Origin of the sequence: Parabacteroides sp. AF39-10AC, assembly GCF_003635405.1 — a bacterium.
Classification (GTDB): Bacteria; Bacteroidota; Bacteroidia; order Bacteroidales; family Tannerellaceae; genus Parabacteroides; species Parabacteroides distasonis.
The window spans coordinates 115,343-173,013 of record NZ_QTLP01000010.1 but is presented as its reverse complement, the minus strand read 5'-3'; the positions used below and the strand labels follow the sequence as shown (position 1 = coordinate 173,013).

The window sequence follows — 57,671 nt, the reverse complement described above, 5'->3', positions numbered from 1 at the left end:
ATTCGTCCCATGCTTTCAGGTGGTTGGCGATAGTTGACTCAACTCTGCCTATCCACGACTCCGATACCCCATTTTCAACTGCTATTGTACGGAATTGTTTCAATGAGGAAACGACATCTCTGATGATAGCATCGGGACGACGAATTCCGTTATCACGGGCAAATTCAATAACATCCGAGCGTGTAATGTCATACAGTTTGGCTCGAATATACATGCAATGCTCCTTGTTCGGCAAATAACCGCCCCTGTCAATGATGTAGGTAATATCGTATGCAGGAGCAAGACGCCAGGCACCATCTTCATTCATAATAAATGAAAAGTTCTTGTTATGGTCGTCTGTGTTATTCGACAGAATATTGAAGACCATTCTTCGGAATACTTCCTGACAATCCGCATCAGGCAGACGGAGCTTACGGCAAACAGATATCAATTGCTCATAACTCTCTGCATCGGGATATATGGCTGCCAAAGTCTGTGTATGAATCTTTTTTCCACCATTACGATCAAACCGTCTGGTTAAAAAATGATTGTTTCCATCCACCGAATATAACATTGACGGCATCATATTGATACCTGCCATAGTTGCCAACTTATAATAAGTCATTTCTAATTCTGCCGAACAATATTCGGAGTTACCAAATTTGAGAAGATAATAGTCATATCCTTCCAAAGTTGCAATTTGACCGCTTCGTATCTCTCCTGTTTCTCTGTTTATCGCAATAATCGCTTTCGGCTGACGTCCCCCAGCGGATGTACCTACAGTCAACAAAGATTGCATGGTTATGGACTCCTCCGGCATAATACGGGCATTCTCCCTTTCTACGAAAATGCGTTCTGCCAAATCCGCCAACGACTTGACATCTATCTTTTCTATTCGGCGCTCCCTGTTAGTTTCCGGAATAAATTCCAACGCACCCATTCCTCTTCTGCCTATAAACGAGAGCTTATCCAACGGATTTATCTCTGAATTGGATATTTTTTGCTGCTGCCGCCATAAATCAAACAACTGGTTACCCCAGGCATCAGGCAGTGAGTCTGCGACAAATGCCGGAAGCTTCTGGTAAATCTTGGCTTCTTCACCCCAAACAGGCAACAGCCCTCTGGTACCATCAACAGGTGCAACTAAAGGGGATATATTCAATCCTTTTCTGATAAAATCGGGATTATATGTGAAATAAGAAAGATGTCGGCGTTCATCCCAAGCCAAGCGACCGATTTCTTCATCCCAAAGCATTATTTTTAACGACTTCATCATATCTGTATGTCTTATTTAGAGTGTCTGATTCGTTGCGCTTTTTTCTCATTTTCACGCATAAGATAAGGCGATTCGGGCAATTCCGGCAAAATATCGTCTAAAGAATTAATCTGACCTACCACCTTCAACAAGAGAATAAATGTTGACAATGAAAGGTTGCCTGCCGTACCATTTTCAAACTTGTGTATGGTAGTAAGCCCGACACCTGACAATTCCGACACTTCTTTTTGTGTCAGACTGCATCGCATTCTATATTCCTTAAAACGAGTACCCAACATGCGTACTAGCTCAGGAGTGGAGTATTCAAACAAATCTTTCATATTTATATATCACTATACTGATGATTAAATACTATATATCGCCATTATATGCACTATATTGACATTTACAATACAAAAGTAGTAATATGTTTTGAAATAGCCAACGAATGCGCATAATTATTGGCTTGCCAAAAGAAAAAGATACTCAACTTGACTTTAATGACCGTTATTATATACACGGGCAATAAAGTTAAGTCAAACAGAGGGAAAAGGAAGATTTACCCGACTGATTTTTCTTTTCGCCAGCAATCGGTATAAGTCACTTCGTATTCAATCTTGGAGAAATAATCTGCGGTATAATCACAACATAATAACAGATGAAACACCCTACAACATCTTTCGTAAATATCATTGAAAGACTTACAAATTTGCACCCAAAATCACCTTTTTTATCAAAGTCTTCTCATTTGTTTCCTTGTACCGGAAAAACGCATTATCTTTGCAAAAGTTCAGCGCAGAAAAAGGAGCAAAATCAGACTTTCCTACCATTTAAGTCTCAAACTATTGGTAGTCAATTGGTCTAATATGCTGCATCGTGAAATGGCACCTCCTGATGGTGCGTCACCACTTTATCCTTTCCTATCCAATTGAGTGTAGGCATATCCCTATCTTTTTATTCTGTTATTCAACAACTCAGTCATGTCAACCCTAAGAATTTCTATTCCTCTATCTATCAAGAAAACTCTTTGCCCGCATAGATCTCCATACTATAAATCATCATCCATAGAATCCCAATAATCCATATCCATTTTCATGACTTTCAACACTTTTTCTGTCTGTAATCCCAAACCACAATCATACATATACTCAGTTAACAGCTGACCATTAATCAATATTATGGTAGGGCTTCCATTTAGACTCTCAACATAATCAATCGCTTCTTTCGTGTAATCAGATGTAGTTATAAAAACACCTTTTTTAGAAGAAGTTCCTGCTACAGCACCTACAAAACTTTGAATTTCTTTTCGTCCTACATTATTATGTTCCGCATAACGCTTTGCTTGAATAGAAATATGATTAAAACCTAATATATCCTCTTTAATAATGCCGTCAATTCCTCCGTCATTGGTCAGTTTTGTAACAATACCAGAATTCTTAACTTCACCTCCATATCCCATCATCTGTAATAACTTTACGACTAAACGTTCAAACTCATAAGGTTTCTTGGAAAGAATTGTAGCTAAAATTTCAGAAGAAATTGACTTCTTGATATTGTTATATGAATTATCTAAATTTTCTTGCGGAGTATGTTCCTCACTTACAGATTTATTAGCCATTGGATCACATCCCTTAGATTTAACGATCTTTTTAGACGAATTAGCCAAAACCGCATTCTTCACATAAATAGTTATTTGTTCGTCTGTACTATTAGACAACATTTCAAGGCCTTTCAAACTAATCTTATAATCCCCTCTTTTGGGTTTCTCAACAAGTCCCGCAATAAACAAATAACTTAACGCCCAACTGATACGATCCAAAAAGATATTACCATTACCTGATGGATACCATGCATTAATCTCATCTTCAGTCAATTGAAAATATTTAGCCAAAGGATCTCGTAATTCCTTGGTTCTCATAACAGCACCGGAACTTAGTTCACGAAGTGCTTGAAGTCGAATTTCTTCAAATTGAGGTATCATGTTCTTTGGTATTTAACAGGTATAACTTTTATATGCAAAGTTAATAAAATCTGCCTATACAACACCTTTCACTCTCTTATTTATGCCAACAAAACCCTAAAAAGACAACCATAGAACAAAATTAGAATTAAAAACATAGGTTATAATCTCAATCAGAAATTTCACCTATCTTATCTCCCTCAATCGCCACCTTTATAACCCCATCCAACCTGTTTTCGAAGATACGGTAAGCCTCCTCAATCTCGCTCAATGGAAACTTATGGGTAATAAGAGGCGTCGTGTCTATCTTACCTTCTTCTATTAGGTTAAGAATCTCGGCGCAATCGCAGCCATCCACCCCACCAGTCTTGAAAGTCAAGTTCTTGCCATACATGTCTGGCAAAGGAAGAAGCTGAGGTTTATCATAGAGGGCTACGATGGTGACAATGGCGTTCGGACGGGCACAATCCCATGCCAAGCGGAAGGTATCCTCACTCCCCGCGACCTCCAATACGACATCCGCACCGCCATGATCGCTGTTACGAAGAACAAATTCCTTACAGTTTTCGGGATCTGTCACCAAGACTTCCGGATAACGCTGGCGAACGAACCGGGCCCTTTCCGGAGACTTCTCGCAAACAATAATACGTCGTGGCTTCTTCAACAACACGCACAACAAAGTACAGATCCCCGTAGGACCAGCGCCAATAATGAAAACCGTATCCTCCTCTGAGATCTCCGAGATGCGGGCAGCCCAAAAACCTGTCGCTAACACATCACCGACCAGCAAAGCCTGCTCATCGCTAACCGTATCTGGGATACGATTCAAGCCTCGATCCGCATAAGGAACCCGGACATACTCCGCCTGCCCCCCATCGATACGACAGCCCAACGCCCAACCGCCATTGGGATCGGTACAATTATTGACATATCCACGCCGGCAGAAGAAACACTCTCCGCAAAAGGTCTCGACATTCACGGTCACCCTGTCACCCGGCTTGACTGCAGTAACATCGGCACCCACCTTTTCCACCACACCAACCATCTCATGCCCAACGGTTATTCCGGGTACCGCACGTGGTACGCTACCGTGTTTGATATGAAGATCGCTAGAACAGATACTACCCAAAGTCACACGTACGATAGCGTCCCATGAATCCTGTATTTCCGGTATCGGTTTCTCCCGCAATTCAAATTTCCCTTGTTCAATATAAGTGTACGCAAGCATGATATTTTCTTCTTTTAGTTAATCGCCTTACAAAGATAAGGATCGTATCGCCAAAAATATCAGATATATCAGTAATTTGGGTACAAACTGTTTCATTTTTCTCTCCTATCTTTATCGCCATAAATACATAGCATTCTCGTAATGAATATAAAAACAACAAAAATTCAAGAAGTATGAAACGAATCGTATTATTCATGGTCATGGTCTCAATGGTATGTATCGCCTCTTATGCGCAAAAGGCTGCCGAAGGGACAAAAGTTTTAGTGGCTTACTTCTCGGCAACGGGAAATACTGAAAAAGCGGCCCAACAAGTCGCATCTATTGTCAGCGGTGATCTTCACAAGATCCAACCTGAGAAAAGCTATACCTCCGCCGATCTGAACTGGCGGGATAAATCCTCACGCAGCAGCGTAGAGATGGACGATCCTACATCACGACCGGCCATTATCGATGATTTGAAGAACCTAGCGGAGTATGACACCGTTTACCTAGGATTTCCCATCTGGTGGAATCAAGCCCCAAGACTCATCAACACCTTTTTGGAAAAATACAATCTCTCGGGTAAAACCGTTATCCCATTCGCCACATCAGGCAGCAGCAGTATCTCGAACGCAGAGAGCGAATTGCGGAAAGCCTATCCGGATGTGAACTGGCAAAAAGGGAAGTTGATGAACGGAGTGACAGAAGAAGATATCAAGAATTGGACTAAAAAATAAATGATTATGAGAAAGAATTTTGGAGCGAAGCCTTTGAGCTATCCGCAACCCGTATTTATTATCGCCACGTATGGAGAAGATGGAACTCCCGATGCGATGAACGCCGCTTGGGGCGGTATCAGTGAGATGAATGAGATCAGCATGTGTCTTAGCGCCGGTCACAAGACAGTTAAGAATATCCTGAAGCGTAGAGCTTTCACGGTAAGCATGGCAGATGCCGATCATGTCGTAGCTTGTGATTATGTAGGTATCGTGTCGGGCAATAAAGTTACCGACAAGTTTGCCAAAGCAGGATTTCACGCTACAAAATCAGACTTCGTAGATGCTCCGTTGATCGACGAATTGGCCGTGGCTATCGAATGTAAATTAAAAGATTACGATCCGGATACTTGCATACTCCGTGGCGAGATCGTAAATGTCAGTGTTGACGAGCGTGTACTTGATGAGAACGGCAAGGTGAATGTAGCTAAAGCCGCTCCCATCATCTTTGATCCATTCAACAACGACTATTTGAGAGTGGGCGAAAAGGTAGGAAATGCCTTTGCTGATGGAAAACAATTGAAATAAATGACAGGGTAATAGCAATTAGTATTGATAGTAGCCTAGATTACTATCAATACTAATTTTGGAAACTATGTAATCAAATTCTGTTATAAACCAATTTAGAGATATCATATCCTCGTTTCAGTATCTTGCCAAGCAAATCTTCCATAACCGCTTCCGGCAAGGATTTATCACGACTCAAAATCCAGAGATACTTGTCAGAACTGCTGCCTACCACAACATACTGATAATGTTCGTCGAGTTCGAAGATATAATAATCTGAATAGAACCATAAAAAGAAAGCGACTTTCAATTTACCCGGACTATTTTCTGGTTCCGGCTGTTTCGCCCGGCCTACTGCTTTTTTATGGATTCCATCTTTAAACCCCTCGTTTTCCACACGGATTCTTCCATCCGATCGCAATGTATAAGTAGCCGTAACATCCGTCATACCTTTCTCGAAATGATTCTCGTAACGGGCGATCTCATACCACCTTCCCATATACCGGCGGACATCCAGTGCCTGCACGGTACGATGATCTGTTATATTCATAAGCTTTTCTATTGTCGGATAATCATACGTAAAACCAGACTCCAATAATTTCGTAGGATGAACCGTTTGCCCCTTCGTTACAAACGAAGCCCCTTCACCGAACATCAGTCGGAAAATGAATGTAGGCAAAGGCATAACCCAACGGATTCCATCTGCTCTCGCCAGCGCATATGCCAGTTGCTTTTGGGTAATACATTGCGGAGAGATAAGATTGACCACTCCTCTCAACGTACTATTTTGTATCATAAAATCAAAAGAGCGGCACAAATCATGCACGCTGATCCACGGAAAACTCTGTTGGCCATCGCCTATCACCACACCTATCCGGGAGAGACGTTGCAAATGAAGCATCTGTCTCAATGCCCCGCCATCCTCCGAGAGTACGACCCCGAACCGGGCAATCACAAGCCGCACATCCGGCAAACACGCCCGCGCTTCCTTTTCCCATGCGCCACATAACCGGGCCAAGAAATCCTCACCTTGCCGATTGTTATATTCGTCATATTCTCCGGATGTGGGATAATAGCCTACGGCAGAAGTTGATATAAACAACTTTGGGAGAATATCCCGGGTATTTATGGCATTTACCAACTGATGGGTTGTCCGGATTCTACTATCATATAATTCTTGCTTATACGCTTTTGTCCAGCGCTTATTAATGGAAGCACCCGCCAGATTAATGACCACATCACACGATTCCACACGATGGCATAGCTCATCGAAATTCTCCTCCTTGAACAGGTTCCTTCCTAAAGGAACCACCTCATCACCCTTTTCCGTGAAAAAAAGAGTAAGATGCTGTCCTATGTATCCACTCGCACCGCTAATCGCTATTTTCATGATTCTAAATGATCTTTACCTTATAAACAAGCGCACAACCTATTTAGTTAAACACTATATTTGTTCTTTCAACTAATAATGGATCATGGCAGACAACTATTTGGAAAAAAAATACGAGCAATATCAAGTCCGGAAAACCTCCGGGACAAGAACCAGTCACAATACGAAGACACTCCATAAAACAAGAAGAGTCTTCATTACCGGTGGGGCCGAGGGGATCGGAAAAGCCATCGTGAGAACGTTCAGGGGAGCCGGCCATCGAGTAGCGTTCTGTGATAAAAACGAAGCATCAGGAAAAGAGACCGCATTACAAACCGGAACTCAATTCTTTCCCGTGGACGTTAGCGATAAGACCGCATTGGAGGATTGCCTGCAAAAGATCATCGAGGAATGGGGCGATATCGATATCATCATCAATAACGCGGGTATCAGCCAGTTCTCATCCATCACGGAAACGAGTGTAGAGGATTTTGATAAGATATTATCCATAAACCTACGTCCCGCGTTCATCACTTCCCGCCAATTAGCGCTCCATCGGCAATCTCTCGAGACCCCCAATCCATACGGCAGGATTATCAACATCTGCTCTACCCGTTACTTGATGAGTGAACCCGGTAGCGAGGGATATGCCGCCTCTAAAGGAGGTATCTATTCTTTGACACATGCGTTGGCCTTATCGCTCTCGGAATGGCATATCACGGTAAACTCTATCGCTCCCGGTTGGATACAGAATAACAATTACGACCAGCTTCGCCCGGAGGATCATGCTCAACATCCGTCCGGAAGGGTGGGAAAGCCGGAGGATATCGCCCGTATGTGCTTATTTCTTTGTCAAGAGGAAAACGATTTCATTAATGGCGAGAATATTACGATTGACGGTGGGATGACCAAGAAAATGATCTATCTCGACTAAATAAACATCCGTATATGACACAAACATCGAATATAGAAACCAACCGTCTTGTGCTCCGTCCTTTCAGCGAAAGCGATGCTCCTGATGTTTTTGAGAGCTGTAAGAATCCAAACCTAGGCAATAACGCAGGATGGAAACCTCTCGAAACGATCGAAGAGACTATTGATGTACTAAATACCATATTTATCGGAAAAGAAGGGGTTTGGGCTATCGTATCAAAAGAGACTCAACAAGTCATTGGCTCCATTGGCATCATTCCTGATCCCAAAAGAGAAAACCCACATGCTCGCATGCTGGGTTATTGGCTAAAAGAAGAGTGTTGGGGACAAGGCTTCATGACAGAAGCAGTGCAATCCGTATTGAATTACGGATTTACTCAAATGGATTTACATTTGATCACGGCAAATTGTTATCCTCACAATCAACGCTCACAACGTGTATTAGAGAAGAATGGATTCGTATACGAAGGACGGCTTCATCAAGCAGAGCTAATGCATACTGGACAAATAGAGGATCATTTGTGCTATTATCTTGACCATCATTCCTTTTCAAACAAAAACAATAGTTTATGATAGTAGTAACAAAAGATTTATATACGCTCAGGAGTTGGGAAGGTCAAGATACGGAATCCTTAACCTTGCACCTTAATAACAAGAAGATCTGGGATAACTGTCGGGATGGATTGCCTCATCCTTATACAAAAGAAAATGCCCGCTGCTTCATCAGCCAAGCACGAGAAAAAACTGAAATATCGGATTTCTGCATTGTGGTTCATGGTGAGGCAATCGGCAATATAGGTTTTGTGAGAGGAACGGATGTGGAACGTTTCAATGCGGAAGTCGGTTATTGGATCAGTGAGAGATATTGGAACCAAGGGATTACCTCTGAAGCGTTAGCCGATGCGATCCAGTATTATTTTGAGCATACGGAGGTTATTCGTATATTCGCCACGGTGTATGAATATAATCTGGCATCCATGCGGGTATTAGAGAAAGTGGGATTCAAGAAGACTGGCATCTTCCGAAAAGCTTGTTACAAAAACGGACGATTCATCGATGCGCATCATTTTGAGATCGTAGCGGATGAGAAATTAGTTGGGAACAAAGACTTATAATCCATTTATGCAAATAAGACAATTACAGGTAAACGAATACGATAAGGCATTAACCTTGTCTTTGGACGTGTTCATCCAATGTGGCAAGAATGACTTCGACGAAGAGGGATTGAAAACCTTCAAGAGTTTCATTTACAATAAGGATCTGGTAAATGAGCTAACCATTTACGGAGCATTCGAGGGTGAGTCATTAATAGGTCTAATCGCAACAAAAAATGAAGGAAAGCATATCTCCTTATTCTTCATCACGCCTATGTATCATGGAAAAGGTATCGGCAAACGATTATTCGAGGCCGCTATCCAAGATAAGCCAGTCTCGGAAATGACAGTCAATTCCTCTTCCTATGCAATCCCAATCTACCGGAAATTCGGGTTCGAACCAATCTGCGAAGAACAAACTACACATGGGATGAAGTACACCCCGATGAGGCGAACGATAACCCGTCCCTCCTTCGAGGACTTCAATGAGCTTCTTCTGCTTTGGGAAGCGTCCGTACGTAGTACCCATCATTTCCTAAAAGAAGAGGATATCTTATTTTATAAAGAACTTGTTCCCGGATATTTCCCATTGGTAGAACTTTATATCATCCGAAATGAGCGAGGAAAGATCGCCGCCTTCATGGGCTTAAGCGATGAGCTTATCGAGATGCTTTTCGTACATCCAGAAGAGCAAGGCAAAGGATTAGGTAAACGACTTATCCAATTCGCCTTGCAAGAGACACCCATCCGAAAAGTCGACGTAAATGAGCAAAACACAACCGCACTTCATTTCTATCAGCATCTGGGATTCCAAGTGATAGGAAGAGACGAGACAGATTCCTCCAACAAGCCATTCCCGATACTTCATCTTCAAGCTACACTTCCTTAAAAATTTAAGGGAATGATCTTAACACAACAACAAAGATTGAGAATGGACCTAAAAGAGAGACTATCAAGCCGCTGTCATATAGAGGATATCCATGAGATATTATTTTATGTACAAGGGAACCAAGAACGGAAAGCAGAGCTATACGATCTGATATTCGATCCGGATGATGCCGTTAGTTATCAAGCGTTATGGGTCTGTAGCCATTTCTCGACCAAGGAAAACGAATGGCTATATGATAAACAGGATGAGCTGATAAATGAGGTGCTTAACTGTAAGCACTCCGGAAAGCGACGCATTCTCTTGAACCTGCTTGTACGACAACCCCAGACGAATCCCCCACGAGTAGATTTCCTGAACTTCTGCCTGGACCGGATGCTTTCAGCGAAGGAATTACCCGGTGTACAAACGCTTTGTATGAAACTGGGATATGAGTTATGCCGTCCCATTCCAGAGCTATTACTGGAGTATAAGACACTACTTGATCTGGCGGAACCCGATTTTCTACAAATCTCTTTGCGGACCGTACGTAAGAACATCTTAAAAAAAATACGATAAAACATGAGAAAGATTTTCACACTATTCTTCTGTGCCGCCTCCTTGGCCACAGGACTAGCGCAACAAGAATCCTATTTTACCAATCCCGTAATCCACGGTGACGTAGCCGATCCTTCCATTATTCGGATCGACCAGACTTACTATATCACTGGCACCTCCTCGGAATGGGCCCCCTATTATCCGGTTTTCACCTCTACCGATTTGGTGAACTGGCAGCAAACCGGACATGTATTCGACGAGAAGCCGGAATGGACTAAATCCTCATTCTGGGCTCCGGAATGGTATCAGCATAAAGGGAAGGTATATGTCTATTATACGGCCCGGAAGCAATCGGATAACATCTCGTGCATCGGTGTCGCCGTGGCGGATTCACCTACGGGCAAGTTCAAGGATTACGGCCCGGTGGTAGAGTTTGGGAAGGAAGCGATAGACGCATTTATCTTGGAGGATAAAGGCAAACTTTACATCAGTTGGAAGGCTTATGGATTGGATAACCAACCCATAGAGTTATTGGCCTGTAAGTTGACGGACGATGGGCTTCGCCTAGACGGAAAGCCTTTCAGCCTGCTGCGTGACGATGAGCGTCAAGGTATGGAAGGTCAGCATTGGTTCAAGAAAGACGGATATTACTATATCATCTACTCCGTGAGAGGCTGTTGCGGCCCGCAGAGCGATTACGCCGTATCCGTGGCTCGCTCGAAAAAGCTGGAAGGTCCTTACGAGAAATACCAAGGAAACCCGATCTTGCACGGAAGCAAGGAGGTTCTCTCCATCGGTCACGGAACGATTACGACAACACCGGACGGACGCATGTATTACCTATGCCACGCTTACCAGCCGGGAAGCGGCTTCTACCAAGGTCGCCAACCTTATCTGCAAGAGGTGAGAATGGGCGAGGATCATTGGCCTCACTTCGTAACCGGCGAATACGCGAGCCGCACGCAACCCATGCCATTTGCCGAGTCCGCGCAAGTGCCGGTATTCGATTTCTCGGATGATTTCACCGGTGCTACCTTGCGTCCTGAATGGAGTTGGAACTATCCTTACGCTGATGTCAAGACTGAAATCAAGAACGGTAAACTCGCTCTATCCGGAACACCGAAACCCGGCGTAAAGACCGGAGCGGCACTTTGTTTACGCCCAACCTCCCCGGATTACACGTTGGAAACAGCGATCGTAAACCGGAATGACAGTTGGAAAGGAATCACGATGTACGGAGACGCAAATAACCTAATCACCTGCGGATGCGTAGGAGACCGTTTGATATTGAAATATATCCTAGAGGGGAAAGAACATCAATTGGCCGATCTTCCTCTTCCCGCCTCGCCTTTATATCTACGGATGAAAGTGACCGACGGTACGCATAGCACGTTCTACTGGAGTAAGGACGGACAAGCATGGAACAAGATCGTCGGCGAAGCTCTCTCCGCGAAAGAGACCCGGTCGTTGATCCAATGGGATCGTATCTCCCGTCCGGGATTGTATCAAGAGGGAGATCCTACGGCACCGGCCGTTTATGCTTATTGTCTATTAAAAAATGAATGATGGAATCTAAGTTTCACACGTTTGCCCAACCGATACAATCGATCCCCTTACCGGAACGATTCACGTATCCTTTTCACTATACACCGCATCCTCTATGCGTAATAGCGGCTGAGGAAACGCAGGCATACCTGAAAGAACGAACCGAATGGCAGGAAGAGTTACAAGCCGGAAAAATGTTCGGCGTATTGGTGGTTCGTACTCCCGCCGGAGAGGTCGGCTATCTGGCCGCGTTCTCCGGTAACCTAGCGGGGAAGAATGTACATCCTTTCTTCGTCCCCCCGATCTATGACCTATTACAACCGGATGGTTTCTTCCGGCAAGAGGAGGAGCGGATCAATGAGATCAATGCCCGTATCCGAACCCTGCAAGCCTCTCCAGCTCTCGAAGACGCACGGTCGAGGTTACAAAGCACGATCGAATACTGCGATTTCGTATTACAGGCCGCAAAAGACTTGATGAAAAAGAGGAAAGAGGAGCGCGACCGACTTCGGCAGTTCCCTCTCACGGAAGAAGAGACCACACTTCTTATTAAAGAGAGCCAACACATGAAAGCCGCTCACAAGCTAACCAAGAAATCATTGCGGTCTATACTGGAGGAGGATCAAGCCAAGGTGGATCGGCTTGAACAAGAGATCGAGCAACTGAAGCAAGAACGCAAGCGACGGTCGGCGGCCTTGCAACGTAAGTTGTTCGAACAATTCCGAATCCTGAACGCCCGGGGCGAGGTGAAGGACTTATGCGAACTGTTCGCCCCTACCTACCAAGGTGCGCCGCCTGCCGGAGCGGGTGAGTGCGCCGCCCCTAAACTCTTGCAATACGCCTACCAGCATCAGTTGGAGCCGATCGCCATGGCAGAGTTCTGGTGGGGCGATTCTCCCAAGACGGAGATTCGGCACCATGGATATTATTATCCGGCTTGCAAAGGAAAATGCGAGCCGATCCTCAATCATATGCTACTGGGATTGCGGGTAGATGAGAATCCGTTATTGGCGGACTCTCACCGGGAGACGAAACTGGATATCCTTTATGAGGACGACTATTTGTTGGTCATCAATAAACCGGAAGGTATGCTCTCCGTTCCCGGCAAGGGAGACGCGGACTCCGTCTATCAAAGGCTATCGATCCTTTACCCGGAAGCCACCGGCCCAATTATCGTACATCGCTTGGATATGGCGACATCCGGCTTGCTACTCGCCGCCAAGACCAAAGAAGCGCATCAGAACCTGCAAGCCCAATTCAAGAACCGAACCATCCAGAAAAGGTATATCGCCTTATTAGAGGGTGAAGTTCCCCAAGATGAGGGCGAGATTCGTCTCCCGCTATGCCCCGATCCATTGGACAGGCCCCGGCAAATCGTAAGCGAGGAGTTCGGGAAACCTGCCCTCACGCGCTACCGGGTATTGGAACGGACTTCCGGAAAAACCCTTATCGCCTTTTATCCCCAAACCGGACGTACCCACCAGCTACGGGTACACGCCGCCCATCCCCAAGGCCTTCATTGCCCCATCCTTGGCGACGAGCTTTACGGACGAAAGGCGGAACGGCTCTATCTGCACGCTGAATATCTAGCATTCACGCATCCTATCACTTTCGAGAGGATAGAGATACGTGCCAAGATTCCATTTTCTCAACACTAAAATTGTCTATTATATCCAATAACTAAACAGATACTAAAGATGAGAACTATCAGAAGTAAAATATTAATAGCCATGGGATGGGTAATGCTTATTAGCGTCATTGTTTTAGGCTTCTTCGGCATCCCTACTGGTATACTACTGTGCGCCTTGATAGGACTAGCCTATGGAGTCTATAAACAAGATAAGCCTTTCCGTCTATATTCTTCTATCGCCCTGATTGCGACTATCGCCTTTTTCATCGTCTTCTATATACAACTTCAACATATGTAAATAACCGTATCAAATCCCTGTAATCATTATGGAAACAAATTATCAAAAGTTCTTGGCGGGCGAGTATTGCAACCATCTGGATCAAGAAGTCCTGCAAATGATCGTCCAGACGAAAAACCTACTCGCTCGTTTGAACGCAACCAATATAACCGACAGCGCTACAAGAGATGCCCTCTTACGCCAAATGCTAGGAAGCATTGGCAAGTATTCCAGCATTGATATAAATTTCCATTGCGAATGCGGGAAGCACATCTTTATTGGTGACAAGGTCATTATCAATATGAACTGTACGTTTTTAGACGATAATATTATCAAAATAGGAAATAACGTCCTCATCGCCCCCAACGTACAATTATATACGGCTACGCACCCGATAAATGCGAACGAACGCTTCGTGAATGATTGGGACGAACGATCGGGGGATTTATTTTTCAGGACAAAAGCCCTCCCCATCACCATTGAAGACAATGTTTGGATTGGTGGTGGAACGATCGTCTTACCCGGCATCACGATCGGGAGGAACAGCGTGATCGGGGCAGGCAGTGTAGTGACAAAATCCATTCCCACCTATAGCGTGGCCGTCGGTAACCCATGTAGAGTGATCAGAGAATTACCCAAAGAAGACTTATAAGAACTTGCCACCCATTAAAATCACCGGCATTTCCTAGGCGCTCCATGCCATGAGCATCCTAGGCAAAATACCTCTGTCAAGTCAAATCCGGACAGATCCGTAGTGGGATCTTTGGGAACGACCTCCCCATTCTCGTAAACATACACTAAAAGACGTTCCCCAGCCGCATTCTTTACATACATAGAAGGGATATCACACTGCGGACACCGATACTTTCTCATCATCTAATCTTTTCTTTATCTTTTTATAAACATACAAAAACGCAGGTATCAAGAATAAGTCAGCGGCAACCCAAGCCAACGGATCACCGAAACAAACGCCTAAGAACCCAAAAGCGGGAACCGCATACAAGCTCACCAAGATACGTGCGATCATCTCTGAAACACCCGAGAGCATCGCAAGGTTGCTAAAACCTACCCCTTGTATCGCGTAACGCAAGATACACAGTAGCCCGACAGCCGGGAAGAACCAGCAAGAAATATGCAAAAACTGCTCCGTATAGTCCAGTATCTCGACCTCAGATGGAGCCACAAACAACAAGGCCAGCCAACGAGACCCCAGCATCAAGATCATCCATGTAGCGGCGGCATACGTAAGCATCATCAACGAACTCACCTTAATTCCCTGCAAAATACGCTCCGGCTTTCCCGCCCCATAATTCTGTCCGCAATACGTAGCCATGGCGATACCCAAACTCTCAAAAGCGCAAATGAAGAACATCTTGATACGGGCGGCGGAAGTAAAGGCAGCGACACAGGCCGTGCCCAAGGCGTTATTGGCGCTCTGCAACATGATACTGCCAATAGCGGTAATAGAAAATTGCAATCCCATCGGAACCCCCATCGCCAATAAGGTACGGGCCAGCCCGGCATGAAACCTTCGATCCTCGGAAGAAGTAGCCCGTAAGATCGGAAATTTCCGAAGCATATATAAATAACATAGAATGGCGGAAAGCCCTTGCGAGAAAACCGTAGCGATAGCCGCTCCCATCACGCCCCATCCTAGCACCAAGATGCAGAATAAATCCAAGAAAACATTCAAGACCGTAGAGAACAGCAAGAACCAGAATGGAGTCTTGCTATCTCCCAAAGCCCGCATGATACTTGCCAACAAATTATAGAAGAATGTACAAGGAATACCGATAAAAGTAACAAACAAATAATCATAGGCCCCATCGAAGATATTCCCGGGTGTCTGCATCCCCCGCAAGATATCCCGGCAATAGAAACCGGAGACAGCGGCGATCACCACGGACATCACCGTAGCCAATTGCAACCCCACCGCCACGTAACGGCGCATCGTCGCATAATCCCTCGCCCCGAACTTTTGAGCTACCGGGATGCCAAAACCGGCGCAACATCCGTTACAGAATCCCAGAATCAAGAAAATCACCGAGGTACTGGCTCCTACGGCAGCCAGCGAATTTATACCTAGAAATTTACCTACGATAGCGGCATCGATCAAAGAATAAGTCTGCTGAAGCAGATTCCCTAATAACAATGGCATCGTGAAACTGAATAGAAGAGGGAATACAGCACCCCTCGTCATCTCTTTTGAGTTTGCCATACATCTAAATTAAAAGGATAAACAAAGAGGATAGAAAAACTGATTAGTCATCGCAAAGGTAACAACCCTAAGGTAAAACGCAACTCTCTCCATCATTATTTCAAACCGGAATTCACATAAAATAACAATGCCCATCGTAAGGTCTTCACAATGGGCATCGTAAGGTGCTTAGAATGCCTATTGTAACAGGCTTACAATGGGCATCATGGTTTTCTTATTCCAAAGAGAATGAATAGGGGCGATCACTATCCTGCGTACCTCGCTGTTTATTAGGGGTATCGCTCATTTGGTATTGAATTTTTGCGCCACCTAGCAACTGCTCATGTGTCAAGAAATTGCGGGTGTATGTCTTGCCGTTTACTTTCATACCCTTGATGTAACGGTTCTCCCGATCAGCCTTGTCCGCTTGGATCAACACCTGCTTTCCGTTATCCAGATGGAGTTTTACGGATTTGAACAGAGGAGTACCTAATACATATTGGTCGGTGCCCGGACATACGGTATAGAAGCCTAAGGCAGAGAACACATACCATGCGGAAGTCTGTCCGTTATCCTCATCGCCGCAATAGCCATCCGCCTCAGCGGTATAAAGTTTGTGCATGATCTCGCGCACCCAGTATTGGGCTTTCCAAGGCTCGCCGGAATAGTTGTATAGATATACCATATGCTGGATGGGTTGGTTTCCGTGGGCGTATTGTCCCATATTCATTACTTGCATCTCACGCATCTCATGGATCATACCGCGGCTATCCATACCCAAACGACTAGGCATCTTGAAGACGGAATCCATCATGTGGTTGAATTCCTTCTTTCCTCCCATTAAGTCGATAAGACCTTGCGGGTCGTGGAAAACACAGAAACTCCAATGCCAGCTATTACCCTCGCAGAAATCACGGCTCCAGTCCGTACCTTTAAAAGAAGGGTTGAACTCGCCCTTATCAGAGCGTCCGACCATCAACTTATATTTTGGGTCGTACACATTCTTATAGTTGTTAGCCCGTTGCTTGAAGATATCGATCTCGCTTGCCGGCTTGCCTAGTTTCTTTCCTAACGCATAAATTGTCCAGTCATTATAAGCATATTCCAAGGTACGAGCTACGTTTTGTCCGATACCGATATTATTCGGTACATAACCCAGTTTATTATACTCCTCGTAAGCGACACGACCGGAAGCCGTTCTCGGCAGTTGGCTATTCGCGTCATGCTTCAAAGCTTCCCAAAGCGTCTCGATATCGTATCCTCTCAAGCCTTTGATATAAGCGTCGGCTACCACGGAAGCGGAGTTATTGCCGACCATGCAATCCCGGTGGCCCGGACTTGCCCATTCCGGCAAGAAACCGCTCTCTTTATAAGCGTTCACCAAACCTTCCTGCATCTTTTGGTTCATCTCCGGATACATCAGGTTCAAGAAGGGGAAAAGACAACGGAACGTATCCCAGAAACCGGTATCGGTAAACATATAGCCCGGCAAGACCTCACCGTTATAAGGGCTATAATGCATGACTTGCCCTTTGGCATCGATCTCATAGAAGCTACGAGGGAAAAGCAAGGAACGATACAAGCAAGAATAGAAAGTACGCAAGTTATCGATGTTCGTATCCTCTACCTCGATCTTACCTAATTCCCGGTTCCAGATTTCCTTCCCTTTGGTCACTAGCTGATCGAAACCAGTATCTCCCACCTCACGCAAGTTTAACTCGGCCTGCTCGGTGCTGATGAAAGAAGAAGCCACATTGGCATGCACCACCTCGCCGGCCTTTGTCTCAAAACCGATGATAGCGCCGGCATGGTTTGTCTTCACCTCCGACTCATCCAACTGGATCGCCCCGTTCTTAACCGTAGAGGAGAACGTGAATGGCTTATCGAACTGGATCACGAAATAATTCTTGAAGTTACGGGGAACACCGCCCGTGTTCTTCGTGGAATAACCGATGATCTTACGTTCCGCAGGCAATACCTTTATATAAGAGCCTTTATCGAAAGCGTCGATGACGATATACGCTTTCTTGGTTTCCGGGAATGTAAAGCGGAACTTAGCCGCACGTTCCGTCGGAACCAACTCGGTAGTCACGTCATGATCGGCTAGATAGACCTTATAATAATAAGGTGTAGCCACTTCCCCTTTGTGAGAGAACCAGCTAGCCCGTTTCTCCTCGTCGAAGACCAAGCCTTCGGTAGTAGGCATAATGGAGAACTGCCCGTAATCGTTCATCCACGGGCTCGGTTGATGGGTTTGCTTGAATCCCCGGATCTTATCCGCGTCGTAACGATAGGTCCAGCCGTTGCCCATCTCGCCGGTCTGGGGAGTCCAGAAGTTCATACCCCAAGGCATAGCCGTGGCCGGATAGGTATTTCCGGTAGATAATTCGTACTTGGATTGGGTACCGACTAACGTATTCACGTAGTCTACAGGATTCTCTACGGCGGAAAGCTGCATGCAACAGGCTATCCCTATCGCTAAGAACCCTTGCTTGAAAAAAGATGTTTTCATGTTTGTATAGAATATTAATATTGTCTGTATTGTAGAGACGGGGCGTGCCCCGTCTCATCCCTGCAAAATAGTAATTTAAGATACGATCAGTCTGTGGGAGACGGGGCACGCCCCGTCTCTACAACTTGGTGATTGTGTAGGCGGTAACGTTGGCCGCTTTCCGGACAGGTGGCGAATCCTTCGGAGTCAAATACAAGGCGATGGCCGTACTCGCTTACCCAACCGATCTGCCGCGATGGATTTCCTACAACCAGCGCATAAGCCGGAACATCCTTCGTTACCACCGCCCCGGCACCGATCATGGCATACCGCCCGACCGTATGTCCACAAATAATCGTAGCGTTAGCTCCGATCGAGGCCCCCTTGCCAATCACCGTCTCCTTATACTGGTCTTTCCGAGAGACAGCGCTACGCGGATTGGTTACATTTGTAAACACGCAACTAGGCCCCAAGAACACATCATCCTCGCAAATCACCCCCGTATAAATAGACACATTGTTCTGTACCTTCACGTTATTCCCTAAGGCCACGCCCGGCGATACGACTACATTCTGGCCGATATTACACGCCCTGCCAATCACGCATCCCGTCATGATATGGGAAAAATGCCAGATATGGGTTCCTTCCCCGATCTCACAACCGGCATCGATTACCGCTGTCTCGTGCGCTTGATAACTCATATCAATCCTCTTATTTATAGATTAGGAAAATAGTAGGCTTCTTGCTCAGATCGGGAACTTTACCCGCCCATTCCTTGACCGGGCGAGTGTGGATATACTCATCCTCACAGGTTATATTCGAGGCGATACACAGTTTCGTAGACGGACGGCACGTACGGATCAACTCCTCGGCCAGTTTATTATTCCGGTAAGGAGTCTCGATAAACAATTGCGTCTGATGCTCGGAATAGATCCTTCCCTCCAATTTCTTGATTGTGTTCGTTCGCTCGGAAGCATCAATCGGCAGATAACCGTGAAAAGCGAAACTCTGTCCGTTAAAGCCCGATCCCATCACCGACATCAAGATAGACGAAGGCCCTACCAACGGTACCACCGGATAATCCTTCCGTTGGGCGATAGCCACTACGTCAGCACCCGGATCAGCGATCGCCGGACAGCCCGCCTCCGAGATCACGCCTACACTCTCGCCTTTCGCCAAAGGAGCCAGATAACCAGCTACTTGTTCCGGTGAGGTATGTTTATTCAGCTCATAAAATGTCAAGTCATCGATCACAATCCCCGGCTCCACCTTTTTCAAGAAACGGCGTGCCGTACGCACGTTTTCCACGATAAAATGCCGGATAGATAAGATCACGTCACGGTTGTACTCTGGTAAAACACGGCGATGTTCCGTATCGCCCAAGGTAACTGGTATAAGGAAAAGAGATGCTCGCATACTGTTTGTTTTCCGCGAAAGTAGTACTTTTGCCGCAAACTAACAGAATAATCATGGCACTTCCTATTGATTTTATTACCCGTACACGGGCTTTACTTGGCGAGGAGTTCGATCGTTTAGAGGCAGCGTTAAACGCTGATGTTCCCGTAAGTATCCGTATCAACTCGATGAAAGGGACTCCCGCTCCCAAAGCAGGTGCTCCGGTTGCTTGGTGCGAGAGCGGTTTTTATTTGCCGGAACGGTTGTCTTTCACCTTCGATCCTCTATTCCATGCGGGGGCCTATTACGTGCAGGAAGCGTCTTCCATGTTTCTGGAACAAGCGATCAAGGCATACGTAAAAGAGCCGGTACGTTGCTTGGATTTATGCGCCGCCCCGGGTGGCAAGTCCACGCATCTGGCGAGCTTATTGCCGGATGGAAGCCTGTTAGTGAGCAATGAGGTGATCCGCAGCCGGAGTTATGTATTGGCCGAGAATATCGCTAAATGGGGCCGCCCGGACACGATCGTTATCAATAATGACCCGGAGGAGATCGGCGAGGCATTGCCTCATCTGTTCGACGTGATCGTCACCGACGTACCTTGTTCCGGTGAGGGCATGTTCCGGAAAGATACGGATAGCACAGGCGAATGGAGCGTAGATAACGTACGGCTTTGCGCCTCCCGTGGGCGGCGCATCATCCATGATATCTGGAACGCCTTGAAACCCGGAGGTATCTTGATCTACAGTACATGTACCTATAATACGGAAGAGGATGAGGAGAACATACATTATATAATAGAGGAGTTGGGAGCCGAGGCATTGCCTATCCCTACCCAAGAGGAATGGCAGATCACCGGCGCCCTCCGGTTTGAACATCCGGTTTACCGCTTCTTCCCGCATAAGACACGGGGTGAAGGCTTTTTCCTCGCCGCCCTCCGGAAAGCGGAAGGCGAGATCGAGGAGATTCGTGTCAAGTCCAAAGGGAAAAAAGAGCGAGGAAAAGCCGCTCCGTCTATCCCACAGGAGGCCCGTCTGTTCCTTTCGGATGAAACTTCGTTTTCTCTCGAATGGAACGGCAGTTTCCTTCGAGCGTATCCCAAAGCCCATTCGGATCTATTTTCACTCATCAATGCCAAGCCTTTACGGGTACTTTCCGCCGGTATTTGCCTAGGAGAAGCGAAAGGGAAAGACTTTATCCCATCTCAAGAGCTGGCTTTAAGTACTGCCTTAACCCCCAATGCATTTCCATCCGTGGAACTGGAATGGGAAGACGCTATTAAATTCTTAAAGAAAGAGGCGCTCGTCTTACCCTCCGGTACAGATAAGGGATATGTGTTGGTACGCTACCAAGGACTTCCGCTAGGTTTTGTAAAGAACCTTGGCAACCGGGCCAATAACCTGTATCCGCAAGAGTGGCGTATACGGACGGGATATATTCCGGAGGAAATCAAACTATTTTTAGGACGATAAGACCACTATATAGGCATAAAGCCACACGTATATACGTATAAGACCACACTTACGTACGTGTAGGCCGATGCGTATATACGCATGAGGTTACGCCTATATACGTGAGAGAATCAATCCTAATCCACGAATCGCAACGTAAACAAGGCGGCCTCCATCCGGCGGATCAAGTTCGCCTTTTTTGATTCCGGGGCATAGACAAAGCTTTCCGCTACGATAACCCGCCCTTTTTTCTTGTCGAGCAGGGCATGGCTGACAAACGGGCCGCCCATCTTATCTCCTTCCATACGCCAAAGACCACGCAATACGCCGCGGTATTCGCCACGGTAGGTGATCGGCTCGTAAGAAAGCTCGAAGCGCTTCTCTGTCTTCATATAAGAATTCGGGAAAGAGCCCGGTACGTTCCGCCTCACTACAGAATCACGCATAGCGACCAGATAATCTTCGGTAAATGCCTCTTGAGCCGTATAGGGAAAACTATATACCAAGATATCAGTCCGTCCCCTATTTGCGTTATTCGAGCCCCAAAAGAAATCGGTCTCTTCCTTATAGGCCGACATATCTTCCGGCACGAACAGCGAGATACCGAAACGGGACTTCAACTTCTCATTGATCCAACTGCTATGGCTCTTAGAAAGTCCAACTATCCAACGTTCCCTTTCCACTCGATTGAAATGGTTGACCAACCGTCCTTCATTTAATAAAAGGAACTCGGTTAAAGCAGCGGTAGTCGGAGCATACAGAGTCACAACATTCTGACCGCTGGCCCATTCATCGGGACTCTCTCTTGTTCCAGCTTTCGTATACCGGTTAGTATCTACGGATACGATCAAGATATTTCGTACGTATCGTAATAAACCGGAAAAGCCCGATGGCTCCGAATAGGTGACACGCATAGATGCTTCCGCTTGAGGCAAAGCAGGTATCGGCGCTCGCAATTGTTCTTGCAGCAACTCCCCCACCTCACCATTCCATGCGTCTCGATCCATTACAACCACCACCTCGAAAGGCCATCCGGTAGCCCGCCGTAGCGAGGCCACCGGAGAGGACGAAGTCCAATCACAAGCGGAAAGCCCCACCATTAGGCTAAGGCTGATCCATAGTAGTACAATTTGTGTTCTCATAGCATTCCTGATTATTCGTTCTTAAAAACTAAACTACACATCGCAAAAGTACAGGAAGGATCGTAAAGAGGAAAGAAATGGTACCGGACAAAACAAGCGAACATCAAACAACTAATAATCACACATATAAACCACGCAATGGGAGATAAACGGATAATATTGCCGGACAATCACGACAAACAAAATAACTTTAAGCTTTATAATAAACGGACATAGGCATCCAAATCCGTCTTTTCATCCAAGCCTAGACGTTTTTTTAAACGGCCTTTCGATTTGGTTAACGCATCCGGAGTATTATTAAACACGGCTAGTTGCTCCTTTCGGGAGAAATTCCATTTGATCAAGCAACATATTTCCTGCTCATGGCGGGTAATACTGTATTTATTTCTCAGATCGGTTAAGAAGTTATTAAACAGAAGATCGGTCATACCAATAATCTCAGCCCATTCCTCTTTACTTGGATTCACATGGAGAGGATCATCTTTAAGGGCACATAAAAGCTTAGGTACATCCACATCTACTTTTCCGGTAGCATTGTCCAATAAGTTATTATCGCCGGAAAGAACAAGGATCTCTCTCTCCAACTGCTCCATCTTCTGGCGATAGGCTGTCAGCTCCGTCTCGATCCGGTCATAAGCCTCCGAGCGGATGACCAGAGAATCCCGTTCCCGCTCCAAGCGTACGACTTGCTCTTGATAGGAGGCTAATTGTTGTTTATAGCGATACATATTCGCTTTATTCTGCCGAATGCGAGAACGGACAGATTCATTTCTCTCCCGGATACGTCCCGTACGTACTCCCAACAAAAAGCTAAATACCACCGCCACGATCAAGGCTAAGCAACCAGCCCCCCAATCAACAAATCCCCAAAACTCCCCCATCCCGGTTACCGTATGGATTTATTTCTCAGATAATCATAGATAGCCAATTGCGAACGCACTTTTACCGGATTATCATCACACTTAAAATTATTACGTAACTCGCCATCCAAATAACAAGCTTTCACGTTGTCACTTAGCTGGATATTCAAGATATCGATTATCTCCCTCTTCAGATCCGGATCAAGGATCGGGAAAGCCGTCTCGATCCGTCGGTTCAAATTCCGACGCATCCAATCCGCCGAGGTAAGGAAAAGATCCTCCTGACCATCATTCAGAAAATACCAAACCCGGGAATGCTCCAAAAACATATCCACGATACGAGTAACCCGGATGTTAGCGCTGTAAGGTTGGTTCGGTACCAGGCAACAAATCCCCCGGACAATCAGATCGATCTCTACCCCCGCCTCACTCGCATGATAGAGTTCCTCGATCATATGTTGGTCATGCAGTCCGTTCATCTTTAATATGATCCGTCCTTTTCGGCCTTCCCGCACATGCTCGATCTCCCGCCGAATCCTACCAGTCAATTCCGAGACCATATTGAAACGGGCCACCAACAAATGGCGGAAAGTAGGTTCTTTCATACGCCCTTCCAAAACAGCGAATACTTTATTGATATCCGTAATAATCTCCGTATTCGAAGTCAATAACGCCATATCCGAATAGATCTTGGCCGTCTTCTCATTGAAATTACCGGTACTCAAATAGGCGAAATCACGCCGTTTAAGTCCCTCGGACGTATCCTTCCGAAGAATGACCGCGACCTTCGCATGTACTTTCAAGCCCGGAATACTATAAATGATACGAATACCGGCCTGCTCCATACGCTCTGCCGTACTCATATTATTCTCCTCGTCGAAACGGGCTTTCAATTCCACAAATACCGTCACTTTCTTACCATTCTGGGCAGCGCTGACCAGCGTATTAATCACGGCCGAATTCTCTGCCACTCGATACTGGGTAATCTTGATCTCATCCACCTTCGGATCAAAGGCCGCCTCCATCAAAAAGCGGATCAAATAATCAAACGACTCATAAGGGAAATGCAATAAGATATCCCGCTTCTTCACGGCCTTGAATACCGACCCCATCTCATCGAGGAAAGGCACACGCATAGGCACCGGTGGCTGCTGCTCCAAATGCTTTCCCGCCGGATTCGGCAATTTCATCAAGTCCTGCAAATTATTATATCGTCCACCTAACACCAAGTCCTCCGACGTAATACCAAAGGCATCGCAAACAAAAGCCAGAAAATCATCCGGCATCGCTTGATCATACATAAAACGGCTCAAGGCTCCGATCTTGCGTTTCTTTACCTTCTTACGGATATTCTCCACGATATTCGCCCGGCTCTCATCATCCAAATAAATATCCGCATCCCGGGAAATCTTGATGCTGTAACAGCCATCAATAATATAACCGGGAAAAACATTCTGTAAATTCGCACGGATAATGTCGTCGATAAACATGATATAATATTTCCCGTCATGCGGAGGCAACTCTATAAAACGGGGAACTTTCGCATAAGGAATCTTCATCAACGCATAATGATACTCGGGTACGAAGCCCGGCTCATTCATCCGCTTGCTCCGCTTAATCATACGGATCACAAGGTAAAGCCGACGATCCCGGATGAACGTACGTATATCACCGGCTTGAATCATGACCGGCGACAGGAATGGGAAAACCTCCTCATTAAAGAAATTATGGACAAACTCTTCATGGAAAGGTTCCGGCTTCTCATTCTGGTATAAGTAAACATTCTGGCGATTCAATTCCGGCAATATCTTCTCCGAGAAAATACGGTAATAGTCCCGTTGCTGGCGGTTAACCTCCCGGGTGATAGCCGCCAAGGTCTCTTCCGCCTCAGCTGCGCTCTCCTCCGAATAATTCTTTTTCATGATTACCCCCCGGTGTTCCGCAACCCGGATCTCATAAAATTCTTCCAGATTCGAGGAATAGATAGAAAGGAACTTAATACGCTCATAAATAGGCAGCGTATCATCTTCCGCTTCCAGCAAGACACGGTAGTTAAACGACAACCAGCTTAAGTCCCGTTTAAAATATTGATATGAATTCTCCATAATATTCTTATCTTAGGCGTGTAAATATAGATACTTTCGAGCAATAAAAGAAATTGTTATGATTAAAGTTGGATTGCTTTCAGACACCCATGCGTACTGGGATGATAAGTACGCCGAATATTTTAAAGATTGCGATGAAATCTGGCATGCGGGCGATATAGGCTCCGATCTTTTGGCCGCGAAATTCGAGGCATTGAAACCTTTCAGGGCCGTATACGGAAATATAGACGGACAAGCCATTCGCCTGCAATATCCTAAAGTAGCTCATTTCAAGGTAGAAGACGTGAACGTTATGATGACTCATATCGGAGGTTATCCGGGCCGCTACAATCCCGAGATCCGCAAAGAATTATACGATACACGGCCAAATCTATTCATCTCCGGACATTCGCATATCCTGAAAGTAGTATTCGATCGAAGCTTGAAGTGTCTGCATATGAATCCGGGAGCGGCTGGAAAAAGTGGCTTTCATCAAGTACGTACCTTATTACGTTTCGTTATTGAGGGAAAGGATATCAAAGATTTGGAAGTAATAGAGCTAGGGAATCGGGCATTATAAGATGATTAGTTACCGCAACAGAAACTCTCGGCGAAAAGAATCGTATTTTGCAAATAAGCGAACTCTTTCTCAAAATATTCGCTAAACACCCCGGAGCTCAAGTTCTCCTCGATTTGTTTCGCTGTCCAAAGCTTTCCGCTACGGCGCTTACATTGATTTAATTGCTCTTCCGTACGTAAACAAATAACATAGAGAGATACCAAATGTTTCACCTTCTCGTTCTCAAATGTATAACGGATCAGGAAGCGTGGAGCAATTGATTTATCTTGCGCCAAACTTCCGAGAGTCTCTTTGACCGTGCTATCTATACTATGTCGGAAGAGCACGTAATTATGGAACGGATAATCCATCGTATCCGGAGAGACAAACTCATCCTTACTTCGTCTCACCAGATATAACATACCATTATAAACAACGGCGATACGCACGATCGGATGATAGTATTTCTTCGGTAAAGAGCGGCTGACCGAACGTGCGATACAACCGATCACCTTCCCATTGTCATTCAATACGGGAACCCACATTTCCTTTTTCAAGCTACCTTGCATCAAGGACAAACGTATTTGCTCATAAACAATGACCAAAACACCGATTACCAATCCCAACTCCCGGTATAAAAAACGTTCGGTACGCATATTCTGCATCGTTTCCGGCAAGATACTATATAACAAGATGATGAAAAGATGCAACGTGTACAGGTTCTGTACCAACTGAGCGAGGAAATAAAATTCGTTCAAGGTAGTACGAAGCAAAGTACGTTTAAAAGAGGGACGTTTCGAATCGCGTATACGTTGTATGACCGTTCTCCTCGTGAACCCCACGATCGCTAACGCCACGACCAGTAATACTTCCGTGATAAGAGGAGAGTATATAAACAACACAGGTTCAAGCTTGAGACAAAGAAATACGGAATATAAGACCAATGTGCCCGCCGATGGCAGAAGCATAAATTGGTATACCTTATCCTTGCTCAACACCTGAAACAAAAAAATACAAACAAAACAGAAAGTAACCCCAATTATAAAAGATAATAAATAAGAAAAATAGTTATCCAAAAACATGAATAACAACAATGGCAATAAACCTATCGCCTGATTATCTAGACCTTTCTTTACTCTGTTCATTCCTTCCCCCCTTTAGTCCACTTTTATATTAATAACAACAAAGATTGTCAAAAGTTCATGAATCATATATGCTTTTCCGCATGGTACGACGAGCGTACCAGCGGAGCGCTCTCTACTTTCTTAAAACCTTTGCCAACGGCTTGCTGTCTATAATATTCAAAGCATTCAGGAGTCACATATTCAGAGACGGGAATATTCTTGCGAGAAGGCTGTAAATACTGCCCGATTGTTAAAACAGAAACACCCGCCAGCAAAACATCATCCATTAATTCAAGCACCTCATCCTCGGTCTCACCCAGTCCGACCATGATACCAGTCTTGGCTACCACACCCCGCTCAGCGATTCGTCGCAAAACGGATAAGCTCACGTCATACTTAGCGGCACTACGCACTTGCGGACTGATACGGCGTACAGTCTCCATATTATGGGAGATAATCTCAGGCGCCGCATCCACGACCTGATCAACCAGATCCAATCGTCCTTGAAAATCCGGGATTAAGACTTCCACAGTCGTTTGAGGATTCACCTCTTTGATCGTACGGATCGTATTTACCCAATGAGAAGCGCCTAAGTCTGGTAAGTCATCACGATCAACGGACGTGATCACCGCATGCTTGAGATTCATTAAACGGATGCTCTCCGCTACATTCGCAGGCTCTTTCGGGTCCAACGGAAGAGGTTTACCCGTTAGCGTATTACAAAAACGACAAGAGCGAGTACAGATCTCACCACCGATCATGAATGTAGCTGTTCCCCGGCTCCAACATTCACCCATATTCGGGCATTTACCACTTGTGCATATTGTGTGAAGGCAATGAGATTCAACAATACTTTTTGTCTTCGTGAATTGCTCATTTCCGCCAAGCCGGATCTTCAACCAATCCGGCTTTCTTAAATGCTGCGCCATGTCTTACAAATTATTGAATAAATAATTAGCCATCTTCGTATACAAATGGTAACGGGTATTACCACCGTATATGCTATGATTCCGATCTTTATAAACATGCATATCGAACTGCTTACCCGCTTGAACCAAAGCCTCGGCATATTCCATTGTTTGCATAAAATGAACATTATCATCGGCGGTTCCATGAACCAGCAATAACTTGCCTTGCAAGTCTTTCACCCGGCGTAACGGAGAGGTAGCCGCATAGCCCTCGAAATTCTCTTGCGGGGTACGCATGAAACGCTCCGTATAAACGGAGTCATAATATTTCCAGTCCGTCGGAGGAGCCACGGCGATACCCACCTTAAACGTTCCGTTTCCGGTACTCAAGGCCATCAACGTGTTATAACCTCCGAAACTCCAACCCCAGATCGCAATACGATCCTTATCGATATAAGGTAACTTGCCCAACGCTTGCGCAGCCTCCACTTGGTCTCTGGATTCCAGCTCGCCCATTCTCAAATAAGTACATTTACGGAATGCCTCACCACGGGCACCGGTTCCACGACCATCCACACATACCACGATAATACCATTTGAGGCCAGATATTGCTCCCAATCGAAACCGTATTGATCCAATACTTGCTGGGAGTTAGGACCACTATATTGCGTCATCATCACCGGATATTTCTTCGACGGGTCAAAATCAGCGGGTTTTACGATCCAAGCGTTGAACTCATAATCCGAAGCCGTATGTACCTTCATAAATTCCTTCTTAGCAAAAACATATTCCTTCAGCTTACTCTTCAACGCGGCGTTATCTTGCAGAACACGTAGTTCCTTTTTGGTCTTCGTCTCATTCACCGTAATCTTCGCCGGGGTATTCGCATTGGAATAGGTATTCACGAAATAAGCGAAATTGTCACTAAAGACCGCCTTATTCATACCCTCTTCCGTAGAGAGTTTTGTCTTCACGCCTTTAGCGTCGATCTTATAGATAGAACGGCGGATCGGGCTTTCTTCGGCAGACTCGTAATAGAAAGTCTTCGTATTCTCATCCACGCCCAAGAACTTCGTGACATCCCAGTTCCCTTGAGTTACCTGACGTTGCATAACACCTGTCGGGGAATACAAATAAATATGGGAATAGCCATCTTGTTCACTCACATAGGTAAACCCATTGTTCAAGAACTGGATGGAAGTCAACCAATCAGAATCCACGTAGCATTTATTTTCCTCACGCAAGATCAAACGGAACACACCGCTCTTCGGATTTGCATAATACATATTGAATACATTCTGCTGGCGGTTCAATGTCATGATAGCCAACTGATCCGGATTCTGCGTGAAAGTAATGCGGGGAATATAGAAGTCACCTTCTACCGGGACCTTCATCTCCTTCGTGTCTTTGGTGACTACGCTATAAGAATGTACGGAAACCTTTGAATTCTTCTGCCCGGCCTTCGGATATTTATATTCGTAATACCCCGGATAAAGTCCCTCACCATACATCTGCATAGAATATTCGGGCACCTCGGACTCGTCAAAACGGACAAAGGCCAGATACTCGCTATCCGGAGACCACGCCATTAGATTTGTCACCGCAAATTCTTCCTCATACACCCAATCCGTGATGCCATTCAATATCTTATTCAACTCACCGTCCTTGGTGACTTGTACCTCCGTGTCGAAATCAAACTTACGTATCCAAATATTATTATCCCGTACATAAGCGCACATACGACCATCCGGCGAGAAAGTCGGGATCATTTGCTTACCCTTGGCATCGGAAATAGGCTTCACATAATTACGACGCACGTCATAATCATAAACCACCGCCTTAGTAGAGCGACGATAAATAGACTCCGTATCCCTCCAAACCAAGATATGATGCCCGGTACTGCTGATTGTATATCCATCAAAATCCGTAAAGGTACATTCACGAGCTTTACGGGCATTAAACAATGTATCCACAGGATTTCCCGTACGATAGGAATATTTAATGATCATACTCTTATCGGCGTTCATGGCTGTGTAGTGTTCTCCATCCGGCAAGGATCGCATCTCTCCGATAGCCGTCACTTGACGAAATTTCCCATCGGTTATTTCTTTTAAGTCAACATGCTTGCTTCCGGTTTGTGCGGCCACACTTCCGAATACGGCCAACGAAAGCAATAAACTAAAACCTAATCGTTTCATTTATACTCTTTATTTCAGATTGAAACGCGAAGTTAGCATAAAAAAGTGATTCAAATTGCGAGAAATCGTATCTTTGTCTTATGAAAAAAACTAAACGATATTATGAATTTGGGGATTTTCTACGGGATCTATTCAAATTCAAGGTTCAGAAGATTTCCATAAACGCAGGCTTCACCTGCCCGAACCGAGACGGGTCTAAAGGATGGGGCGGTTGCACCTATTGTAATAACCAAACATTCAGTCCAGAATACTGTCATACGGAGAAAAGCGTTACCGAGCAATTAGAGGAAGGCGTACGTTTTTTTTCCCGCAAATATCCGGATATGCGGTATCTGGCCTACTTCCAAGCCTACACAAATACATACGACCGATTAGACTCTCTTATTCGCAAATATGAGGAAGCGCTTGCCTATCCTGGAGTGGAAGGATTGATTGTCGGCACTCGTCCGGACTGTATGCCGGAAGGTTTATTGGATTATTTTGCGGAGCTTTCCCAGCGAAAATTCGTCATGATTGAATATGGATTGGAAAGTACGCTTGATAAGACCTTAGTCCGCATAAACAGAGGGCATACCCATGAAGAATCGGAATCCGCTATCCGTCGTACGGCGGCAAAAGGTATTTACACCGGGGCACACCTGATACTCGGACTACCGGGAGAAAGTAGGGATGAAATATTACACCATGCGGATGTCTTATCACGCCTCCCGATCACGACACTTAAACTGCACCAATTGCAGCTAATCAAGAATACCCGCATGGCGAAAGAGTTCAAGGAAGATCCTTCTGATTTCCATTTATATACGGCTGATGAATATATCGAATTAGTGATTGACTTCATTGAACGACTGAACCCCTCTATCGTAGTAGAGAGGTTCGTATCACAATCCCCCAAAGAGCTACTGATCGCACCGGATTGGGGTTTAAAGAATTTCGAATTTACCGCTAAGGTAAATAAGCGGATCGAGGAAAGAGATACACGGCAAGGACGACTATTTCAAGTCTAAGGCGACATCACCATAAAAGGTAATAGCCTGTTTATTCACGGGTGTCACATTGATTGTCACCGAGCCATTCGGATAGACTTCCACCCGAAACATGTATACATCCTCTTTGGTCTTTACACGGAACTTGATTTCGGAACTACCTTTCTTTTCAGAGGTTTGCTCCTTCTCTGTCGCCACTTCTTTAAACGTCAAGCCCTCTCCACCACCATAAGGAGCAGAGTAAGCACGTCCAAAGTAAGGAAGATAAGACAGGATCGAGTCACCATGTATTTCCAATGAGTAGGGGGAAGTAAGATTGACGGATCTCCCGGCCATCGGTACGGCACGATCCACATCGATCTTAATACAACCGCTATCCACGATCTCCCTCACTACTTTCTCTTTTTGCTCCTTCCGCTCTTGCTTACTTTGAGCAAAAAGGGATTGCCCTGCACAAAAAAGGACAATCCCTAAAAATCCAACTAACCTTGTTAATCTCATAACCTTAATAAACTAAACACACTATTAATCACTCTATATAGTAAAGACAATCCTTCGGGTGAATAGTTTAATCTAAAAAGGTCAAATTAAGGCTGTTTATATTTCATTATTATATTAACGCAAATTATCCAAGATATAATCCTGTACGGTAAAATCTTTCCGTACGATCGTATCACCGGGAACACGTTCGTCTGTCGTGATCGCTAAATTCTCATCGCCTAAGACTTGACGGCTCAAGAAGCTCATGATATCGTATTGGTTCCGGGACATAGGAAGCCCAGAGATCTCATGCCCCGCATTCTCTACCTTATAAAAATAATAGGAAGCTTGAAGATTTTCCAGACTTTTCGCTACAGCGGATGATCCCCATAAACCGCCGAGGTTCTCCATAGCGGCTTGTTCAAAAGGAACGGTTTTATCCGCATCGCCATGGAATAGCATAATCGGACAAGGCATCTTTTCCCAATGTGGAGGAAGCACACCAGAGACCGCACCGGCATATGAGATCACACCGGCATAGTTGAAACCTGTCGGTAGCCTTTTCGCCAACTCATGTCCGTTACATAAATCATACTCTGCCTGCAATACCGTAATCGCCCCGGCACTTGAACCGCTCGCTACGATCTGCTCCACATCGATGTTCCAATCCGAGCTTTGGTTAATCACGAAACCGGTAGCATCATAAAAATCCTCTACCGCCGTATCGATCGCATGCTGCAAGGCTGCGATAAAGTCCATCGGAGAAGAGACTTTAGAAGGATCCAGATTCTTCAAGGTGGTACGATAATCCGTAGAAACGACCACAAATCCGTTTCGGGCGAGGAACTCGAAATAGGGAATATATCCTTTATCCGCCTTATCTCCCCCTTTAAACCCACCGCCAAAAGCAAAAATCATCACAGGCTTTTTTGAGGCGGGCGATATAGAAGGCAACTCATACTTGTCCAAGGACAATGTATCTGTCCCTTTTATAGAGAATACGAAATTCTCTTTTTGAACATCCACATTCGCCACAGGTTTAGGCTGCGTACAGGCGAACGAACAGACGATCCATAAAGCAAATAGCGAATACACCCAATTTCTGTTCATCTTATTTTCGTATTAGAGGTTATTTTGTTCCTTCCTTCAAACCATCCAAGAACTTATCCACTTTTTTGGCAGCGTCTTTCACGCCCGCTTTCATTTTCAATCCAGCGTATGTCGCTTGCAATTTAATGATCTCCGCTTTCTCATCAGCGTTTAACTCTTCCTCGAACTTGGCGTAAAGATCCGTGGATAGATCCGAGAATTTCAGATCCGCCTTCTTCCAGTCCTTATCGGTATAATCAGCGGCCTCCATTTCCACCTTATCTACAAAATCACTAAACTCCTTCACATATGAATCCTTTGATTGGCAGGCGCTCAAAGCGAACATAGCCAATAACATGAATAGTACTTTCTTCATCTTTTAATTAAAAATTAATTTGTTATACAACACAAATATATGCAAAAAGGTTAAACCCTTGTATATGTCGTATAACTTTACGTAATTTGCTATCCTATTTTCTTAATCAGATTAATAAATTTATGGAGAAAAAACATCAGTACCGAGGATTAACCAAACAAGAAGTAGAAGAGAGCAGGCGCCTTCACGGCGAGAATGTACTTACCCCGCCCAAGAAAGCTTCGTTATGGAGCCAATTCTTGGAGAAATTCGAAGATCCTATTATTCGTATATTATTAGTGGCATGGCTCTTGTCCATGATAATCGCTGGCGTACATTGCTGGGGACCTGAGGCGAAAGGTTTTACGGCCTTCTTGGAGCCGATCGGCATTTTCTTCGCAATCATGCTTGCCAGTTGCGTGGGCTTTTTCTTCGAGGTGAAAGCGAACAAGGCATTCGATATCTTGAATACAGTCAATGATGATATTTTAGTGAAGGTAATCCGTGACGGGAATATCTGCCAAATACCGAAAAAAGAGGTCGTCGTAGGCGATATCGTTGTTTTGGAGACAGGTGAGGAAATTCCCGCAGATGGACATTTGCTTGAAGCCATCTCCCTACAGATCAACGAATCCACACTAACCGGTGAACCGATTATCAGCAAGACTACAAACGAGGCGGATTTCGATACGGAAGCGACTTATCCGTCCAATGTAGTCATGCGAGGAACGACGGTCGTGGACGGACATGGCGTAATGCAAGTAGAAAAGGTGGGTGACGCTACCGGATACGGTAAGGTCTACGAAGGCTCGCAAATCGAGAGCGATGTAGAGACTCCTTTACAAATACAGTTGAAAGGCTTGGCTAGCGTGATCAGTAAAGCCGGATATACGATCGCCGGGGTGACGTTCATCGCCTTGACCGTAAAATTCCTTTTATCGGATAGTTTCCCCGGGATGCCGGCGATGGACATCATCGCCCATATCCTCAACTACTTTATGGTAGCGGTTACGTTGATCGTGGTATCCGTTCCGGAAGGATTACCGATGAGTGTCACGTTAAGTTTGGCCCTCAGCATGAACCGTATGTTGAAGACGAATAATCTTGTCCGCAAAATGCACGCCTGTGAGACCATGGGAGCGACTACCGTAATTTGTACGGACAAGACCGGAACGTTGACGCAGAACCAAATGCAAGTCTACCAAACGAATTTCTACAACCTGAAAGACCAAAAGCTTGGGGAGGATGAGTTAAGTAACCTGATCAAAGAAGGTATCTCCACGAACTCCACGGCATTCCTCGATTTCTCGGAAGAAAAGGTAAAAACCCTTGGAAACCCGACGGAGGCCGCCCTTTTACTCTGGTTGAACGGACAACACCAAAATTATCTGGAATTAAGAGAGAACGCTACGATCCTAGATCAATTGACCTTCTCTACGGAACGGAAATATATGGCTACAATCGTACAATCACCGTTACTCGGCAAGAAGGTACTTTACGTGAAAGGTGCTCCCGAAATCGTACTGGCCAACAGTAACCGGGTGGCGATAGACGGAACTTACAAACCGGTGGCGGAATGTAAAGCCGGCATCGAAAAACAATTATTGGATTACCAGAACCAAGCGATGCGTACGCTTGGCTTCGCTTACCAGATAATTGAGGATGGAATGGATGAGACCTTCTTCGTTGAGGGTCGTTTACATGATACGGATTTAACGTACCTAGGTATCGTCGCTATCTCCGATCCGGTACGTGCGGATGTGCCCCCCGCTGTTCAAAGTTGCTTGGACGCAGGTATCGACGTGAAGATCGTCACCGGAGATACACCGGGTACGGCTAAAGAAATCGGACGACAGATCGGTACGTGGAAAGCGAATGATACCGACCGGAACATTATCACGGGTCCCGCATTCGAGGCGCTTAGCGACCAAGAGGCCTTGGATCGTGTCTTAGACTTGAAGATCATGTGCCGTGCCCGTCCTACGGACAAACAGCGTTTGGTACAATTATTACAGCAGAAAGGCGCCGTGGTAGCGGTTACCGGCGACGGGACAAACGATGCCCCCGCCTTGAAAGCGGCACAAGTAGGCCTCTCCATGGGTGACGGTACTTCAGTTGCCAAGGAAGCCAGCGACATTACGATTATCGACAACTCGTTCAGTAGCATTACCCGTGCGGTGATGTGGGGACGTTCCTTGTACCGGAATATCCAGAAATTCTTGTTATTCCAATTGACCATCAATGTAGCCGCTTGTTTGATCGTGCTATTGGGTTCTTTATTAGGTACGGAATCTCCTTTGACTATCACGCAGATGTTATGGGTAAACTTGATCATGGATACATTCGCTGCCGGGGCGTTGGCCTCTCTCCCACCGAATGAGCGAGTGATGAAAGATAAACCTCGCCGGAGCGGTAAGGATGGAGATTTCATTATCACCCGCCCGATGGCCTATAATATTTTCGGCGTCGGATTCGCTTTTGTCGTAATCTTGATGGGCTTGTTGTTCTATTTCCATGCGCAAGACGGTTTAACGCCGCACGATTTATCGTGGTTCTTCAGCTTCTTCGTGATGCTACAGTTCTGGAATATGTTTAACGCAAAGGCATTTATGGAAGGACGTTCCGCTTTTGCCAATTTAAAGGATAGTAAAAGCTTCTTGCTGGTCGCTTTACTGATTTTGATTGGTCAATACTTAATCGTCACTTTTGGAGGCGAGATGTTCAGCGTAATACCTTTGCCCTTGGAAGATTGGGCGATCATTATCGGATCTTCCTCTCTGGTTTTATGGATCGGTGAGTTATTCCGGTTATTCAAAAGATAAATATATATTGTCCAACTTATAGGGACGGGGCGTGCCCCGTCCCTACAACCGGAAATAGTGTACCCGTATGATATATTAAAACCAACCTAGCTATAAATAGCTATTTCCTTATCCCGCTTCGTGTCTTAACTTCACACCTCAAATTATTTAAATCATGAAACATCTATTAGAATTAGCGAAAAGAAACCAAGATAGAGCTTGGGAAGTGATCCGGCAAACCGACATTATAAATATATGGAAATCCGTCGGGGCGGAAATAAACCTAGTAGGCTCCTTGAATATGGGACTACTCATGAAACATAAGGATATCGACTTTCATATTTACACTTCTCCTTTCCGTATATCCGACAGCTTCCTAGCGATGGCCCGACTAGCGGAGAACCCGCTCATTAAACGGATCGAATACGGAAATTCGCTCGATACGGAAGAACAATGCGTAGAGTGGCACGCATGGTTCCAAGACCCGGATAACGAACTCTGGCAAATTGATATGATCCATATCGTAAAAGGTTCCCGTTATGACGGTTATTTCGAGAAAATGGCCGAACGTATAACCGCCGTACTGACTGACGAGACCCGGCAGGCCATCTTAAAACTGAAATATGAGACACCGGATACAGCGAAAATCATGGGCGTGGAATATTACCAAGCAGTCATTCAAGACGGCGTGCGTACGTATGCGGAATTAGAGGACTGGAAAAAACAACATCCAGTCACAGGCGTTATCGAATGGATTCCATAAGAACTTTATTGACCAAACCGTGAAGAATCGATCTCTTTCTTATTCTTCCGGTTCATCTTGCCCAATGTATACTTTAAGGTGAGCGATACAGAACGAGTATCCGAATAGATCGTCATATCACTCTTCTGGCTGGGATAATCAATATGCGTTTTCGCACGTAAGCCCTTTAATAAGTCCTCACCTCGTAGCATTACGCTTAATTTTTTCGGTATCGGGTTCCAGACAAGCCCTGCCGATACATTATAAATACCATCCACATCATAGATACCTTGTATCGAAGGCGCACTATAGCGAGCGTTAACTTCTAACGATAAGTTCTTTTTCCTTGATAAAGTAAACGTATTGAACAACATCAACTGCCCGAACAACTTTTTCCGATCAAACGAAATATCGATAAACACTCCCTCATCTTGAATCAAGAAGCCCGATGCCACGAACCGTGAGCTAACCACCCCACCGATCCGAAACGGGATAACTGCCATCGCCCCGAAAGTATTATGCTTATCGAAATTAACCGATTGGTAATAGGCTCTCAACGCTTTCGTATCTTGATAATACAATTGGCGAATATAATTCACATGATGATTGGCGAATAGTCCAAAAACATATTTCTTTTTCAAGATATAATTAGCCCTAGCCATATAAATACGTTCCGGTTCCAAATAAGGATTTCCCCGTACCTGACTATACACATTCAAATAAGAAACATTCGAGCTCATGACCCAATACGCCGGATACTTCTTATCGCTGGAGAAATTGACTTGAAGCATATTCGATGGATCGATCGTATAACTCAAGTTCAATTGTGGATAGAGATTTACCCCAGACCATAAGGTCCATTTCCGGCCCGCCGAATCAATCACCGCCTTATTATACTCCGCCGAAAGAGAAGCGCTCAACACCAGTTTCTTGCCAAAACGCTTAGAGAAACCGGCATACAATCCCGCCGTATACTCTTTTTCTTTTTGGGCAAACGTAGCTGACAGATCCTCCTGTTTATCTTGGTAGGTAAAGGAGCTATTATCCGTAAAGGATAACTGCACATTCGTGCCTACGTTAATTTTCCATCCTTTTCCTAATACCCGTTCGTAGTTAACGAATACATTCGCCAAATGGATATTTTGCCGGGAGGTAGCCTCCACCTCTTGTTTCGTATCGGGATAATCCGAGATCATATATTGATCCCTGCGATCCTTATAATAGGTATAATCCACCCCTGCGTTCAAGTTCTTGGAATGTGCATAATTCAACCGTACATTTTGAAGATTCTTCGGGCCCGATAACTTATTATTACTTTCCGCATTCTCAATACCCACAAATAGAGTGTTCGAATATCGTTTGGAATTAGAATCCGTTATCTTGGCATAATAAGAAATATCCACCTCACGCCCCTTATCCATAAACCAACTGGCACTTGCCCCAATCGTATGGTTCATGGAACGACCTACCGCCGTATTTTCTTGCAGGATCTCATAAGGACGATCCTTCACGATAGGATAGGCGTTCATATCCTCGGTTGAACGGGAATGGTTATAATTAGCGGAATAAGATAGATCCAGACTATATTTCTTTTTGGAGTAAGATAAATTCACTAACCCGGTTGGCGAGAAGTAGAAAGCTTGCTTTCCGGTCAAAGAGATATCGGCACTTAAATCCTCATTCACTTTCTTCTCCATAATGATATTTATACTACCTCCTTTTACGCCATATTTTGGAGGAGAGCTATACAAAAGCTCTATACTCTTTACTTTGCTGGCCGAGTTAGATTTCAGAAGCTCTACAATCTGGGACAATGACATTGAGCTTTTACGTCCGTTAATAATAATGTTCGTAGTAGGGACGCCGATGATACTAACGTTGTCCCCTTCTTTCACCAATCCGGGAATCTCTCCTAAAATATCAAATGCAGTATTCACCGGTTTGGCCATGATCAAGTTAGGCACGTCGAAAGATAAGGCATCGTCCGTAACCGTAACCAAAGGACGCTCGGAAGTAACGTAGACATCCGGCAATTTTACCGTAATACTATCTTTCACCAAGATAACAGAATCCTTAGTCTGTGCATTTACAGCGACAAGAATATTCAGAAGCAACAAGAAAGGAACAATGGCAGTCTTCATAATATCAAGATTATGTTTATAATCCGCCAAATTAAAAAGAAAAAAGGAGATAATCAACGAAACTATCGAATATTTACGAACAAATCGTATACATGTTCAAAATAAAGAAATTACACCACACCTATTTATACTATTAACCCGTTGGCTGAATTAAGCAACCGTGCCAAATCTTATAAAGATAAAAGTCAGATCAAACCGAATAAAAAGTTCTCCCAGTACTATATAAAACCTCCCGCAACCCGATATCTTCTTTATTCGCCGCCGCTGAATGTTCGTTCGGCGGCGACGAATATACATTCAGCGGCGGCGAACGAACATTCAGCGGAGACGGATATAGAAGATAGGCTTATCCATCAAGGTATTATTCATTCTACCTTATCCAAGGTAAAAGTAAAGATTAAAGTAGAACCTCCGGGGATACCGCTATAATCTCCATATCCATAACCTAGCGAAGCCGGGATAATCGCCTCCACGGTCTCATCCAGATGGATATTCAATAAGACACCGCTTAAGCCCGGGATAATGCCGTTCATAGAAAAACTTGATCTATCCAGTTTCTTTTGAAAGACTTTCCCGTCAATATATTTTCCTTCCAGATCAAGCAAATAAACCACTGAGGTTGCGGAAGGTGTCGTTGTCCACTCATTTTCTTTCTGAATGATCCGATATAAGGCAGTATCACCTCCTATAACAACTTGCTTATATTTCAATTCACCGTTCTCGTCTTTCTCCGCTTTCTTCTCCCAGATGTATTCCTTGTTTTTGTTGATATAAGCCAATTGCTCTTCCGAGAATTGAAGCTCATCATCATCCCCACAAGAAGTAAATCCCATCATCATGATCACTACAAGTGACCATACATACATTGAAAGTGCTTTCATTCCGATTTCTATATAAAATTAAACTATGATTATTCTTGATTTCCGAGGCGCGAATATACAAATCCATTTTGTTATATCAACTAACTTTCCGTTCTTTGCATAAATATAGTAGTAACCAACTAATACAACATGAAACTAAACAAATTAATAGCGATCGCCACGATCAGCCTTCTGTCGGGAGGTATAAGCATGGCACAAAAAGCGTTGAATCTTGAGGATATAGTTGCCGGTAACATCATACAAACAAAAGGCATCGGAAGCATGACTTGGCTAAAAGACGGTGAACGTTATAGCCGCTTGGAAAATAATAAGCAAACCGGAGGCACGGATATCGTCGCCTATCGAGCGAAAGATAACTCCCGTGAAGTCATTATCCCCTCATCCCTATTGACGGACAAATCTACCGGAAGGCCTATCCCCGTACGTAGCGTCTCTTGGAGTGCGGATAATGAGAAAATCTTGATTTATAACAATACCCGACGGGTATGGCGTTATGATACACGGGGTGACTATTGGGTATTAAACCTAAAGGACGGCGCTTTACGTCAATTGGGAAAAGGAATGCCGGAATCCTCCATGATGTTCGCTAAATTCTCTCCGGATGGCACACGTGTGGCCTATGTTTCCAACAATAATATATATGTAGAAGATATAGACTCCGGGAAAATCACGCAGCTAACAAAAGACGGAAGCGATACGATTGTCAACGGAACCTTCGATTGGGTATATGAGGAGGAGTTCAGTTGCCGGGATGGTTTCCGCTGGAGCCCGGACGGAAAGCATATCGCCTATTGGCAAAGCGATACGAAAGGAACGGGAGTGTTCGACATTATTAATAATGTAGACTCCATCTACGCAAAGGTAATCCATTTCCCATACCCCAAGGCAGGAACCACCAATTCAGCCGTAAAAGTAGGCTACGTTTCCTCTACCGGCGGGAACACCACTTGGATCGCCATACCCGGAGATCCCCGGAACAACTACCTGCCCCGTATGGAATTCATCCCCGAAAGCGACGAGTTGTTCATACAGCAACTAAACCGCCCGCAGAATACAAATAAGGTATGGATCGCCAAGATATCCGATAACTCGCTGAATAATATCTTCACCGATACGGATGCCGCATGGCTAGACACGAATGATAACATACAATGGTTAAAGGACAACCGCTATTTCACATGGGAAAGCGAGCGTAGTGGCTGGCGGCATTTATACCGGATAAGCCGTGACGGAAAAGAGATACAACCCATCACCAAAGGTGATTTTGATTATATCTCGCCGGTCGGGACCGATCTACAAAAGGGCTGGGTCTATTTCATTGCCTCCCCGGACAATTTCACCCAACGCTACTTGTACCGGGCTAAAGCATTCGGCAATGGAGAAGTGGAGCGTGTAAGCCCCATGGAACAATCCGGACAGCACCGCTACAACATGTCACCCACCGGCAAATGGGCCATACATACGTATAGTAACGCCTCTACCCCATCTGTTATCGACATGGTTTCTTTTCCGAAACATCAATCCGTACGCATGCTTGAGGATAATGCTCAAGCCAAGGACCAATACGCTGCCTTAGGATTAAACCCGAAAGAATTTATCAAGGTCAAGTCCGGCAATCTAACCTTGGACGCATGGATGATAAAACCTGTCGATTTCGACGCATCCAAGAAATACCCGGTTATCATAGAGGTATACGGCGAGCCGGCGAGCGCCACCGTACAAGATGTATGGGGTAACGGAGATTTATGGCAACAATATATGGCGAACCAAGGCTATATCGTGGTGAGTATAGAGAACCGGGGTGCGAATACTCCTCGTGGGCGTGAATGGCGTAAATGTATTTACGGGGAAGTGGGCACTTTCTCCTCCGAGGATCAAAGCAGGGGTATTTTAGATATGGCCCGTCAACATCCGTTTATCGATGCCAGCCGGATCGGCATTACCGGATGGAGCGGCGGCGGCAGTCAAACCTTGAACTGCATGTTCCGTTATCCGAAAGTATTCCATACCGGTATAGCGATCGCTTTTGTCGCTGACCAGCGCCTATACGACACGATCTACCAAGAACGTTACATGAATACTCCGCAGAACAATCCGGAAGGCTACCGCAAAGGTTCCCCGATTACCTATGCCGAGGGACTGGAAGGTAATCTGCTGCTTATTCATGGTACGGGAGATGATAACGTGCATTACCAAAATTGCGAGATGCTGGTGAACAAGTTGATCAAGAACGGAAAGATGTTTACGCAAATCAGTTACCCGATGCGTAGCCATAGCATCAACGAAAGGGAAGGAACGACTCTTCACCTACGTAAGACAATGGCTAAATACTGGCTGGAGCATCTTCCGGCCGGTGGTAAATAGTTAATCCACGATTCGATGAAACAATTTTTATTGCGATTAGTGATCTTGGCAGGAATCAGTTTCCTGCCAACGGTATCCAACGCCCAATTAAGGGAAAAGGCCGAAGAACTATTGTCTACGACATTAGGCAATGATCCGGAGGAACCAGTTACCCCAACCGATACGCTTTCGCTCGATGAGCAACATCGGCAGGATTCCATCAAGATGCAGGAGCTAGCCCTCCAGTTGCAAGAGATGAAACTAAACGAGATCTTACTGAAAGACGAGCTGGAAAGCACGAAAAACAGCAACGCTACCGCCGACTCCCTAAAAAGGGCCGAGCAACGAAACCGTATCGATTCCCTTCGGGCACTGACTCCCGGCGTACCTGTAGTCGTAGAGGGGGATACCTTATTTCACCTTTACGCCAAGCGCGGAGGCCGCACCCCGGTTGACCGGGCTGAGGACATCCTCAATATCATGGTAAAGATCGGGACCTCGCATTCCTTGAAGAAGGATTCCATCTATATCTATGACAGCGAATACGTAACGGATATCATGTACGGAGATAAGGTTATCCTAAGTATCACCGATCAAGATGCCCTATGGCAAAATCTCAGTCGTATAGCCCTCGCAGAACAATATCAACCGATTATCCAAAACAAGATACAAGAGCTAAGGGAGCAACATAGTATCTTGCAGATAGCGAAACGGGTATTATTGTTCATCCTCGTAATTATCATCCAATATTTCCTGTTTAAGCTGACCAACCATCTGTTTAAGAAACTACGCAGGAAAATTATCTGGTTAAAGCAGAACCGACTCAGATCTATTACCATCCGGGATTATGAATTTCTCAACACACATCGCCAAGGACGCGTATTGATGTTTTTCACCAACGTAATACGATGGATCGTGTTACTAATCCAATTAACCATCAGTGTACCGATCCTTTTCGCTATCTTCCCGCAAACAGAAGATCTAGCCTTGAAGATATTCTCCTACTTGTTGGAGCCGGTAAAGATGATCTTTAAATCGGTAGCTTCCTATATTCCGAACTTGTTTATCATCTTGGTGATCTATTACTGTATCAAATACATCGTAAAAGGAATCCAATACATAGCCAACGAGATAGAGAGCGAGAACCTGAAAATATCAGGTTTTTACCCGGATTGGGCGCAACCGACGTTTAATATCATCCGTTTCCTGCTATACGCCTTTATGATCGCCATGATCTATCCTTATCTGCCGGGATCGGACTCGGGGGTATTTCAAGGCATATCCGTATTTGTCGGTTTGATCATATCGTTGGGTTCCAGTACGGTGATCGGAAATATCATCGCAGGGCTGGTCATTACTTATATGAGGCCCTTTAAATTGGGTGACCGTATCCAACTAAACGAGACGACTGGCAACGTGATCGAGAAGACTCCGTTTGTCACCCGTTTACGTACCCCTAAGAATGAGGTAGTGACCATCCCGAACTCCTTTATCATGTCCTCCCATACAACAAATTATAGCGTATCCGCACGGCAATACGGATTAATCATCCACAGCACGGTTACGATCGGCTACGACGTACCTTGGCGGCAAGTTCATCAATTATTGATCAATGCCGCCCGCCAGACCACCGGGGTATTGCCAGAGCCGAAGCCTTTCGTATTGGAGACCGAACTAAGCGATTACTATCCCTGTTATCAAATCAACGCTTATATAAAGGACGCCGATAAACTCGGGGATATCTATTCCGACCTGCATCAAAACATACAGGACGTATTCAATGAGGCTGGCGTAGAGATCATGTCACCGCACTATTTCGCCGGACGAGACGGAAGCGCTTCCACGATCCCGGCCTCTCCCTATCCGGATGACAGGGTAGAGCCTTCAAAGAAATAAATATTTCACGGTAAATAGTTAAAAATGATCCCTCACGAAACAAATCGTGGGGGATTTTATGTTATATGTCCAAACGTCACTAATAAAATAAATAATGGTAATGAAAAAGTATTTTATCGCAGTAGCGGCTATGGCATTTTTGGCCGCATGTAGCGGGAAACAAGCCCAAAAGGATGTTCCCGTAGAAGTAGAGGAAGAAGAATTCGCCATAATGTCGGCGGCTCCGGACGCTCCGTCTCTGCCACTGATCCATTCTGTTAAGGCGACTCAACCGGCAAAACCCGTGAATATGAGAGATTCCTTGAAGGCTGATCCTAAAAAGGGACCGGTTATCCAAAAAAAGTATAAGGGAACCCTGACTTCTCCGGATAGCGTGAATGTAGATTATGACTTAACCTTGTATTATCAACAAGATAACGCAGACGAGGAAGGCGTATTCGAGTTGGATGCTCTTTATACCGTACCGGAAGCAGTAGCCTCAAGCACCGGAGCGGCGAAGAAAGCTCCTCAGAAAGCCATTACAACCGGTAAACAAAAAGTAAAGCACGGAGCTCCCGATGACGTTAGCGCAGTAATCTACGAGTTGATTCCTAGTGATGGCGAACCCGTCATTTATTTCCTAGTAGAAGGGGATAACTTGACCTTGATGAACGACACGTTGCAAAAAGCGGCGGCAGATCTTAACTACACACTAAAACTTGTTCAATAATATAGGCAGCACATCTTTGTATATATAGATCACCCCGATAGTCTTACCGGATCGCCGGAAGCTATCGGGGTTTAGTTTTTATTTAAACCATCCTTAGCGGACCGATTATTTGATACCTAACTTGGCTTTGATCGCTTTAGGCAGGGCATCTTTATGAACCACGATATTCATGGTCTTATAACGGACAAATGCTTTGGAAGCATACCAAATACCGTTATACTTGTTGTTGGTTCCCCACGAGTTCTTCACCATATAATACTCGTTACCTTCTTGATCTTTGGCGATACCGTAGATCTGCATACCATGGTCGTCGGTCGTCTCATAATTATCATAAGCCAACTGGCGCTCTGCTTGCGTACACCATTTCTGAGGTTGCGGTTTTGTGTTCAGCTTCTTTTCCTCCGGTTTCAATTTCAACCAATGAGCCATATCGGAACCGCTCAACTCCTGTACCTTCTCATCATCAGGCATAACGGCCACTCCGTCACGAGTAAAACCAGATTCGCTCACATCGGAACCCCAAGCGATCGTATAACCCGTATTAATCGCATTATCAAAGACCTCCATAAACTCATCCAGCGGCAAGTTATACGACATACCGTGACGCCAGTTATCCTGAATCTCTAGCGGGAACTGGGTATAGAACGGATGATGCGTATAAGAAGTCAATGAGACATAATCCGAAGCCTTCAAACCTGTAGACTCGAAGAAAGATTTCGGTGTATATTCCTTCCCTTTATACGTGAATTTCTCAGGAGGAACCCCCAAGTAGATCTGATGTACCGCAGCGACCGCCTTCTTCCATAACATGGCGTTATTCTCATCAGACTGCAATTTGCGTAACTTTCCCTTGGCGATAGCGGCCACCATAGCGTCCGTCAAGGCGGAAAGCTCGGTATGGTTACTCAACGTATCGGAATACATCACGCCCGGGCGCATCTCCTCTTCCGGAACCAAGCCGAATGTTTCCATTCCATAAAGCGCATCATAGAAAGATCCACCTTGCGAGAACGAAACATCCCCATGCGTACGCACAGCAGCGTCGGCACGATCCAGATAGGTGTTATATACCGTAAACATCTCGGATAAGTCATACTCGCCCTTTCCCATACGAAGCAACTCCGACTCCAAGAAAGAGTACGAGGAGTAGCACCAGCACGTACCCGCACGATTTTGGTTCTTAACAGATGTAATGGGGTTCTCTTTCACGGTCGTGAACACGAATCCCTCCTCACTCTCCTTCTTCTCCGTGTCTTGCGCTTGGATCGTAGCGGACATAGCCAGAGCGAATAGCATGCTTGAAACTAGAATTGTCTTTTTCATGTAATTTTATATATTTATATTAGTATTAAGTCCGTATCGACCGCAAATGTAAGTTTTTTATCCGTAGCTAACTCTACAAAGTCGTACGTATTTGAGATATTTTATCTAAGTTTGCCTCTTCAGAAAACATAATAATATAACTAATTATCTGCAAAATGAGAATATCTATTATCGGTTCGGGTAATATCGGTGGAGCGATCGCCCGAGGTTTAGCGAAAGGAACCATGTTCAAAGCCTCTGATATCACTTGTACCGCCCAATCGGACGAGACCTTGGAGAAGATGAGAAAGATCGATCCGGACTTTATCTTGACCCATGATAACGTGGAAGCGGCACGAAACGCTGATATCATCATCATCGCCGTTAAACCTTGGCGTGTGGAAATGATTATAGATGAGATTAAGTCGGTGCTCGACTTCGAGAGACAAATGATCGTATCCGTAGCGGCTGGCGTGACTTTCGACCTGTTGAATACTTATTTGACCAAGAATACGGACTTCGATTGTCTGGCTACTCCCACCATCTTCCGGATCATGCCCAATACGGCTATCGAGGTGATGAGCAGCATGACTTTCGTCTCCGCCCGCAATGCCTCCAAGGAGCAGACGGACCTAATCATCCGGATTTTCAACGAGCTGGGTAACGCCATGCTGGTAGAAGAGCGGTTGATGGCCGCAGGAACGGCATTGGCCTCCAGTGGCATTGCTTTCGCCTTGCGTTATATCCGTGCGGCGATAGAAGGCGGCGTGGAATTGGGTTTCTATCCGAAACAGGCGCAAGAGATCGTGGCGCATACCGTGAAAGGTGCCGTTGATTTATTGATCGAGAATAAAAGTAACCCGGAGATGGAAATCGATAAGGTAACGACTCCGGGCGGAATCACGATCAAGGGTCTAAATGAGATGGAACTTTCCGGTTTTACCTCTTCCGTGATCCGGGGACTGAAGGCCAGTAAATAAAAATAGGCAGACAAAGTAGTTTGCCAGCACCAATACGCCCCGAAATATGCTGACAAACTACTTTACCTGCCCTCGGCGGGTTTATGTTCTTTCCGCCTAGCCATTTCCATCTCCAACATCCGGAGTTCCCGGCTGGTCTGCCCCGCAACAGAAGTATTCTCTTCCGCACGCCGGATCAAATACGGCAGTACATCCCTTACCGAGGCGTACGGTACGTATTTGGTTACGTTATATCCCGCATGGGCTAAATTGAAGGAAATATTATCGCTCATTCCCAATAGCTGCGCAAAGAAAACACGGGAGTCATCGCGGGCGATCCCCTTCTCGTCCATCAATTTCGCCAACTTATAATTACTCTCCTCATTATGAGTTCCCATAAACATCTCAAAACGATCTAAATGATCCATGGTGAAACGGACCGCCGCATCATAATTCTCGTCCGTGGCCTGCTTATCTTTACAAATCGGATCGGGATAATCCAACGCCGCCGCACGGGCACGCTCCGCTTCCATATAAGCCCCGCGCACGAATTTCACGCCCGCAATATAACCTTTCGCCACGGCGTCATCGTAGATACGACGCAGATAAGGCATCCGGTCATGACGATACATTTGCAAGGTAGCGAATACGATCGCACGTTTCTTGTTGAACTTACGCATCGCCTCATCGGTCAACGCATCAATGGCATCTTGGAAACAATAATCCTCCGCATCCACTAAAATACGTACGTCGTTATCGTAAGCCCGTTGGCAAAGCGCCATAAAACGCTCGCGGAACTCGCGAAAATGCCGGACATCGTCTATCGTAAGCTCTTCCCGTTTCTCGGAAGCTTTGGCCAGTAACTCATCGGTCGTGATCGTGGATGGTTTGAATACGGCATAGGCCAGATTCGTATTTCCTTTCGCAAAATCTATCGAGCGCAAGGTTTCCTCGAAAGTCGCCTGTATGCCCTCCGGGGTCTGCTCGCTCTCCGCCGAATAATCGAGCGTCGATTTCACGTTGTATTTCATCAAGTGGTTGATGGCAGCGGAACAGTCTTGTAAAGTTTCTCCCCCAACGAACTGTTTATATAAGGTAGGCTTCACCGCCCAAGCCAGCGGGAAATGTATTTTCAAGGCTATACTCGTGGCTACTTTAGCGCATTTTACCAACCAAGGATATTTTATCGTATTAAAAAGCCAGTAAGCATTTTGTAGTTCTCCCCGCGACTTCGACGAGAAAGCGATCTCGGTATTGTTAAAGTCTAACATATTGTATGTAGATAAAGGTAACGTCATAGCGTAGAGACGGGGCACGCCCCGTCTCCCCCACAATCAGTTGGTATTTCTTAATTATGACAATTATTTCTCACCTAAGAACGGATACCCGTAGCTCGTCGGAGGAACCAAGCATTCCTTGATACAACGAGGATTCGTCCAACGAATCAAGTTCAACGGGCCACCGGCCTTGTCATTCGTTCCAGACGCACGGGAACCGCCGAACGGTTGCTGGGCGATCACGGCGCCGGTCGGTTTATCATTGATATAGAAATTACCGGCCGAATAGCGCAAGGTATTGAATGCCTTATCAATCGCATAGCGATCACGGGCGAAAATAGAACCCGTCAATCCGTACGGAGAAGTTCGATCACAAAGTTCCAAAGTCTCCTCATATTTAGCGTCGTCATATACGTAGATCGTAATCACCGGCCCGAAGATTTCCTCTACCATGCTCTTGAACATCGGGTCCGTGGTCTGGATAACCGTTGGCTCCACGAAATAACCAACCGATTTGTCCCCGTTACCACCAAAAAGAACCTCCGCGTCCGGAGACTGTTTCGCATAATCGATATAACTCATGATGTTATCGAACGAAGCCTCATCGATCACGGCATTGACAAAGTTCGTGAAATCCTGCACGTCACCCATCTTGATCTCTTTCAGCATATCGCCCACGTAATCTTTCACCTCTTTCCAGAGAGAAGCCGGGATATAGGCCCGAGAACCCGCCGAGCACTTCTGCCCTTGATACTCGAACGCACCGCGTACGATAGCGGTAGCCACATCCAACGCCGGAGCGGAAGGATGAGCGAAGATAAAGTTCTTGCCACCTGTCTCGCCTACGATTTTTGGATAAGATTTATAATGCCCCAAGTTCTCTCCGATCTGACGCCATAAGGTATTGAACGTAGAGGTAGAGCCTGTAAAATGGAATCCTGCCAAATCACGGCTACCCGTAATCACCTTACCGATCACGCTACCCTGTCCCGGGATGAAATTCACTACGCCATCGGGCAAACCGGCCTCTTGGAAAACCTTCATCAAGAAATAGTTCGAATGGATCGCCGTAGTAGACGGTTTCCATACCGCCACGTTACCCATCATAGCCGGAGCCATATTCAGGTTGGAAGCGATCGACGTAAAGTTAAACGGCGTGAGCGAGAACACGAAACCTTCCAAGGCTCGGTATTCCATACGATTCAATATACCCGTCTCGGAATAGGGTTGATCGGCATATACTTGACTAGCGTAGAAGGTACTGAAACGCAAGAAATCGATCAATTCGCAGGGAGCGTCGATCTCCGCTTGGAACGGATTCTTGCTCTGTCCCAACATAACCGAAGCGTTCAGGATATAACGATATTTCGTAGCCAACAACTCAGCTACACGAAGCATAATAGACGCACGTTCCACCCATGGAAGTTCTGACCATTCCTTATGCGCTTTCATGGCGGCGTCGATAGCCATTTGTACTTCTTTCTCGCCCGCCTTATGATAAGTAGCCAATACATGATGATGATCATGAGGCATAACGACCTTACCGGTATTACCCGTACGGATCTCTTTTCCGCCAATTACCAGAGGAATATCCCATTCCTCGGAACTTATCTGCGCTAACGCTTTCTTTAAGGATGCTTTTTCACTTGATCCGGGAGCATACGCTTTTACCGGCTCATTAATGGGTTTAGGAAATCTAAAAATAGCATTATCCATAATACTTCAGATTTTTTAAATGGTTATTCAATGAAACTTTCTGCTGTAAACGTAGCAAATTTATTTTAAAACAGTGGCGTATAAACGTTAATATATATCAACCAAAGATAAGCTCATTCCACGGTCTATACAATGATCTAAAAGGCCTCTCCCGAAAACAATCCGCGAAAGTTGTTTGTTACATTAACATATTAATCATCTTAAAGGAATAAAATTATGGCAATTAAAAGAGTTTGGATTGAGGAGGATTGCATCGCTTGCGGTACATGCGAGGGCATTTGCCCGGAAGTATTCACAGTTACAGATCGCTCACGTGTAAACGAAGGAGTTAATTTCGATGATTTCGAGGCGGGTATTAAAGAGGCTGCCGAAAGCTGTCCGGTCGAGGTTATCAAATACGAATAGACAAAAACACATTAACCCTTACTTTTCCTTCCTAGATAAAATCTCAGAATCATTGCGCAATCTATAATAACACGTTACCTTTGCCAGAGGTAAGGTTAATAACATTAACCTCTTACGGGAATAGAAAGAATCGAAATAAGAAATAAGAAATAAGAAATAAGAAGTAAAATGAGAAAATTAGTGTTACTGAGTTTTGTTATTGTCGCCTCTTTGCAATTTTGCGGGGCGCAATCATTGGATAAGATGCAATGGTTCAACGAGCCGGAGCAATGGGAGATTAAAGACAAGTCGCTTTCCATGCAGGTCACTCCCCAAAGTGACTATTGGAGGATTTCCCATTACGGGTTTACGGTAGATGACGCTCCTTTTTATTATGCTACTTATGGGGGTGAATTCGAAGTGAAAGTCAAGATAACCGGCGATTACAAGCAGCGTTTTGACCAAGCCGGCCTGATGCTTCGTATCAATCATGAAAATTATATAAAAGCCGGTATAGAGTTCGTGGATGGTAAATACAACCTAAGCGCGGTCGTTACGCATAAGACCTCCGACTGGAGCGTTATCACCTTAGACAAAGCGATCCCTTATGTATGGATAAAAGCAGTCCGGAGATTGGACGCCGTGGAGATCTTCTACTCATTCGATGATAAGGAATACACCCTTATGCGTAACGCTTGGCTACAAGACAATATCCCCGTACAAGTCGGGTTTATGGCCGCTTGTCCCGACGGGAAAGGATTTAATGTGACATTCGAGCATTTCAAGGTAAAACACCTCCCGGATCAGCGCCGGTTAGAATGGCTGAAGAAAAATGCTGAATAAGTATTAGATGCTTATCTTTCAGACGCAGATGACACGGATTTGCTATTCTTATCCGTATTATCTGCGTCATTTGTATTAAAAACAAGCCATACCTGTTAATTAGAAAAGAAAACAAGGGCTTTCACCTTCTTTTTGCTTTTTATTCCTATCTTTGGAGCGACATAATACAATAACTTCAGCAAAATGAACGAACAGATACAACAAATCGCGGAGCGTCTGGCCGGATTACGGGACGCACTGGAGATTACGCCGGAAGAAATGGCAAAGGTCTGCAACCTCACGACTGAGCAATATTTGCTGCTGGAAAGCGGCACGGTTGATATTTCCGTTAGCGTATTGCACCAGATCTCACAGGCTTATGGCGTAGAATTAACCACGTTGATGTTTGGCGACGAGCCTAAAATGAGTACGTACTTTATTACTCGTAACGGAAAAGGTGTTGCCGTAGAGCGTACGAAAGCCTATAAGTACCAATCATTGGCCGCCGGTTTCGTCGGACGTAAAGCGGACCCCTTCTTGGTAACCGTACATCCCAAACCAGAGGATGAGCCGATGTATCTCAATTCCCATCCGGGGCAAGAATACAATATGGTATTAAAAGGACGTCTGTTACTACAGATCAACAATAAAGATCTTATCTTAGAAGAAGGTGATAGTATTTATTTTAACTCAGAGCTTCCTCACGGTATGAAAGCGCTGGATGGGGAAAAGGTCAGTTTTTTGGCCGTCATTTTATAAACGATCAACAGCATGTTAGAAAGATTTATAGATAAAACGACGTTTGAGTCGCAAGAGGATTTTATTAAAAACTTCAAGATCAAGGTTCCGGAGAACTTCAACTTCGGATATGATGTGGTAGACGCTTGGGCAGAGGAAGAACCGGATAAGAAAGCGTTATGTTGGACAAACGATCATGGAGAGCATATTGATTTTACGTTTGCCGACTTGAAACGGTATACGGACCAGACAGCTTCTTATTTCCAATCCTTGGGGATCGGACACGGCGATATGGTGATGCTGATACTCAAACGCCGTTATGAATTCTGGTTCTCTATCATCGCATTGCATAAATTAGGGGCTGTCGTGATACCGGCTACACACTTACTGACCAAGAAAGATATCGTTTATCGTGCGAATGCCGCCGATATCAAGATGATCGTTTGCGCCGGAGAGAAAGTGATAACGAAACATATCATAGAGGCTTTGCCGGACTCACCGACCGTAAAAAGTGTCGTATCCGTAGGGCCGGAAATACCGGAAGGTTTCGAGGATTTCCAACAGGGTATCCAAAACGCCGCTCCTTTCGTCCGCCCGTCTCACCCAAATAGCAATGACGATATCTCTTTGATGTATTTCACCTCCGGTACGACTGGAAACCCCAAGATGGTGGCCCACGACTTTACGTATCCGCTGGGGCATATCGTGACTGGTAGTTTCTGGCACAACTTGCATAAAGACAGCCTTCACCTGACGATCGCAGATACAGGCTGGGGCAAGGCGGTTTGGGGTAAGCTATATGGGCAATGGATCGCCGGAGCGACCGTATTTGTTTACGACCACGAGAAATTCACGCCTGCTGATATGTTGCAGATGATACAGGATTACCGGATCACCTCGCTTTGCGCTCCTCCTACGATCTTCCGTTTCTTAATTCGTGAGGATATGACTAAATACGATTTATCATCCTTACAATATTGTACGATCGCCGGCGAGGCTTTGAATCCTGCCGTATTCGATATGTTCTATAAACTGACCGGCATTAAATTGATGGAAGGCTTCGGCCAGACAGAGACTACTCTGACAGTCGCCACTTTCCCGTGGATGGAGCCGAAACCGGGCTCTATGGGTGTTCCCAACCCGCAGTACGATGTCGATTTATTGCGTCCGGACGGAAGCCGTGCGGAGGATGGCGAGCAAGGACAGATCGTGATCCACACAACAAATGGCAAGCCTATCGGGTTATTCAAGGAATATTACCGGGACGCAGAACGTACCCGGGAAGCTTGGCACGATGGCCTGTATTACACGGGAGACGTGGCTTGGCGTGACGAGGATGGTTACTTATGGTTCGTTGGCCGCGCGGACGACGTGATCAAGAGTTCCGGCTATCGTATCGGGCCGTTCGAGGTGGAAAGTGCCTTGATGACCCACCCGGCGGTAGTGGAATGTGCTATCACCGGTGTCCCCGACGAGATCCGCGGACAGGTAGTAAAGGCCACGATCGTATTGGCGAAGGATTATAAGGATAAAGCGGGTGATGCCTTGATCAAAGAATTGCAAAATCACGTGAAACGTGTCACCGCTCCTTACAAATATCCCCGTGTTGTCGAATTCGTGGACGAACTGCCGAAAACAATCAGCGGAAAGATCCGACGGGTAGAGATCCGGGATAAAGATAATAAATAATAAATCATAACTTTCTTGAAAAGGATCGCTGTAAAAATAGGAAGTAATGTCCTGACCCGCAAGGATGGGACGCTAGATATCACCCGCATGTCCGCGTTGGTTGACCAAGTAGCGGACTTGCATCGGCAAGGTATGGAGATCGTCTTGATCTCCTCCGGTGCCGTGGCTTCCGGACGAAGCGAGATAAAGGCCGGCAAAAAGCTGGATCCCGTATCAGCCCGGCAACTGTATTCGGCGGTAGGACAGGCCAAGTTGATCAACCGGTATTACGAGTTATTCCGGGAGCATGGCATGACTTGCGGGCAAGTGCTTACTACAAAAGAGAATTTCGGGAGTCGTACGCATTACCTAAACCAGAAGCATTGCATGGAGGTAATGCTTGAAAACAAGGTGATCCCCATCGTGAATGAGAATGATACGATATCCGTAACCGAGCTGATGTTCACGGATAATGATGAGTTATCCGGCTTGATCGCTACGATGATGGGAATGGATGCCTTGGTGATTCTTAGTAATATAGACGGGATTTACAATGGAAATCCGTCGGACCCGGATAGTTCCGTGATCCGGGAAATCGAATGTGGGAAAACAGATTTGTCGGAATATGTACAGACTAGCAAATCATCCTTTGGACGGGGAGGTATGTTGACGAAATGTCATATCGCCCAAAAAGTGGCAGACGAAGGTATTGCGGTTATCATCGCCAACGGCAAAAAGGATAATATCCTTCCGATGTTATTGGCGGTGGATAGCGACACGGTCTGCACCCGTTTCATTCCGGCCTCGAAACCCGTCAGCAGCGTAAAGAAATGGATCGCCCACTCCGAGGGTTTCGCCAAAGGGGAAATACATATCAATAAAGGAGCCGAGGAGGCATTGACCGCCCCGAAAGCGACTAGCGTATTATTGGTTGGAGTAACCCGCATCGAGGGTGATTTCGAAAAAGATGATATCGTAAAGATAATGAATGAGGAAGGCGTGCAAATCGGCGTAGGCTGTACCGCCTATGACAGCGAGGAAGCACGTAAGCAAATAGGGCAACGGGATTTAAAACCGCTTATACATTATGATTATCTATATTTGGATTAAAAAGTATGAATGTAAAAGATATGCTGCGACAGGCATCGGATGCGGCTAAACAATTGATAACGCTATCGGATCAAACGATTATCGGGATCTTAAAGGAGACAGCGCAGGTTCTACGGACTCATACGGAGGAGGTACTCGCCGCGAATCGCCAAGATCTGGAACGTATGGACCCAGCGAACCCGAAATACGACCGGCTGAAATTGACAGAGGAAAGGCTACAAGGTATCGCCGCCGATATGGAGAATGTATCGACATTACCTTCTCCATTAAATAAGGTCTTGAGCGAGACTACCCGCCCGAACGGAATGGTTATCCGAAAAGTAACCGTGCCTTTCGGGGTGATCGGTGTGATCTATGAGGCTCGTCCGAATGTTACCTTCGATGTTTTTTCCTTATGTTTCCGAAGCGGTAATGTTTGCGTGCTAAAGGGTGGATCGGATGCGGACTTCTCTAACCGAGCCTTGGTACGCATCATCCATTCTGTATTAGAGCGTCAGGGTATAAATCCGGCGGTATGCACTTTACTACCTCCGGATCGAGAGGCTACGGCGGAATTACTGGGAGCGGTCGGCTTGGTTGACTTAATCATTCCTCGTGGAAGCAGTTCCTTGATTCACTTCGTCCGGGAACACGCGAAAGTTCCGGTGATCGAGACTGGCGCTGGTATCTGTCATACCTATTTTGATCGCTCCGGAGATAAAGGCAAGGGACGTGAGATCGTAAATAACGCAAAGACACGGAGGGTCAGCGTATGTAATGCCTTGGATTGCTTAATCATCCACCGAGAACGTCTATCTGATCTTCCGTATATCTGTGGAAAGCTTCCGGACAGCAACGTAATCATTTATGCGGACGAACCGGCTTATGCCGCTCTATCCGAACATTATCCGGAGACGCTTTTACAACAGGCTAACGAAAACAGTTTCGGTACCGAGTTCCTCGATTACAAAATGAGTATCCGTACCGTATCCTCTTTAGACGAGGCTCTATCACATATCGCCCGGTACAGTTCAAAACATAGCGAAAGCATAATCAGCGAAGATCCGGAAACTATCCGGCGCTTCCAGCAATTGGTAGATGCCGCTTGCGTATACGCAAATGTATCTACCGCCTTTACTGATGGGGCCCAATTCGGATTCGGGGCGGAGATCGGAATCAGTACCCAAAAGCTACATGCCCGGGGACCGATGGCGCTTCCTGAATTAACGACTTATAAATACATCATAGAAGGAGACGGGCAGACGAGAATATAGGAACTCGCCTGTCTCTTTCTTCTAGAACAACACTTAAATCTAAACGAATAATGTCAACAGTAATAGATTCAAATATTTTCAATACTTTAGTTTCAAATACATTCTATTCCTGTCCTTTAGGAGGGGCTATCTATGATACGGAAGGAAATCTGATAGACTTGAATAAGGCGATGTTCGCTCATTTTTCCTTGGCAGATAAGCATGACTTTATTATAGAACATCTATTTAATAACATCGTACTAACCGATTCCTTGAAGTCATCTTTAAGAAAAGGTGACGCAATTATATGCGAAGAGCCCGTCACGTTTAAAGTAGAACCCATCTATACCGATGAACAGGGGCTTAGCGGGTATACGCTTTGGCTTACGCAGCAGGGAGAAAAAGAAACTGACAGGGAAAATAAACTATTGATGGGACAATTGAACGAGAGCCGGATATTGATGCGGCAAGCGTTGGAAGACGGTAAATTAGCCGCTTACTCATTCAGCTTCGACCGTTTCTCCACTTGCGACAAAAAGCATTGTAACCGCTGTTTTCAATTCTACGGCACGACCAATACTCTATTAGATAAAAACAGGTTTATATGCAGGGCTTTATCATCCGTACGTAAGCCAGAGGATAGTTTGGATTTCTTCTATCTGTTCAATAAAATCCGGGACGAGAAATTATCGTCTCACAACGTCACCTTCCACCTGAAGAATCAAGACGGGACTTATAAGATGTATGAAATATCGGGTAAAAGCATGGATATTGATGAAAGCGGCACCCCACATGTCATTATAGGTAGCATTATCGAAAAGGAAAACGACGAGCTAGCTATCGCGAATCATCAGAAATCCAAGGATCTTTCCCTATTGAAATCTACGTTTCTGGCAAATATGACGCACGAGATCCGGACTCCGTTAAATGCCATCGTCGGCTTCTCCGATATGTTAGGACTGGAAGATGATCCGGAAATGCGTGAACAGTATATTTCCATGATTAAAGAAAATAACACGGCTTTGCTCGAATTAATCAATGACACACTCGAGATGTCCAGAATCGAGTCCAATACGATCAATTGGTCATATGAGGATGTAAATCCGCTCGCTATCATGCACGATGTATACGAATACGCCTCTCCCCGCATATCCGAAAACGTACGGTTAATCTTGGATGATTCTCCAAACGTATCTCTTCACACGGATAAACATAAGCTTATGCTTATCTTGAAAAAACTACTTTCTAACGCCCTCCGATATACGGAGAAAGGAGAAATTCATTTCGGATACCAATCGTTGTATCCGGTCAGCGTGCAATTTTACGTGTCCGATACAGGCAACGGCATCCCGAAGGACAAACTAGGGCACATCTTCGAGCGATTCCTGCAATTGAACGAATTTGAACCGGGTACCGGATTGGGACTTTCAATCTGTAAAGGTCTGGTCACCGCCATGGGAGGTACCATTTGGGTGAACTCGGAGGAAGGGAAAGGTTCTACCTTCAGTTTCAAACTACCCATAACACCTCCGGATACGATCTCTTAAACAATTCCTTGGTCTTTCTAAAGGATAATTGACAAGTAGTCATTATCTTTGCCTTTAACAAAATATTATTGTAACAGATATGAGACATTTCACTTGCGTACAGGATTTAGGTGACTTGAAACAAGCGC

At 45.4% G+C, this 57,671-nt stretch carries 52 protein-coding genes and 1 pseudogene (2 of these 53 running past the window's edge); 29 read left to right on the top strand and 24 right to left on the bottom strand.

Annotated elements, in window-relative coordinates:
• The 4 genes from DW033_RS11360 to DW033_RS11340 all read right to left on the bottom strand — a co-directional run.
• On the bottom strand, positions 1–1,255 hold the 5' portion of the coding sequence (locus DW033_RS11360) for a type II toxin-antitoxin system HipA family toxin (protein WP_048695357.1). The gene continues 236 nt to the left of window position 1, outside the view; only the first 1,255 of its 1,491 coding nucleotides appear in the window; its start codon is at positions 1,253–1,255; its stop codon lies off the left edge, out of view.
• 11 nt (positions 1,256–1,266) lie between these two features.
• The gene (locus tag DW033_RS11355) at positions 1,267–1,575 is read right to left on the bottom strand and encodes a helix-turn-helix transcriptional regulator (protein ID WP_048695361.1); all 309 of its coding nucleotides are present in this window, start codon (positions 1,573–1,575) and stop codon (positions 1,267–1,269) included.
• A 707-nt stretch (positions 1,576–2,282) separates the two neighbouring features.
• Positions 2,283–3,215: a restriction endonuclease gene (locus tag DW033_RS11345; protein ID WP_122382761.1), complete on the bottom strand. Its 933-nt coding sequence runs from the start codon at positions 3,213–3,215 to the stop codon at positions 2,283–2,285.
• Positions 3,216–3,363: 148 nt separating this feature from the next.
• Positions 3,364–4,422 carry an alcohol dehydrogenase gene (locus tag DW033_RS11340; RefSeq protein WP_122382760.1) on the bottom strand — a complete coding sequence of 353 codons (1,059 nt, stop codon included), beginning with the start codon at positions 4,420–4,422 and terminating at the stop codon, positions 3,364–3,366.
• A 173-nt stretch (positions 4,423–4,595) separates the two neighbouring features.
• Between DW033_RS11340 and DW033_RS11330 the strand changes: the two genes are divergently transcribed.
• On the top strand, positions 4,596–5,138 hold the full coding sequence (locus DW033_RS11330; RefSeq protein ID WP_009018049.1) for a flavodoxin: 543 nt from the start codon (positions 4,596–4,598) through the stop codon (positions 5,136–5,138).
• Between the two features lie 6 nt (positions 5,139–5,144).
• A complete protein-coding gene (locus tag DW033_RS11325) occupies positions 5,145–5,705 on the top strand; it encodes a flavin reductase family protein (RefSeq protein WP_039848881.1) in 561 nt (186 codons plus the stop codon).
• A 73-nt stretch (positions 5,706–5,778) separates the two neighbouring features.
• On the opposite strand, the gene DW033_RS11320 is transcribed toward DW033_RS11325, so the two are convergent.
• Positions 5,779–7,074 carry a TIGR01777 family oxidoreductase gene (locus tag DW033_RS11320; protein WP_122382759.1) on the bottom strand — a complete coding sequence of 432 codons (1,296 nt, stop codon included), beginning with the start codon at positions 7,072–7,074 and terminating at the stop codon, positions 5,779–5,781.
• A gap of 85 nt (positions 7,075–7,159) precedes the next feature.
• On the opposite strand from DW033_RS11320, the gene DW033_RS11315 reads away from it, so the two are divergent.
• The 10 genes and pseudogenes from DW033_RS11315 to DW033_RS11275 all read left to right on the top strand — a co-directional run bounded on the left by DW033_RS11315 (position 7,160) and on the right by DW033_RS11275 (position 14,607).
• A complete protein-coding gene (locus DW033_RS11315) occupies positions 7,160–7,987 on the top strand; it encodes an SDR family NAD(P)-dependent oxidoreductase (RefSeq protein WP_122382758.1) in 828 nt (275 codons plus the stop codon).
• A 14-nt stretch (positions 7,988–8,001) separates the two neighbouring features.
• Positions 8,002–8,559, top strand: coding sequence for a GNAT family N-acetyltransferase (locus DW033_RS11310; RefSeq protein WP_044545687.1), 558 nt, complete (start codon positions 8,002–8,004; stop codon positions 8,557–8,559).
• Positions 8,556–9,101, top strand: a complete 546-nt coding sequence (locus tag DW033_RS11305; RefSeq protein ID WP_005864267.1) for a GNAT family N-acetyltransferase — start codon at positions 8,556–8,558, stop codon at positions 9,099–9,101. The genes DW033_RS11310 and DW033_RS11305 overlap by 4 nt, the downstream gene beginning before the upstream one ends.
• 7 nt (positions 9,102–9,108) lie before the next feature.
• Positions 9,109–9,546 (top strand): annotated as a pseudogene (locus DW033_RS25320) (GNAT family N-acetyltransferase); the annotation flags it as partial.
• Entirely contained in the window at positions 9,526–9,969 is a 444-nt protein-coding gene (locus DW033_RS25315) for a GNAT family N-acetyltransferase (RefSeq protein ID WP_309431177.1), read from the top strand. The pseudogene DW033_RS25320 and the gene DW033_RS25315, both read left to right, overlap by 21 nt.
• A 42-nt stretch (positions 9,970–10,011) precedes the next feature.
• Positions 10,012–10,524, top strand: a complete 513-nt coding sequence (locus tag DW033_RS11295) for a hypothetical protein (RefSeq protein ID WP_122382764.1) — start codon at positions 10,012–10,014, stop codon at positions 10,522–10,524.
• Between the two features lie 3 nt (positions 10,525–10,527).
• Positions 10,528–12,069, top strand: a complete 1,542-nt coding sequence (locus tag DW033_RS11290) for a family 43 glycosylhydrolase (RefSeq protein ID WP_122382756.1) — start codon at positions 10,528–10,530, stop codon at positions 12,067–12,069.
• The gene (locus DW033_RS11285) at positions 12,069–13,706 is read left to right on the top strand and encodes an RluA family pseudouridine synthase (protein WP_122382763.1); all 1,638 of its coding nucleotides are present in this window, start codon (positions 12,069–12,071) and stop codon (positions 13,704–13,706) included. Before DW033_RS11290 ends, DW033_RS11285 begins: the two co-directional genes overlap by 1 nt.
• 39 nt (positions 13,707–13,745) lie before the next feature.
• Complete coding sequence (locus DW033_RS11280; RefSeq protein WP_121960947.1) at positions 13,746–13,976, top strand: hypothetical protein; 231 nt, start codon at positions 13,746–13,748, stop codon at positions 13,974–13,976.
• Between the two features lie 28 nt (positions 13,977–14,004).
• Positions 14,005–14,607 (top strand): sugar O-acetyltransferase, encoded by a 603-nt coding sequence (locus tag DW033_RS11275; RefSeq protein ID WP_005854288.1) that lies wholly within the window; start codon positions 14,005–14,007, stop codon positions 14,605–14,607.
• A gap of 20 nt (positions 14,608–14,627) precedes the next feature.
• Here DW033_RS11275 and DW033_RS11270 read toward each other — a convergent pair whose 3' ends face one another.
• From DW033_RS11270 to DW033_RS11250, 5 genes are all read right to left on the bottom strand, one after another.
• Positions 14,628–14,831 carry a hypothetical protein gene (locus DW033_RS11270; protein WP_121960948.1) on the bottom strand — a complete coding sequence of 68 codons (204 nt, stop codon included), beginning with the start codon at positions 14,829–14,831 and terminating at the stop codon, positions 14,628–14,630.
• Positions 14,800–16,173, bottom strand: a complete 1,374-nt coding sequence (locus tag DW033_RS11265; protein ID WP_121960949.1) for an MATE family efflux transporter — start codon at positions 16,171–16,173, stop codon at positions 14,800–14,802. Before DW033_RS11265 ends, DW033_RS11270 begins: the two co-directional genes overlap by 32 nt.
• 214 nt (positions 16,174–16,387) lie before the next feature.
• Positions 16,388–18,664 carry a GH92 family glycosyl hydrolase gene (locus tag DW033_RS11260; protein WP_122378505.1) on the bottom strand — a complete coding sequence of 759 codons (2,277 nt, stop codon included), beginning with the start codon at positions 18,662–18,664 and terminating at the stop codon, positions 16,388–16,390.
• An 86-nt stretch (positions 18,665–18,750) separates the two neighbouring features.
• Positions 18,751–19,344 carry an acyltransferase gene (locus tag DW033_RS11255; protein ID WP_122382755.1) on the bottom strand — a complete coding sequence of 198 codons (594 nt, stop codon included), beginning with the start codon at positions 19,342–19,344 and terminating at the stop codon, positions 18,751–18,753.
• Positions 19,345–19,354: 10 nt separating this feature from the next.
• Positions 19,355–20,059, bottom strand: a complete 705-nt coding sequence (locus DW033_RS11250; protein WP_005854278.1) for an SAM-dependent methyltransferase — start codon at positions 20,057–20,059, stop codon at positions 19,355–19,357.
• Positions 20,060–20,112: 53 nt separating this feature from the next.
• Here DW033_RS11250 and DW033_RS11245 point away from each other — a divergent pair, with 53 nt between their 5' ends.
• On the top strand, positions 20,113–21,510 hold the full coding sequence (locus tag DW033_RS11245; RefSeq protein WP_121961763.1) for an rRNA cytosine-C5-methyltransferase: 1,398 nt from the start codon (positions 20,113–20,115) through the stop codon (positions 21,508–21,510).
• 116 nt (positions 21,511–21,626) lie between these two features.
• On the opposite strand, the gene DW033_RS11240 is transcribed toward DW033_RS11245, so the two are convergent.
• The 3 genes from DW033_RS11240 to DW033_RS11230 form a co-directional block, all read right to left on the bottom strand.
• Positions 21,627–22,631 carry a DUF4837 family protein gene (locus DW033_RS11240; protein ID WP_048927539.1) on the bottom strand — a complete coding sequence of 335 codons (1,005 nt, stop codon included), beginning with the start codon at positions 22,629–22,631 and terminating at the stop codon, positions 21,627–21,629.
• 197 nt (positions 22,632–22,828) lie between these two features.
• The gene (locus DW033_RS11235; protein ID WP_005864237.1) at positions 22,829–23,512 is read right to left on the bottom strand and encodes a hypothetical protein; all 684 of its coding nucleotides are present in this window, start codon (positions 23,510–23,512) and stop codon (positions 22,829–22,831) included.
• 5 nt (positions 23,513–23,517) lie between these two features.
• Positions 23,518–25,596 carry an RNA degradosome polyphosphate kinase gene (locus DW033_RS11230; RefSeq protein WP_005854272.1) on the bottom strand — a complete coding sequence of 693 codons (2,079 nt, stop codon included), beginning with the start codon at positions 25,594–25,596 and terminating at the stop codon, positions 23,518–23,520.
• Positions 25,597–25,654: 58 nt separating this feature from the next.
• On the opposite strand from DW033_RS11230, the gene DW033_RS11225 reads away from it, so the two are divergent.
• Entirely contained in the window at positions 25,655–26,155 is a 501-nt protein-coding gene (locus tag DW033_RS11225) for a metallophosphoesterase (RefSeq protein ID WP_009018034.1), read from the top strand.
• A gap of 5 nt (positions 26,156–26,160) precedes the next feature.
• Here the strand turns inward: DW033_RS11225 and DW033_RS11220 are convergent, their stop codons facing one another.
• From DW033_RS11220 to DW033_RS11210, 3 genes are all read right to left on the bottom strand, one after another.
• Complete coding sequence (locus tag DW033_RS11220; protein WP_005854270.1) at positions 26,161–27,279, bottom strand: hypothetical protein; 1,119 nt, start codon at positions 27,277–27,279, stop codon at positions 26,161–26,163.
• Between the two features lie 62 nt (positions 27,280–27,341).
• A complete protein-coding gene (gene lipA / locus DW033_RS11215; protein ID WP_005864229.1) occupies positions 27,342–28,187 on the bottom strand; it encodes a lipoyl synthase in 846 nt (281 codons plus the stop codon).
• A 3-nt stretch (positions 28,188–28,190) separates the two neighbouring features.
• Positions 28,191–30,365 (bottom strand): S9 family peptidase, encoded by a 2,175-nt coding sequence (locus DW033_RS11210; protein WP_009275624.1) that lies wholly within the window; start codon positions 30,363–30,365, stop codon positions 28,191–28,193.
• An 80-nt stretch (positions 30,366–30,445) separates the two neighbouring features.
• Between DW033_RS11210 and DW033_RS11205 the strand changes: the two genes are divergently transcribed.
• Positions 30,446–31,372, top strand: coding sequence for a TIGR01212 family radical SAM protein (locus DW033_RS11205; RefSeq protein ID WP_009275623.1), 927 nt, complete (start codon positions 30,446–30,448; stop codon positions 31,370–31,372).
• Here DW033_RS11205 and DW033_RS11200 read toward each other — a convergent pair.
• From DW033_RS11200 to DW033_RS11190, 3 genes are all read right to left on the bottom strand, one after another.
• Positions 31,358–31,852 carry a DUF4251 domain-containing protein gene (locus DW033_RS11200; RefSeq protein ID WP_009275622.1) on the bottom strand — a complete coding sequence of 165 codons (495 nt, stop codon included), beginning with the start codon at positions 31,850–31,852 and terminating at the stop codon, positions 31,358–31,360. The two genes, DW033_RS11205 and DW033_RS11200, sit on opposite strands and share 15 nt — an antisense overlap.
• Before the next feature lie 114 nt (positions 31,853–31,966).
• A complete protein-coding gene (locus DW033_RS11195) occupies positions 31,967–32,941 on the bottom strand; it encodes a S9 family peptidase (protein ID WP_009275621.1) in 975 nt (324 codons plus the stop codon).
• Between the two features lie 19 nt (positions 32,942–32,960).
• Positions 32,961–33,296 (bottom strand): DUF6565 domain-containing protein, encoded by a 336-nt coding sequence (locus DW033_RS11190; RefSeq protein ID WP_122382754.1) that lies wholly within the window; start codon positions 33,294–33,296, stop codon positions 32,961–32,963.
• Between the two features lie 122 nt (positions 33,297–33,418).
• On the opposite strand from DW033_RS11190, the gene DW033_RS11185 reads away from it, so the two are divergent.
• Positions 33,419–36,097 carry a calcium-translocating P-type ATPase, PMCA-type gene (locus tag DW033_RS11185; protein WP_122144596.1) on the top strand — a complete coding sequence of 893 codons (2,679 nt, stop codon included), beginning with the start codon at positions 33,419–33,421 and terminating at the stop codon, positions 36,095–36,097.
• 154 nt (positions 36,098–36,251) lie between these two features.
• Positions 36,252–36,839, top strand: a complete 588-nt coding sequence (locus tag DW033_RS11180; RefSeq protein WP_009275619.1) for a hypothetical protein — start codon at positions 36,252–36,254, stop codon at positions 36,837–36,839.
• Positions 36,840–36,844: 5 nt separating this feature from the next.
• Here the strand turns inward: DW033_RS11180 and DW033_RS11175 are convergent, their stop codons facing one another.
• Positions 36,845–38,959, bottom strand: coding sequence for an outer membrane beta-barrel protein (locus DW033_RS11175; RefSeq protein ID WP_057326343.1), 2,115 nt, complete (start codon positions 38,957–38,959; stop codon positions 36,845–36,847).
• A 365-nt stretch (positions 38,960–39,324) separates the two neighbouring features.
• Positions 39,325–39,840: an FKBP-type peptidyl-prolyl cis-trans isomerase gene (locus DW033_RS11170; protein ID WP_057326332.1), complete on the bottom strand. Its 516-nt coding sequence runs from the start codon at positions 39,838–39,840 to the stop codon at positions 39,325–39,327.
• Between the two features lie 129 nt (positions 39,841–39,969).
• Between DW033_RS11170 and DW033_RS11165 the strand changes: the two genes are divergently transcribed.
• From DW033_RS11165 to DW033_RS11155, 3 genes are all read left to right on the top strand, one after another.
• Positions 39,970–42,204 carry a S9 family peptidase gene (locus tag DW033_RS11165; RefSeq protein ID WP_057326331.1) on the top strand — a complete coding sequence of 745 codons (2,235 nt, stop codon included), beginning with the start codon at positions 39,970–39,972 and terminating at the stop codon, positions 42,202–42,204.
• A 15-nt stretch (positions 42,205–42,219) separates the two neighbouring features.
• The gene (locus DW033_RS11160; RefSeq protein ID WP_057326330.1) at positions 42,220–44,079 is read left to right on the top strand and encodes a mechanosensitive ion channel family protein; all 1,860 of its coding nucleotides are present in this window, start codon (positions 42,220–42,222) and stop codon (positions 44,077–44,079) included.
• 100 nt (positions 44,080–44,179) lie between these two features.
• Positions 44,180–44,788 carry a copper resistance protein NlpE gene (locus DW033_RS11155; protein WP_121961013.1) on the top strand — a complete coding sequence of 203 codons (609 nt, stop codon included), beginning with the start codon at positions 44,180–44,182 and terminating at the stop codon, positions 44,786–44,788.
• Positions 44,789–44,893: 105 nt separating this feature from the next.
• Here DW033_RS11155 and DW033_RS11150 read toward each other — a convergent pair whose 3' ends face one another.
• Positions 44,894–46,111 (bottom strand): aminopeptidase C, encoded by a 1,218-nt coding sequence (locus tag DW033_RS11150; RefSeq protein WP_057326329.1) that lies wholly within the window; start codon positions 46,109–46,111, stop codon positions 44,894–44,896.
• A 155-nt stretch (positions 46,112–46,266) separates the two neighbouring features.
• Here DW033_RS11150 and proC point away from each other — a divergent pair, with 155 nt between their 5' ends.
• Positions 46,267–47,070, top strand: coding sequence for a pyrroline-5-carboxylate reductase (gene proC / locus DW033_RS11145; RefSeq protein ID WP_048927532.1), 804 nt, complete (start codon positions 46,267–46,269; stop codon positions 47,068–47,070).
• A 62-nt stretch (positions 47,071–47,132) separates the two neighbouring features.
• Here the strand turns inward: proC and DW033_RS11140 are convergent, their stop codons facing one another.
• Together DW033_RS11140 and pruA are read right to left on the bottom strand one after the other, a co-directional pair.
• Positions 47,133–48,320, bottom strand: coding sequence for a proline dehydrogenase family protein (locus tag DW033_RS11140; protein WP_048927531.1), 1,188 nt, complete (start codon positions 48,318–48,320; stop codon positions 47,133–47,135).
• Positions 48,321–48,410: 90 nt separating this feature from the next.
• Positions 48,411–50,042, bottom strand: coding sequence for an L-glutamate gamma-semialdehyde dehydrogenase (gene pruA / locus DW033_RS11135; protein ID WP_005854238.1), 1,632 nt, complete (start codon positions 50,040–50,042; stop codon positions 48,411–48,413).
• Positions 50,043–50,258: 216 nt separating this feature from the next.
• Between pruA and DW033_RS11130 the strand changes: the two genes are divergently transcribed.
• The 8 genes from DW033_RS11130 to DW033_RS11095 form a co-directional block, all read left to right on the top strand.
• The gene (locus DW033_RS11130; protein WP_005854237.1) at positions 50,259–50,447 is read left to right on the top strand and encodes a ferredoxin; all 189 of its coding nucleotides are present in this window, start codon (positions 50,259–50,261) and stop codon (positions 50,445–50,447) included.
• Between the two features lie 168 nt (positions 50,448–50,615).
• Positions 50,616–51,269: a DUF1349 domain-containing protein gene (locus tag DW033_RS11125; RefSeq protein WP_005854236.1), complete on the top strand. Its 654-nt coding sequence runs from the start codon at positions 50,616–50,618 to the stop codon at positions 51,267–51,269.
• A gap of 183 nt (positions 51,270–51,452) precedes the next feature.
• Positions 51,453–52,007, top strand: coding sequence for a helix-turn-helix domain-containing protein (locus DW033_RS11120; RefSeq protein ID WP_005854235.1), 555 nt, complete (start codon positions 51,453–51,455; stop codon positions 52,005–52,007).
• A gap of 12 nt (positions 52,008–52,019) precedes the next feature.
• Positions 52,020–53,675, top strand: a complete 1,656-nt coding sequence (locus DW033_RS11115) for an AMP-binding protein (protein ID WP_057326328.1) — start codon at positions 52,020–52,022, stop codon at positions 53,673–53,675.
• Between the two features lie 15 nt (positions 53,676–53,690).
• Positions 53,691–54,764, top strand: coding sequence for a glutamate 5-kinase (gene proB / locus DW033_RS11110; RefSeq protein ID WP_005854230.1), 1,074 nt, complete (start codon positions 53,691–53,693; stop codon positions 54,762–54,764).
• Positions 54,765–54,769: 5 nt separating this feature from the next.
• A complete protein-coding gene (locus DW033_RS11105; protein ID WP_005867252.1) occupies positions 54,770–56,017 on the top strand; it encodes a glutamate-5-semialdehyde dehydrogenase in 1,248 nt (415 codons plus the stop codon).
• Between the two features lie 50 nt (positions 56,018–56,067).
• Positions 56,068–57,543: a HAMP domain-containing sensor histidine kinase gene (locus DW033_RS11100; protein ID WP_005867251.1), complete on the top strand. Its 1,476-nt coding sequence runs from the start codon at positions 56,068–56,070 to the stop codon at positions 57,541–57,543.
• A 79-nt stretch (positions 57,544–57,622) separates the two neighbouring features.
• Positions 57,623–57,671: the 5' end (the start) of an N-acetylornithine carbamoyltransferase gene (locus DW033_RS11095; RefSeq protein WP_005867250.1), read on the top strand. The gene runs 914 nt beyond the window's last position; only the first 49 of its 963 coding nucleotides appear in the window; its start codon is at positions 57,623–57,625; its stop codon lies beyond the right edge, outside the window.

Bases quoted from the DNA above. Each gene is read 5' to 3' on its own strand.
- DW033_RS11355 (WP_048695361.1), bottom strand. From the start codon at position 1,575: ATGAAAGATTTGTTTGAATACTCCACTCCTGAGCTAGTACGCATGTTG.
- DW033_RS11345 (WP_122382761.1), bottom strand. From the start codon at position 3,215: ATGATACCTCAATTTGAAGAAATTCGACTTCAAGCACTTCGTGAACTA.
- DW033_RS11340 (WP_122382760.1), bottom strand. From the start codon at position 4,422: ATGCTTGCGTACACTTATATTGAACAAGGGAAATTTGAATTGCGGGAG.
- DW033_RS11330 (WP_009018049.1), top strand. From the start codon at position 4,596: ATGAAACGAATCGTATTATTCATGGTCATGGTCTCAATGGTATGTATC.
- DW033_RS11325 (WP_039848881.1), top strand. From the start codon at position 5,145: ATGAGAAAGAATTTTGGAGCGAAGCCTTTGAGCTATCCGCAACCCGTA.
- DW033_RS11320 (WP_122382759.1), bottom strand. From the start codon at position 7,074: ATGAAAATAGCGATTAGCGGTGCGAGTGGATACATAGGACAGCATCTT.
- DW033_RS11315 (WP_122382758.1), top strand. From the start codon at position 7,160: ATGGCAGACAACTATTTGGAAAAAAAATACGAGCAATATCAAGTCCGG.
- DW033_RS11310 (WP_044545687.1), top strand. From the start codon at position 8,002: ATGACACAAACATCGAATATAGAAACCAACCGTCTTGTGCTCCGTCCT.
- DW033_RS11305 (WP_005864267.1), top strand. From the start codon at position 8,556: ATGATAGTAGTAACAAAAGATTTATATACGCTCAGGAGTTGGGAAGGT.
- DW033_RS25315 (WP_309431177.1), top strand. From the start codon at position 9,526: ATGAGGCGAACGATAACCCGTCCCTCCTTCGAGGACTTCAATGAGCTT.
- DW033_RS11295 (WP_122382764.1), top strand. From the start codon at position 10,012: ATGGACCTAAAAGAGAGACTATCAAGCCGCTGTCATATAGAGGATATC.
- DW033_RS11290 (WP_122382756.1), top strand. From the start codon at position 10,528: ATGAGAAAGATTTTCACACTATTCTTCTGTGCCGCCTCCTTGGCCACA.
- DW033_RS11285 (WP_122382763.1), top strand. From the start codon at position 12,069: ATGGAATCTAAGTTTCACACGTTTGCCCAACCGATACAATCGATCCCC.
- DW033_RS11280 (WP_121960947.1), top strand. From the start codon at position 13,746: ATGAGAACTATCAGAAGTAAAATATTAATAGCCATGGGATGGGTAATG.
- DW033_RS11275 (WP_005854288.1), top strand. From the start codon at position 14,005: ATGGAAACAAATTATCAAAAGTTCTTGGCGGGCGAGTATTGCAACCAT.
- DW033_RS11270 (WP_121960948.1), bottom strand. From the start codon at position 14,831: ATGATGAGAAAGTATCGGTGTCCGCAGTGTGATATCCCTTCTATGTAT.
- DW033_RS11265 (WP_121960949.1), bottom strand. From the start codon at position 16,173: ATGGCAAACTCAAAAGAGATGACGAGGGGTGCTGTATTCCCTCTTCTA.
- DW033_RS11260 (WP_122378505.1), bottom strand. From the start codon at position 18,664: ATGAAAACATCTTTTTTCAAGCAAGGGTTCTTAGCGATAGGGATAGCC.
- DW033_RS11255 (WP_122382755.1), bottom strand. From the start codon at position 19,344: ATGAGTTATCAAGCGCACGAGACAGCGGTAATCGATGCCGGTTGTGAG.
- DW033_RS11250 (WP_005854278.1), bottom strand. From the start codon at position 20,059: ATGCGAGCATCTCTTTTCCTTATACCAGTTACCTTGGGCGATACGGAA.
- DW033_RS11245 (WP_121961763.1), top strand. From the start codon at position 20,113: ATGGCACTTCCTATTGATTTTATTACCCGTACACGGGCTTTACTTGGC.
- DW033_RS11240 (WP_048927539.1), bottom strand. From the start codon at position 22,631: ATGAGAACACAAATTGTACTACTATGGATCAGCCTTAGCCTAATGGTG.
- DW033_RS11235 (WP_005864237.1), bottom strand. From the start codon at position 23,512: ATGGGGGAGTTTTGGGGATTTGTTGATTGGGGGGCTGGTTGCTTAGCC.
- DW033_RS11230 (WP_005854272.1), bottom strand. From the start codon at position 25,596: ATGGAGAATTCATATCAATATTTTAAACGGGACTTAAGCTGGTTGTCG.
- DW033_RS11225 (WP_009018034.1), top strand. From the start codon at position 25,655: ATGATTAAAGTTGGATTGCTTTCAGACACCCATGCGTACTGGGATGAT.
- DW033_RS11220 (WP_005854270.1), bottom strand. From the start codon at position 27,279: ATGAACAGAGTAAAGAAAGGTCTAGATAATCAGGCGATAGGTTTATTG.
- lipA (WP_005864229.1), bottom strand. From the start codon at position 28,187: ATGGCGCAGCATTTAAGAAAGCCGGATTGGTTGAAGATCCGGCTTGGC.
- DW033_RS11210 (WP_009275624.1), bottom strand. From the start codon at position 30,365: ATGAAACGATTAGGTTTTAGTTTATTGCTTTCGTTGGCCGTATTCGGA.
- DW033_RS11205 (WP_009275623.1), top strand. From the start codon at position 30,446: ATGAAAAAAACTAAACGATATTATGAATTTGGGGATTTTCTACGGGAT.
- DW033_RS11200 (WP_009275622.1), bottom strand. From the start codon at position 31,852: ATGAGATTAACAAGGTTAGTTGGATTTTTAGGGATTGTCCTTTTTTGT.
- DW033_RS11195 (WP_009275621.1), bottom strand. From the start codon at position 32,941: ATGAACAGAAATTGGGTGTATTCGCTATTTGCTTTATGGATCGTCTGT.
- DW033_RS11190 (WP_122382754.1), bottom strand. From the start codon at position 33,296: ATGAAGAAAGTACTATTCATGTTATTGGCTATGTTCGCTTTGAGCGCC.
- DW033_RS11185 (WP_122144596.1), top strand. From the start codon at position 33,419: ATGGAGAAAAAACATCAGTACCGAGGATTAACCAAACAAGAAGTAGAA.
- DW033_RS11180 (WP_009275619.1), top strand. From the start codon at position 36,252: ATGAAACATCTATTAGAATTAGCGAAAAGAAACCAAGATAGAGCTTGG.
- DW033_RS11175 (WP_057326343.1), bottom strand. From the start codon at position 38,959: ATGAAGACTGCCATTGTTCCTTTCTTGTTGCTTCTGAATATTCTTGTC.
- DW033_RS11170 (WP_057326332.1), bottom strand. From the start codon at position 39,840: ATGAAAGCACTTTCAATGTATGTATGGTCACTTGTAGTGATCATGATG.
- DW033_RS11165 (WP_057326331.1), top strand. From the start codon at position 39,970: ATGAAACTAAACAAATTAATAGCGATCGCCACGATCAGCCTTCTGTCG.
- DW033_RS11160 (WP_057326330.1), top strand. From the start codon at position 42,220: ATGAAACAATTTTTATTGCGATTAGTGATCTTGGCAGGAATCAGTTTC.
- DW033_RS11155 (WP_121961013.1), top strand. From the start codon at position 44,180: ATGAAAAAGTATTTTATCGCAGTAGCGGCTATGGCATTTTTGGCCGCA.
- DW033_RS11150 (WP_057326329.1), bottom strand. From the start codon at position 46,111: ATGAAAAAGACAATTCTAGTTTCAAGCATGCTATTCGCTCTGGCTATG.
- proC (WP_048927532.1), top strand. From the start codon at position 46,267: ATGAGAATATCTATTATCGGTTCGGGTAATATCGGTGGAGCGATCGCC.
- DW033_RS11140 (WP_048927531.1), bottom strand. From the start codon at position 48,320: ATGTTAGACTTTAACAATACCGAGATCGCTTTCTCGTCGAAGTCGCGG.
- pruA (WP_005854238.1), bottom strand. From the start codon at position 50,042: ATGGATAATGCTATTTTTAGATTTCCTAAACCCATTAATGAGCCGGTA.
- DW033_RS11130 (WP_005854237.1), top strand. From the start codon at position 50,259: ATGGCAATTAAAAGAGTTTGGATTGAGGAGGATTGCATCGCTTGCGGT.
- DW033_RS11125 (WP_005854236.1), top strand. From the start codon at position 50,616: ATGAGAAAATTAGTGTTACTGAGTTTTGTTATTGTCGCCTCTTTGCAA.
- DW033_RS11120 (WP_005854235.1), top strand. From the start codon at position 51,453: ATGAACGAACAGATACAACAAATCGCGGAGCGTCTGGCCGGATTACGG.
- DW033_RS11115 (WP_057326328.1), top strand. From the start codon at position 52,020: ATGTTAGAAAGATTTATAGATAAAACGACGTTTGAGTCGCAAGAGGAT.
- DW033_RS11105 (WP_005867252.1), top strand. From the start codon at position 54,770: ATGAATGTAAAAGATATGCTGCGACAGGCATCGGATGCGGCTAAACAA.
- DW033_RS11100 (WP_005867251.1), top strand. From the start codon at position 56,068: ATGTCAACAGTAATAGATTCAAATATTTTCAATACTTTAGTTTCAAAT.